Origin of the sequence: Frigidibacter sp. MR17.14, from assembly GCF_037095735.1 — a bacterium.
GTDB lineage: Bacteria > Pseudomonadota > Alphaproteobacteria > Rhodobacterales > Rhodobacteraceae > Frigidibacter.
Genome location: NZ_JBAWKD010000001.1, coordinates 932,184 through 988,128, shown reverse-complemented (window position 1 = coordinate 988,128; position 55,945 = coordinate 932,184). Strand labels below are relative to the sequence as shown.

The window sequence follows — 55,945 nt, the reverse complement described above, 5'->3', positions numbered from 1 at the left end:
GATCCGCAAGGGGCATGGCAACGCGGTCTACGGCCTGCTGATGAACGTGCTGCAGACGGCGGCGCTGCTACTGGTCTTCTACCTGCTGATGACGATGATGCGGATGCGCGGCTCGGCGATCCGGGGCGATTACTTCGTCTACATGATGACCGGCATCGCGACCTTCATGGCCCATACCAAGGCGATGTCGGCGGTGGCGCAGTCGGGCTCGTCGACCTCGCAGATGCAGATGCACGGGCCGATGACCACCGCGGTCGCGATCATCTCGGCGGCGCTGGCCTCGCTCTACCTGCAGGTGCTGACGATGGCGGTGCTGCTGTATGGCTATCACGTGCTGTTCGCGCCCGAGCCGCTGGAATTCGAATACCCGGTCGCGGCGATGGCGATGGTGTTCCTGGGCTGGCTCTACGGGATCGCGCTGGGGTTGGTGCTGCTGGGGCTCAGGCCTTGGTCGCCGGCCGCGACCAACATCATCCAGGCGCTCTATTCCCGCGCCAGCATGATCGCCTCGGGCAAGATGGTGGTCGCGAATTCACTGTCCTGGTCGATGCTGAAGTTCTTCGAGTGGAACCCGCTCTTCCACATCATCGACCAGCTGCGCGGCTTCGTCTTCGTCAATTACAACCCGTTCCACACGAACTGGCAGTACCCGCTGATCGTCACCCCCATCGTCATGCTGATCGGGCTGATGGGCGAATTCTATACCCGCCGCCGCGCCTCGCTGAGCTGGAGTGCCAAATGACCGCCACCCCCACCGTCAACATCACCCGCCCGATGCCCGCGCCCCGCGCCCGCGTCTTCCGCGCCTTCACCACGGCCGAGGACCTGCGCGGCTGGTTCGCCCCCTTTCCCTTCACCGCCCCCGAGGCGAAGGTCGACCCGCGCGAGGGCGGCGCCTTCGAGGTCTGCATGGCCGCCCCCGACGGCACCCGGTTCTGGACCCGCGGCACCATCGCCTCGATCGTTGCGGACAGTGCGCTGACGCTGGACCTCGCCGCGCATGATGCCGCCGGCAAGAAGCTGTTCGGTGCGCTGACGACGGCGGTGTTCAGCGAGGCGCCGATGGGCTCGATGCTGACGGTGACCCAAAGTTACACGCCCGAGCCCGATTGCCCGCCCGCAGTCTTCGCCGGGGCCGAGATCGGCTGGCAGACGGTGCTGACCCAGCTGACCGCGCTGGTGATGCGCGGCTAGTCCACCACCCGCAGCGTCAGGTTGATCCGCCCGCCCTTTGGCAGCAGCGGGGACGAGCCGAACTCGACCCGGTCGATGCCGTGGAAGGCGAGCCGCGCGGTGCCGCCCATCAGCAGCATGTCGCCCGAGTTGAGCCAGAGGCTTTCGGTCGGCCCGCCGCGCTCGGTCCCGCCGATGCGGAACCGCGCCCGGTCGCCAAGGCTGATCGACAGCACCGGCCAGGCGAAATCCGCCTCGTCCCGATCCTGGTGCAGGCCCATCTTCGCGCCCTCGCCGTAGAAGTTCAGCAGGCAGCAGTCCGGGTCGCGGGTCAGCCCCGTGGCCGCGCGCCACAGCGCCAGCACCCGGGCCGGGATCGGCGGCCAGACGCCGCCGGCGGGATGGTGCGTCTCGTAGCGGTAGCCGCGCCGGTCGCTGACCCAGCCGTAACGCCCGGCCGAGGTCATCCGCACGCTCATCCTCTGCCCGTAGCGCGTCTCGGGCGAGAACAGCGGCGCCGCCGCGATCACGCCCCGCAGATCCTCGACCAGCGCCAGCTGCGCGGGCAGGTCCAGCGCCTGCTCATACAGGTGAAAGCCCCGGATCTGCTGCGGTGCGGGCAGGCCGGGACGCCCGTCCTCATTCTGCATCTTTCCCCCCTTCGCGCCCCCCTTGCGACGCTTGCAGCCCCAAAACGCCCTCCCTATATACGTCCGGACACCGGAACCGGGTTCCCCGGCCACCGGATCGCGCAATCATACCCTGGGATAGGAAAGCAGGGGCCGCGCATCGGGCCTGCGTTCCATTACATCGCCTAAGAAGAGGAAGACCTATGGCCAAAGTTATCGGCATCGACCTCGGGACCACGAACTCCTGCGTCGCCATCATGGATGGGTCGCAGCCGCGCGTCATCGAGAACTCCGAAGGTGCCCGCACCACGCCCTCGATCGTGGGCTTCACCGACAGCGAACGCCTCGTCGGCCAGGCCGCCAAGCGCCAGGCCGTGACCAACCCGACCAACACCATCTTCGCCGTGAAGCGCCTCATCGGCCGCCGGGTGACGGATGCGGAGGTCGAGAAGGACCGCAAGCTCGTTCCGTACAACATCGTCGACGGTGGCAATGGCGACGCCTGGGTGGAAACCCGTGGCGAGAAGTTCAGCCCCGCGCAGGTCTCGGCCATGATCCTTCAGAAGATGAAGGAAACCGCCGAATCGTACTTGGGCGAGACCGTGACCCAGGCCGTGATCACCGTTCCGGCCTATTTCAACGACGCCCAGCGTCAGGCGACCAAGGACGCCGGCAAGATCGCCGGTCTCGAGGTGCTGCGCATCATCAACGAACCGACCGCGGCGGCGCTCGCCTATGGTCTGGACAAGAAGGAAACCCGCACGATCGCGGTCTATGACCTTGGCGGCGGCACCTTCGACATCACGATCCTGGAAATCGACGACGGCCTGTTCGAAGTGAAATCGACCAACGGGGACACGTTCCTTGGCGGCGAAGACTTCGACATGCGGATCGTCAACTACCTGGCGGACGAGTTCAAGAAAGAGCACGGCGTCGATCTGACCAAGGACAAGATGGCCCTTCAGCGCCTGAAGGAAGCCGCCGAGAAGGCGAAGATCGAGCTTTCGTCCAGCCAGCAGACCGAGATCAACCAGCCGTTCATCTCGATGGACATGAAGTCCGGCACGCCGCTGCACATGGTCATGAAGCTGACCCGCTCGAAGCTCGAGCAGCTGGTGGCCGACCTGATCAAGAAGTCGCTGAAGCCCTGCGCCGACGCGCTGAAGGATGCCGGCGTCTCGAAGGGCGACATCGACGAGGTCGTTCTGGTCGGCGGCATGACCCGCATGCCGAAGGTCGTGGAAGCGGTGACCGAGTTCTTCGGGAAAGAGCCCCACAAGGGCGTGAACCCCGATGAGGTCGTGGCGCTGGGTGCCGCGATCCAGGCCGGCGTGCTGCAGGGCGACGTGAAGGACGTTGTTCTTCTCGACGTGACCCCGCTGTCGCTGGGGATCGAGACGCTGGGTGGCGTGTTCACCCGCCTGATCGACCGCAACACCACGATCCCGACCAAGAAGTCGCAGATCTTCTCCACGGCCGAAGACAACCAGAACGCCGTGACGATCCGCGTCTTCCAGGGCGAGCGCGAGATGGCCGCGGACAACAAGCTGCTTGGCCAGTTCAACCTCGAGGACATCCCGCCGGCCCCGCGCGGCATGCCGCAGATCGAGGTGACCTTCGACATCGACGCGAACGGCATCGTCTCCGTTTCGGCGAAGGACAAGGGCACCGGCAAGTCGCAGAACATCACGATCCAGGCGTCGGGCGGCCTGTCCGATGACGAGATCGACAAGATGGTCCGCGACGCCGAGGCGAATGCCGAGGCCGACAAGAAGCGCCGCGAGGTCGTCGAGGCGAAGAACCAGGGCGAAAGCCTGCTGCATTCGACCCGCAAGTCGCTGGAAGAGCATGGCGACAAGGTCGACGGCTCGACCGTCGAGGCGATCGAGTTCGCGATGAACCCGCTGGAAGAGGCGCTGAAAGGCGACGACGCCGGCAAGATCAAGGGCGCGATGCAGAACCTCACCGAGGCCGCGATGAAGCTTGGCGAGGCCATCTACAAGGCCCAGCAGGCCGAAGGCGGCAAGGCTTCGGACGATGACGAGGATGGCCCCCGGTCGGCTGACGACGACATCGTCGACGCCGATTTCGAGGATCTGGGCGAGGAAAAGCGCCGCTGAAGCGGCGCGGGTGACGCTCCGCGGCCGGCCTGCCGAAAGGCGGGCCGGCCCTTGCTTTGCGGGGACCGGCGGGTTAGGCGCGCTTTGACAGGCGCGGCGGACCCTTAGGGACCGGGCAGCAGGCGGGCCGGCACCGGCATTGGGGAATTCGATGGCCAAACGGGATTACTACGAAATTCTGGGAGTCTCGAAGGGCGCCTCGGCCGACGAGATCAAGAAGGGCTTTCGCCAGAAGGCGAAGGAGCTGCACCCGGACCGCAACCAGGACAATCCGGACGCCGAGGCCAAGTTCAAGGAAGTGAACGAAGCCTATGACGTCCTGAAGGACGACAACAAGAAGGCGGCCTACGACCGCTACGGCCACGCCGCCTTCGAGGGCGGCATGGGCGGCGGGCGCGGCCCCGGCGGCTTCAACGGCGGCCAGGGCGATTTCGCCTCGGCCTTCTCGGACGTGTTCGAGGATCTCTTCGGCGACTTCATGGGCGGGCGCGGCCAAGGCGGCGGCGGTGGGCGTTCGCGCGCCCAGCGCGGCTCGGACCTGCGCTACAACCTGCGCGTCACGCTCGAGGAAGCCTTCACCGGCGCCCAGAAGCAGATCAACGTGCCCTCGTCGGTCACCTGCCAGGGCTGCTCTGGCACCGGCGCCGAAGGCGGCGCCGAGCCGGCGGTCTGCCCGACCTGTTCGGGCATGGGCAAGGTCCGCGCTCAGCAGGGCTTCTTCACGGTCGAGCGCACCTGCCCGACCTGCGGCGGCCTCGGCCAGACGATCAAGAACCCCTGCAAGGTCTGCCACGGCGCCGGCCGGGTGGAAAAGGACCGCGCGCTGTCGGTCAACATCCCCGCGGGGGTGGAGACCGGCACCCGTATCCGGCTTGCCGGCGAGGGCGAGGCCGGTCTGCGCGGCGGCCCCTCGGGTGATCTCTACATCTTCCTCGAGGTGCGCGAGCACGCGCTCTTCCAGCGTGACGGCCAGACGCTCTATTGCCGGGTGCCGGTGGGCATGGTCGATGCCGCGCTTGGTGGCGAGGTCGAGGTGCCGACGATCGACGGCGGCCGAAGCCGGGTGAAGATCCCCGCCGGCAGCCAGACCGGCCGGCAGATGCGCCTGCGCGGCAAGGGCATGCCCGCCCTGCGCGGCGGCGGCACCGGCGACATGCTGATCGAGCTTGCGGTCGAGACGCCGGTGAACCTGACCGCGCGCCAGAAGGACCTGCTGCGCGAGTTCGACCGGCTGAGCGAGGACAACAACCCCGAAAGCTCGTCATTCTTCTCGAAGGTGAAGAGCTTCTGGGACGGCATGAAGAACTGACGGTCCGGGGCCAGACCGGCCCCGGCGCGCTTTCGGCTTGGCCCAATACTCCGGGGGTGAGCGGGCATAGCCCGCGAGGGGGCAGCGCCCCCTCCTCCCCCCGCTCATTTTAAACTTCTCTTAACCATCCCGCGCGAGGCTCAACGCATGAGCCCGCACCGCCCCGGCCTTTCCGACGCGCAGGCCCGCTTCTCGCTTGGCGACGAGGCGGACGAGGCCGAACAGCCCGCTCTTGCGCCCGGCAGCCGCTTGCCCAGCTACATCCGCGACCACCGCGCCCGTCTGCGGCAACGGTTTTCCGAGGGCGGCGCCGCGGCGCTGCCCGATTACGAACTGCTCGAACTGCTGCTGTTCCGCACCCTGCCCCGCATCGACGTCAAGCCGCTTGCCCGGCGGCTGATCGACCGCTTCGGCGACCTCGCCGGCGTGCTCGCCGCGCCCGAGGCGCAACTGACCGCGGTCGAGGGCGCGGGGCCTTCCGTCGCGCAGGATCTTGCGATCGTCGCCGCCGCCGCGCGGCGGATGACCCGCGCGCGGGTGATGAACCGGCAGGTGATCTCGTCCTGGGACGCGCTTCTGGACTATTGCCACATGACCATGGCGCATCGCGAGACCGAGCAGTTCCGGATCCTGTTCCTCGACCGGCGCAACACGCTGATCGCGGACGAGGAACAGGCCCGCGGCACGGTCGATCACGTCCCGGTCTACCCGCGCGAGGTCGTGAAGCGCGCGCTCGAACTGAACGCCTCGGCGCTGATCCTCGTGCACAACCACCCTTCGGGGGATCCGACGCCGTCGCCGCAGGACATCGCGATGACCGGCCAGATCCGCGCGGCGGCCGAGGCATTGGGGATTCAGATCCACGACCACCTGATCATCGGCCGCTCGCGCGAGACGAGCTTCCGGTCCGAGGGGCTGCTCTAGCCCGCTTCGGCCAGACGCTGCGGGCCCAGCGTGCCCAGCGGCAGCAGCACCCAGGCGGGATCGCCGCCGCAGGCCGGCAGCGACAGCGACAGCGGGACCGCGCGCAGCGCGGCGCCCACCGGGGCCGACAGCGCCTCGGCCGCAAGCGGGCGGCCGCAGACGCCGGGGCCGCTCAACGCCTCGAGCTCGAGCCGGGCCGCGCCTTCGCCCGACGGCGCGAGGTAGAGCGCGGTCAGCATCTCGCCGGGCTCGTCGGCATCGCCCAGCAGGAACAGCCGCCCCCGCGCACCGCCACCGTTGGCGCCCCGCGCTGCGCGCAGGTGGCCGGGGGCGCCGAATTCGGCGCGGTTCTCGTAGACGTTCAGCGCCAGCGCCTCGCCCGCCTGCCAGCGCAGCCCGGCAATCGCGCGGGTGCCGGCCTGGGTCGCGATCGTCGCAACCTCGCGCAGCCGCCCGTCGGGCAGGCGCAGGCGGACGACCGCCGTGCCCGCCAGCGCCGGCAGCTCGACGAGCGCGCGGCCCGCGGCCGGAACCGTCAGCGCGAAGCCGAGGCTTTCATGGCTGATGAAGACCCGGCGCCCGGCAAGGCACTCCGCCTTGATCGACAGGGTCAGCACCGCCTTGCGGGCGCCCAGCCGCAGCGACGGCTCGCAGGGGCCACCCTCGTCGGGCAGGGCGGCCAGCACGGGTGGCAGACCTGCGCCGCGCGCCACCTTCGCGAGGTCGCCCGGCACGGCCAGCACCGGCACCAGCCGCATCGAGGGGCCATGCAGTGGCGCCGAGACCTCGGTGATGCCCACCGGCAGCGCATGCGGCCGCGGCCCGGGCCGCGCGATCAGCGCGCCGCACCAGGCGATAGCCAGGGCCAGCGCCAGGCCGCAGGCCGGCCCCGCCATCCGTCTCACCGTGATCCTGCGTCGCATGCTGCTCTCCGCGACCTCTTGATTGCAATCAGGGATAGATCCCGATTCCGGCACAGGCGAGGCAGCAGCATGGCGGTTCGCGGATGGGTTGCAGACAGCGCGACACACGCGCCACCGCAAACGAAAACGGCGGAGGGTCTCCCCTCCGCCGTCGTCTCGCGTCATGGCGGGCCGGTCAGGCCAGCTTGCCGTGGCAGTGCTTGAACTTCTCGCCCGAGCCGCAGGGGCAGGGATCGTTGCGCGACGGCTCGCCCCAGGTCGCGGGATCGGCCTCGTCGAAGCCGGGGCGGGCCAGCGCCGGCGCCGCCATCGGGGCGCGCAGGGCCTCGGCCAGCGCGGCGGCGACCTCGGGCCCCTCGGGAGCGTTCTCGGCCTCGGCCGCGGCCAGCGCGGGCTGGGCCCCGGCCTGCACTTCCGCCTGCCCATCGGCCTGCGCCTCGGGCGCCGGGCCGCGGGCCGCCTGCTGCTGGGCCAGGAACTGGCGCATCATCTGCTCCTGCTCTTCCTGGGTCAGCGGGCGCACCTGCGACAGCTTCTGGGTGACCTCGACCCGCAGCCCGTCGAGCAGCGTCTCGAACAGCGCGAAGGCCTCGGTCTTGTATTCCGACAGCGGATCGCGCTGGGCATAGCCGCGGAAGCCGACGACGGAGCGCAGGTGCTCCAGCGTCACCAGATGCTCGCGCCATTTCGCGTCGATGGTCTGCAGCAGCACCTGCTTCTCGATGTTGCGCATCGTCTCGGGACCGAAGGCCGCGGCCTTGTCGGCCATGAAGCGGTCGCTTTCGGTTTCGAGCCGCTCGCGCAGCACCTCCTGATCGACGCCGTCCTCTGCCGCCCAGGCGGCGACCGGCAGGTCGAGCATCAGGATGTCGCGCACTTCTTCCGCCAGTTCGTCCACCGCCCACTGGTCGGCATAGGACTTCGGCGGCGCGTATTCGTCGATCAGGTCGTCGATCACCTGATGGCGCATGTCGGCCGCGATCTCGGACAGGTCCTGCGTCTCCATGATCTCGCGACGCTGGGCGAAGATCGCCTTGCGCTGGTCGTTCATGACGTCGTCGAACTTCAGCAGCTGCTTTCGGATGTCGAAGTTGCGCGCCTCCACCTTGGCCTGCGCGCGCTCCAGCGACTTGTTCACCCAAGGGTGGACGATCGCCTCGCCTTCCTTCATCCCCAGCGTCGAGAGCACCTTTTCCAGCCGCTCGGAGCCGAAGATCCGCATCAGGTCGTCTTCCAGCGACAGGAAGAAGGACGAGCGGCCCGGGTCGCCCTGACGGCCCGACCGGCCGCGCAGCTGGTTGTCGATGCGGCGGCTTTCGTGACGTTCGGTCGCGAGGACGTAAAGCCCGCCCGCCTCCAGCACGATCTTCTTGTCGGCGGCGTGCTCTGCCTCGATGCGGGCCCGCAGCTCGTCGGGATGGGCCTCGGGGTCGGCGGCCAGCGCCTCCATCACCTTCATCTCGACGTTGCCGCCCAGCTGGATGTCGGTGCCGCGGCCGGCCATGTTGGTGGCGATGGTCACCGCGCCCAGCTTGCCAGCCTCGGCGACGATATGCGCCTCCTGTTCGTGCTGGCGGGCGTTCAGGACGTTGTGGGGCACCTTCGCGGCCGTCAGCAGCTGCGACAGCATCTCGGACTTCTCGATCGAGGTGGTGCCGACGAGGATCGGCTGGCCCTTCTCGTGCGCGACATGGATCGCCTTGACGATCGCCTCGTATTTCTCGCGCGCCGTGCGGTAGACCTGATCGTGCTCGTCGATCCGCTGCACCGGGCGGTTGGTCGGAACCTCGACCACGCCCAGCTTGTAGATCTCCATGAACTCCTCGGCCTCGGTGGCCGCGGTGCCGGTCATGCCGGCCAGCTTGCCGTAAAGGCGGAAGTAGTTCTGGAAGGTCACGCTGGCGAGCGTCACGTTTTCCGGCTGGACGGTGACGCCTTCCTTGGCCTCGATCGCCTGATGCAGGCCATCGGACAGGCGGCGGCCCTTCATCATCCGGCCGGTGAATTCGTCGATCAGCATCACCTCGCCGTCGCGCACGATGTAGTGCTGGTCCTTCAGGAACAGCTTGTGGGCGCGCAGGGCCTGGGTGACATGGTGGACGATCGTCGTCGACTCGGGGTCATAGAGCGTCTGGCCCGCGGGCAGCACGCCCGTGGCCTGCAGGCGCTTCTCGAGGTATTCGTTGCCTTCCTCGGTATAGGTCGCCTGGCGCTGCTTCTCGTCCAGCGTGAAGTGCTCTTCGGTCAGCTCGGGGATGAACTGGTCGAGGGTCTTGTAAAGCTCGGACCGGTCCTGCGAGGGGCCGGAGATGATCAGCGGCGTCCGCGCCTCGTCGACAAGGATCGAGTCGACCTCGTCGACGATCGCGAAGAAGTGGCCGCGCTGGGCCATCTCTTCGACCGAGTTCTTCATGTTGTCGCGAAGATAGTCGAAGCCCAGCTCGTTGTTCGTCGCATAGGTGATGTCGGCGCGATAGGCGGCGCGCTTTTCGGCATCCTGCTGGAACGGCACGACGACGCCGGTGGTCAGGCCCAGCTGGGCATAGACCTTGCTCATCCATTCCGCGTCGCGCTTGGCGAGGTAGTCGTTGACCGTGACGACGTGCACGCCCTTGCCGGCCAGCGCGTTCAGGTAGACCGGGAAGGTCGCCATCAGCGTCTTGCCCTCGCCGGTCTTCATCTCGGCGATGTTGCCCTGATGCAGGAAGATCCCTGCCATCAGCTGCACGTCGAAGGCCCTGAGGCCCAGCGCGCGGCGCGCGCCTTCGCGGCAGTTCGCGAAGGCTTCCGGCAGAAGCTTGTCAAGGCTTTCGCCCTGCGCGTAGCGCTCTTGGAATTCCTTGGTCTTCTGCTTCAGCCCCTCGTCCGAGAGCGCCTGGAATTCGGGTTCCAGTGCGTTGATCTTCGCGACGAGCGGGCGCACGGAACTGACCTTGCGGTCGTTCGGCGTACCGAAGACCTTCCGTGCGAGACTTCCGATGCCCAGCATGCTTTCTCCGGCCTGGCTTCCTGCCCCGGCCTCCCAGCCTGACAGGAACGTGTGACGGGCAGCCTTGCCGCCCCTTCTCACCAAGCCTAGAACGGCGGCAATCGTCGGACGGACGGCCCCCGTGGGGACCCTTGGCGATGTAAGGTCCGCCCGCAATACTGTCAACGCTGCAAGCCTGACGCAGCCCTGCCGGAGTGCACTGATGACCCTGACCGCGACTTCCGCCCGCGCCCTTCTGGCCGGTCTCGCCCTGACCGCCGCGCTGCCCGCGCTGGCCCAGGACACCGCGCCCGCCGCCGCCCCGGCGCCCGCTGCCGACGCCGCCCCGGCCCGCACCGACCTGACCGCCAAGACCGTCGTCGCCACCGTCGACGGCACCGAGATCACGCTGGGCGACATGATCGCGCTGCGCTCGCAGCTGCCGCAGCAATATCTGGCGCTGCCGGACGAGACCCTGTTCCAAGGCGTGCTCGACCAGCTGGTGCAGCAGACCGCGCTGTCGAAGATCGGCGAGGCCGAGCTGACCGCCCGCGACGAGCTGATGCTGAAGACCCAGCGCCTGAGCTACATCGCCGGCATCGCGCTGGACAAGATCGCCACCGCCGCCGTCACCGACGAGGCCGTGAAGAAGCTCTACGACGAGAAATACGCGACGACCGAGCCGGGCACCGAATACAACGCCTCGCACATCCTCGTGCCGACCGAGGACGAGGCCAAGGCGATCAAGGCCGAGATCGACGGCGGCAAGGACTTCGCCGAGGTGGCGAAAGAGAAGTCGACCGGCCCGTCGGGCCCGAATGGCGGTGACCTCGGCTGGTTCGGACCGGGCATGATGGTCGAGCCCTTCGAAAAGGCCGTGATGGCCATGAAGGCGGGCGATGTCTCGGACCCGGTGCAGACCCAGTTCGGCTGGCACATCATCAAGCTGAACGAGACGCGCGACGCCAAGGCCCCGGCGCTGGAAGAGGTCCATGACCAGCTGGCCGCCGAGATTCAGGAAAAGGCCGTGACCGCGGAAATCGCGCGCGTTTCCGCCGCCGCGAAGGTCGAACGCAGCACCGACGGTATTGACCCTTCGGTCCTGAAAGACGACACGATTCTTCCGGAATGACGTGACCGGCCGCTGCCGGTCCGCCCCGATACGGAAAGGACCGGCAGATGGCGAAGAAAGCGAAGGCCGAGGCGAAGAAGCTGAAGGCCAAGGTCGCGAAGCTGAAGACGAAGCTCGCGGCCGCGCAGGAGGCCACGACCCCCACCCTCGAGACGCCCAAGGTGAAGAAGCCGCTGGCCGTCTCGCCCCTTGCCCCCGCGGGCTTCCCGGCGCTGCCGGTGATCGGCGGGGTCGAGTTCGCCGCCGCCGCCGCCGGCGTGCGCTATGCCGGCCGCACCGACGTGATGCTGGCCCGGCTTGCCCCCGGCACCGCGATGGCCGGCACCTTCACCCGCTCGAAGACCCGCGCCGCCTGCGTGCATGACTGCCAGGCCAAGCTCGCGACCAAGGTGCCCGACGGCGCCGGCGCCGCGATCGTGGTGAACTCGGGCAACGCGAACGCCTTCACCGGCGCGAACGGGCAAGAGGCCGTCGACCGGCTGACCGGCGGCGTGGCCGAGGCCCTGGGCGTTCCTGCCAGCCGCGTGTTCTCGTCCTCGACCGGCGTGATCGGCGAGCCGCTGCCCTGGGAGCGAATCACCGCGAAGATCGCGGATCTGAAGGGCCTGCTCGACCCCGAGGGGATCGAGGGCGCGGCCCGCGCGATCATGACCACCGACACCTTCCCGAAAGGCGCCACCGCCGAGATCGCGGGCGAAGGCGGCGCGATCAAGATCGCCGGCATCGCCAAGGGCTCGGGCATGATCGCGCCGGACATGGCCACGATGCTGGTCTACATCTTCACCGATGCCGCCATCGACCCGAAATCGCTGCAGAAGATGGTCTCGCGCCTGACCGACACGACCTTCAACGCGATCACCGTCGACAGCGACACCTCGACCTCGGACGCGCTCTTGATCGCCGCCACCGGCGCCTCGTCGGCGAAGCCGATCACCGACATGCGCTCGAAGGTCGCCAAAGACTTCGAGGCCGCGCTGAAGGCGGTGATGACCGATCTCGCCCACCAGGTCGTGCGCGACGGCGAGGGTGCCACCAAGTTCGTCGAGATCCAGGTGACCGGCGCCTTCTCGGATGCCGATGCCAAGACCGTGGCGATGGCCATCGCCAATTCGCCGCTGGTGAAGACCGCGATCGCGGGCCAGGACGCGAACTGGGGCCGCGTGGTCATGGCCGTGGGCAAATGCGGCGCGCAGGCCGACCGCGACAAGCTGGCGATCCGCTTCGGCGACATCACCGTGGCCGAGAACGGCTGGCGGGCACCTGACTACAGCGAAGAGGCCGCCTCGGCCTACATGAAGAACCAAGAGCTGGTGATCGGCGTCGACATGGGGTTGGGCAAGGGCGCGTTCACCGCCTGGACCTGCGACCTGACCCACGGCTACATCGACATCAACGCCGATTACCGGTCGTGATGACGAAGGTCGTCCTCGTCTCTGCCGTGGCCCTCGTCGATGTCGAGGGCCGCGTGCTTCTGGCGCAGCGCCCGCCCGGCAAGTCGCTGGCGGGCCTGTGGGAATTCCCGGGCGGCAAGGTCGAGCCGGGCGAAAGCCCCGAGGCCGCGCTGATCCGCGAACTGAAGGAAGAGCTGGGCATCGACACCTGGGAAAGCTGCCTTGCGCCGCTGACCTTCGCCAGCCACGCCTACGAGACTTTCCACCTGCTGATGCCGCTCTTTGCCTGCCGCCGCTGGCAGGGGATTCCGCAACCGCGCGAAGGGCAGACGCTGGCCTGGGTGCGGGCGAAGGACCTGACCGACTACCCGATGCCGCCGGCGGACATCCCGCTGATCCCGATCCTGCGCGACTGGCTCTAGCGACTCCGCTTGCAGAACCGGGGGCACTGACGTATATCCCCCTCAACAGCGGCGCTGGCAGGGTCCAAACCTCCAGCCCAACCGGAAATCATGCGGGCCGCTTCGGCCCGCTTTTTTGTTTTCAGGGATCGGATCCATGACCGACCTTATCGCCAAGACCGCGATCGACCGGCGTCTCGCCGAAATCGTCAGCCCCGTGATCGAGGGGCTGGGGTATGAGCTTGTCCGCATCCGCCTGATGGGCGGGCAGACCAAGACCCTGCAGATCATGGCCGACCGCCCCGAGGGCGGCATCGACGTCGACGACTGCGCCAAGATCTCGACCGCGGTGTCGGCGATCATGGACGTCGAGGACCCGATCGAAGAGAACTACCACCTTGAAGTGTCCTCGCCCGGCATCGACCGGCCGCTGACCCGTCTCAAGGATTTCGACATGTGGGAGGGCTACGAGGCCCGTGTCGAGACCTCTGAGCAGATCGACGGGCGCAAGCGCTTCAAGGGCATCATCCGCGGCACCGAGGGTGACGAGGCGCTGATCGAGATCGAGGACCAGGGCGAGCAGGTGGTGATCGGCCTGAACTTCGAGCTTTTGTCCGACGCGAAGCTGATCCTGACCGACGAGCTGATCGCCGAGATGCTGCGCCAGAAGAAGGCGTCGGGCGTCATCGACGAAGACCAGTTCGACGACATCGAAACCGAAGACCCGGCGGATGCCGGCAACCCATCCGAGGAGGCGTGAGCCATGGCCATTACGTCCGCTAACCAGCTCGAGCTGCTGCAAACCGCCGAGGCGGTCGCGCGCGAGAAGATGATCGACCCCGAGCTGGTCATCGAAGCCATGGAGGACAGCCTCGCCCGTGCCGCCAAGTCGCGCTACGGCGCCGAGATGGACATCCGCGTCTCGATCGACCGCAAGACCGGCCGCGCCACCTTCACCCGCGTGCGCACCGTGGTCGAGGAAGAGCTGCTTGAGAACTACCAGGCCGAGCTGACCGTCAAGCAGGCCAAGCAATACCTGGCCGACCCGCAGATCGGCGACGAGATCGTCGACGAGGTGCCGCCGGTCGATCTGGGCCGCATCGCCGCGCAATCCGCCAAGCAGGTGATCCTGCAGAAGGTGCGCGAAGCCGAACGCGACCGCCAGTTCGAGGAGTTCAAGGACCGCAAGGGCTCGATCATCAACGGCATGGTCAAGCGCGAGGAATACGGCAACATCATCGTCGACATCGGCCGCGGGGAAGCCATCCTGCGCCGGAACGAGAAGATCGGCCGCGAAAGCTATCGGCCGAACGACCGGATCCGCTGCTACATCAAGGACGTGCGCCGCGAGCCGCGGGGCCCGCAGGTCTTCCTGTCGCGCACCGACCCGCAGTTCATGGCCGAGCTCTTCAAGATGGAAGTGCCGGAAATCTATGATGGCATCATCGAGATCAAGGCCTGCGCCCGCGATCCCGGGTCGCGCGCCAAGATCGCCGTGATCTCCTATGACAACTCGATCGACCCGGTCGGCGCCTGCGTCGGCATGCGCGGCAGCCGCGTGCAGGCCGTGGTGAACGAGCTTCAGGGCGAGAAGATCGACATCATTCCGTGGAACGAGGATCAGGCCACCTTCCTCGTGAACGCGCTGCAGCCCGCCGAGGTCTCGAAGGTCGTCATCGACGAGGAAGCCGGCAAGATCGAGGTCGTGGTGCCGGACGAGCAGCTGTCGCTTGCCATCGGCCGCCGCGGCCAGAATGTGCGCCTTGCCTCGCAGCTGACCGGTCTCGACATCGACATTCTGACCGAAGCGCAGGAATCCGAGCGTCGTCAGGCCGAATTCGCCAGCCGCACCGGCATGTTCATGGAAGCGCTCGACCTTGACGAGACCTTCGCCCAGCTGCTGGTCGCGGAAGGCTTCACCAACCTCGAGGAAGTCGCCTATGTCGACCTCGACGAGCTTCTGGTGATCGACGGCGTCGACGAGGGCACCGCCGAGGAACTGCAGGCCCGCGCCCGCGACTACATCGAGGCCCAGAACGCCAAGGCGCTTGCCGCGGCAAAAGAACTGGGTGTCGAGGACGCGCTCATTGACTTCGAGGGCCTGACGCCCCAGATGGTGGAAGCGCTCGCGAAGGATGGCGTGAAGACGCTGGAAGACTTCGCCACCTGCGCCGACTGGGAACTGGCCGGCGGCTGGACGACGGTCAACGGCGAGCGCGTCAAGGACGAAGGCATCCTCGAGAAGTTCGACGTCAGCCTCGAAGAGGCGCAACGCCTGGTGATGACCGCCCGTATTTCGCTGGGCTGGGTCGATCCGGCGGAACTGGAAGCCGAGGCGGAAGACGACACCGCCGAGGACGAAGAAGAAGTCTGAGAGAGACACGAGCGATGAGCCGCGGTGGACGCGACAAGGATCGCGACGACCCCGAGCGTCGCTGCATCGTCTCGGGCGAGGTGCAACCGAAGCAGGGTCTGATCCGTTTCGTGATCGGACCCGATGCCGGGGTGGTGCCTGACCTGGCCGGGAAGCTTCCCGGCCGCGGGATCTGGGTGACGGCGGACCGCGCCACGCTCGAGACCGCGATCAAGAAGAATCTGTTCTCGCGCGCCGCGCGGGCACAGGTGACGGTTCCCGAGGGCCTGATCGACACTGTCGAGGCCGGTCTGGTGGAACGCGTCATCAGCCTCATTTCGCTGGCCCGCCGTCCCGGCGGCGCGATCTGCGGCTTCGAGAAGGTGAAGGACTGGCTCGACAAGGGTCAGGCGAAAGTGCTGCTGCAGGCCTCCGACGGTTCGGAGCGAGGAAAGCAGAAGCTCTGGACTCCGCCGGGAGGGCGCTATTTCGGCTGCCTGACCGCCCATGAATTGGGTTTGGCATTCGGTCGCGACTATGCGATACACGCCGCGCTTGCCGCTGGCGGACTCGCCAGTCGTGTAGTAGAGGACGCCGCGAAGCTTCACGGGCTGCGTGGCTCTGACGGCAAGTACGACGGCGGCAGGTCCGCCGGGAAGGATACGACATCGGCATGAGTGATACGGACGGCAAGAAACCCCTTGGGCTCGGCGGCGCTGGGCGTTCCGGTCAGGTGAAGCAGAGCTTCAGCCATGGCCGGACGAAGACCGTGCAGGTCGAGACCAAGCGCAAGCGCGTTGTGGTGCCGACGAAGCCGGGCACGTCCTCGGGCAAGTCCGGCGGCACGGGGCCGCTGGGCGATCCGTCGCGTCGTCCCGCCGGCATCTCCGACGCAGAGATGGAGCGCCGCCTCGCCGCGGTTCGCGCCGCCAAGGCCCGCGAGGCCGAGGAAACCGCGCAGCGCGCCGCCGAAGAGGCCGAGCGCGAGCGTGAGCGCGAACAGCGCCGGGCCGAGATCGAGGCCAAGGAACGCGAAGAGCGCGAACATCAGGAAGCGCTGCGGCTGAAGGCCGAAGAGGACGCCCGCAAGGCCCGCGAGGCCGAGCTGCGCGCCCAGAAGCGTGAAGAGACCCGCGCCAAGCCCGCCGCGACCACCTCGGCCCCGGCCGACCCGGCCGCGGCCGAGGCTGCCGCCTCGCGCGCTGCGACCAAGGGCGTCAGCACCTCGGCCCCGCGCAAGACGGACCGCGAGCGCGAAAGCACCGCGAACGACCGTGATTCGCGCAAGGGCCGCGGTGCGGGTGGCGAAGATCGCCGCTCGGGCAAGCTGAGCCTGAACGACGCGCTCGCCGGTGGCGAGGGCGGTCGCACCCGCTCGCTCGCCGCGATGAAGCGCAAGCAGGAAAAGGCGCGTCAGAAGGCCATGGGCTTCGGCCAGAAGGCCGAGAAGATGGTCCGCGACGTCCAGCTGCCGGAAACCATCGTCGTGCAGGAACTGGCCAACCGGATGGCGGAACGCGCCGCCGACGTGGTCAAGAGCCTGATGAAGATGGGCATGATGGTCTCGATGAACCAGGCCATCGACGCCGACACGGCCGAGCTGGTGATCGAGGAATTCGGCCACCGCGCGGTCCGCGTGTCGGATGCCGACGTGGAACAGGTCATCGACTCGGTCAAGGACAAGGACGAGGACTTGGTCGCCCGCCCGCCGATCATCACGATCATGGGCCATGTCGACCACGGCAAGACCTCGCTTCTGGACGCGATCCGCAAGACCTCGGTCGTGTCGGGCGAAGCCGGCGGCATCACCCAGCACATCGGCGCCTATCAGGTGACGACGGACAACGGCTCGGTGCTGACCTTCCTCGACACCCCCGGTCACGCGGCCTTCACTTCGATGCGGGCCCGCGGCGCGAATGTCACCGACATCGTGGTGCTGGTCGTTGCGGCGGATGACGCCGTGATGCCGCAGACGGTCGAGGCGATCAACCACGCCAAGGCCGCCAAGGTGCCGATGATCGTCGCGATCAACAAATGCGACAAGCCGGACGCCAACCCGCAGAAGGTCCGCACGGACCTGCTGCAGCATGAAGTCGTGGTCGAAGAGATGGGCGGCGACGTGCTGACCGTCGAAGTTTCGGCCAAGACCGGCAAGGGCCTGGACAACCTGCTGGAAAACATCGCGCTGCAGGCAGAGATCCTCGACCTGCGGGCCAACCCGAAGCGGGCGGCCATGGGCGCGGTGATCGAAGCCAAGCTCGACGTGGGCCGTGGGCCCGTGGCGACGGTGCTGGTTCAGCACGGCACCCTGCGCAAGGGCGACATCTTCGTCGTCGGCGAGCAGTGGGGCAAGGTGCGCGCGCTGATCAACGACAAGGGCGAGCGCGTCGACGAGGCGGGTCCGTCCGTCCCGGTCGAGGTTCTGGGTCTTAACGGCACACCGGCCGCCGGTGACGTCGTGAACGTCGTGGAAACCGAAGCCCAGGCGCGCGAGATCGCGGATTACCGCGAGCAGACGACCAAGGACAAGCGCGCCGCCGCCGGTGCCGCCACCACGCTCGAGCAGCTGATGGCCAAGCACAAGGCCGACAAGAACGTCTCTGAGCTGCCGGTGGTGGTGAAGGCCGACGTTCAGGGCTCGGCCGAGGCGATCGTCCAGGCGCTCGAGAAGATCGGCAACGACGAGGTCCGCGTGCGGGTTCTGCATTCGGGCGTCGGCGCGATCACCGAAAGCGACATCGGCCTGGCCGAAGCCTCGGGTGCGCCGGTCATCGGGTTCAACGTCCGCGCCAACGCTCCGGCGCGCGCGGCGGCGAACCAGAAGGGTGTCGAGATCCGCTACTACTCGATCATCTACGATCTGGTCGACGACCTGAAGCAGGCTGCCTCGGGGATGCTCAAGAAAGAGATCCGCGAGAACTTCATCGGCTATGCCGAGATCCGCGAAACCTTCCGCGTGTCGAACGTGGGCATGGTCGCCGGCTGTCTCGTCACCGAGGGCGTGGCCCGTCGTTCGGCCGGCGTCCGCCTGCTGCGCGACAACGTGGTGATCCACGAGGGCACGCTGAAGACGCTGAAGCGCTTTAAGGACGAGGTGAAGGAAGTCATCTCGGGCCAGGAATGCGGCATGGCGTTCGAGCATTACGAAGACATCCGCAAGGGCGATGTCATCGAGATCTTCGAGCGGGAAGAGGTCGAGCGCACGCTCGCCTGATCCTGCCGGACAGAACCGAAAAGCCCCGCCAGAGCGATCTGGCGGGGCTTTTTGCTGTTCAGGTCCGCGGGTCAGCCCCCCCGGACAAGAAAAAAGGGGAGCCGCGGCTCCCCTTTCTCTTGGCTTCAAAGACCGGACCGTCCTCCCTCAGTCGGTCTTCTTCGCCACCGGGCTACCCACGTAGACGCGCTCCCCAACGCGCACGCGGATCTTGCCGTTTTCCAGCTGCCCGTCGAAAATTCCCTGAACGGAGACGCAGCTCCCAACCGTAATCGTTCTCAGCATCGACCGTCTCCCCAGCGAAGGTCAGTTTCTGTTCTGCTCAGCTTTTGGTCCCCAAGCTCAGCCCCGTGCCTTCATTGTTGCCACAAAATGGATACATACGACAAGAAGAAAATTGCGCGAATGGTAAGCACCACGTTATTTTGCTGCGCCGCAGAAGCGGTTCGGCTTCCGCGATCTGGAGGCGGATGAAAAAGGCGAATCGGCGCTGCAATTTCGCAAATTGTTCATCTAACGCATCGGATCGGTGCGCATGCAGCAGAAATTGTTGGAACGTAAACGTTTTCGGAAACTCCAGGCATCTTCGGCCAGCGGGTCGAATCGTTCACGAATCATGGCGAGTCGCCGCAGCAGCATGCCGTTCGGGCGCCCCTTTCGCACCGCGCGACCTGACCAACCATGCCGCGCCCCGCCGCCGCCCCCGGCCCGCGGCCGCGCGGCCGCCCGAGGGCCCCGGCGGGGGCGGCCTCATTCGAAAGGCCGGCCCCAGCGGGACCCCGTTGACCGCCGCGCGCCAAGCGCTCAAAATCCGGGTTCAGGGAAGAGGCAGAGATCAAGCGATGTGCCAGATCTTCGCGGGGCAGGACCCGCACCGTTACGAGACCGTCACCCGGCGGCTGCGCCTGAACGGCCAGTCCACCTCGATCCGGCTCGAACGCGCCTTCTGGCGCATCCTCGACGACATCGCCGCACGCGAGGGCGTCTCGACCCCCTGTTTCATTTCGAAGCTTCACGCAGAGGTGCTCGAGCGCCACGGCGAGGCGAAGAATTTCACCTCGCTCCTGCGCTGCGCCTGCACCATTCACCTGGGCGAGGACCAGCAGCTGTCGGCGATTGCCGCCGAATGACGATTTAGACGCCTGTAGTAGCCCGTTACTACCCGCGCCCATCGCCCGGCTTCTAGTCTGGTCCCGTTACGGACTGGAAGGAGACGGCCAGCATGGCGAAATACATCCACTCGATGATCCGGGTGCTGGACGAAGCGCGGTCGGTGGCGTTCTACGAAGGCTGCTTCGGCCTCAAGGTCGCCGAGCGGCTCGATTTCGACAGCTTTACGCTGATCTACCTCGCGAATGACGAAAGCGAGACCGAGCTTGAGCTGACGGTGAACAAGGGCCGGACCGAACCCTATGACCTCGGCGATGGCTACGGCCATGTCGCCTTCTCGGTCGAGGACGTCGACGCGCTGCATGCCCGGCTCGAGGCCGAGGGCTTCGCCCCCCGCAAGCTGGTCGATTTCGCCCCCGGCGGCGAGGTGATCGCGCGCTTCTTCTTCATCGCCGATCCCGACGGCTACCAGATCGAGGTCCTGAAACGGGCCGGACGCTACAAGTAATGGCCCCGTGACGGCCGGGGGAGCGGCCGTCCGGGGAGAAGACCAGGGAGGAGGAACCCATGTCGAACCTGAGCAAGTCGGGGCTGACCCGGCGTGCGCTGCTGTCGCGCGCCGCGGCGGCAGGCGCCCTGACCGTTGTGGGGGCGGGCTTCATCGCCGCGCCCGATGCCGCCTGGGCGGTCGAGGTCACCCAGATCAGCGAACACGAGATGGCGACGCTGTTGCAGATGGCGCGCGACATCTATCCGCATGACCGCGTCGCCGACCGCTTCTACGCGGTCGCGGTCAAGGGCTATGACAGCGCCGAGAAGAAGGCCGCCGTCGCCGAAGGCATCGCGCGGCTGGACGCTGCCGCCAAGGGTGCGGGCCATGCCGATTACCTGAGCACCCCGTGGGAGGCCGAGCGTGTGGCGATCCTGCGCGGGCTTGAAGACAGCGCCTTCTTTCAGACCGTCCGCGGCGGGCTGGTGACCGGGCTTTATAACCAGAAAGAGCTCTGGCCGATCTTCGGCTACGAGGGCGAGTCCTATTCGAAGGGCGGCTACATCAACCGCGGCTTCGACGACATCGACTGGCTCTGAGGGGGGATCACCATGGCAAATGCAGCGAAATTCGACCTCACCGACGACAGCGTGGTGGTGGTCGTCGGCTCGGGCTCGGGCGGCGGGGTGCTGGCGAACGAGCTGGCGCAGAAGGGCGTGAAGGTCGTCGTTCTGGAAGCCGGCGGGCGCTACCTGCCCGAGGATTACGTCAACGACGAATGGGAAAGCTTCGGGCAGCTCGCCTGGGTCGAGCCGCGCACCACGTCGGGCGACTGGCGGGTGGCCAAGGACTTCGCCGGGCTGCCGGCCTGGATCGTGAAGGCGGTCGGCGGCACCTCGATCCACTGGGCCGGCGCGTCCCTGCGCTTCCAGGAGCACGAGTGGAAGGCCAAGACCAACTACGGCACGGTCGAGGGCGCGAGCCTGCTGGACTGGCCGCTGGACGGCGCCGAGATGGCGCCCTGGTATGACAAGGCCGAGGCGAAGCTGGGCGTGGCCGGCGTCGGTGGCCGGCCGCGGCTGCCGGGCAACAACAACTACAAGGTCCTCGAGAAGGGGGCGCTCGCGCTCGGCTACAAGGAGGTCCATACCGGCAACATGGCGATCAACTCGGTCGAATATGACGACCGGATCTCGTGCCAGCAGACCGGCTTCTGCTTCCAGGGCTGCAAATGGGGCGCCAAGTGGTCGGCGGCCTATACCGACATCCCGCGCGGCGAGGCCACCGGCAACATGGAGGTGCGCGACAATGCCCATGTCGCGCGGATCCTGCATGACGACAGCGGCAAGGTTACCGGCGTCGAGTATTTCGACAAGGCCGGCGCGCTGCAGATGCAGAAAGCGCGGATCGTCTGCGTGGCGGGCAACAGCTTCGAAAGCCCGCGGCTGCTGCTGAACTCGCACAGCTCGATGTTCCCGAACGGGCTCGCCAACAGCTCGGACCAGGTCGGGCGCAACTACATGCGCCATACCACCGGCTCGGTCTATGGGGTCTTCGACAGGCCGGTGAAGATGTGGCGCGGCACCACCATGGCCGGCATCGTCCGCGACGAGGCCCGCCACGACCCCTCGCGCGGCTTCGTCGGCGGGTATGAGCTGGAAACGCTGAGCCTGGGCCTGCCGTTCATGGCCGCCTTCCTCGATCCCGGCGCCTGGGGGCGCGAGTTCACCACCGCGCTCGACAGCTACGAGAACATGGCCGGGATGTGGATCGTGGGCGAGGACATGCCCCAGGCCACCAACCGCGTCACCCTGTCCGACAAGGAGGACGCCTTCGGCCTGCGCGTCGCCAACGTCAACTTCTCGGACCATCCGAACGACGTGGCGATGCGCAACCATGCCTATGCGACCGGGCAGGCGATCTACAAGGCGGTCGGCGCGACGCGGACGATGCCGACCCCGCCCTATCCCTCGACCCACAACCTCGGCACCAACCGGATGTCCGAAAAGCCCGAGGACGGCGTCGTCGATCGCAACGGCCGTGCCCATGACGTGCCGAACCTGTTCGTCAGCGACGGCAGCCAGTTCACCACCGGCGCCGCCGAGAACCCGACGCTGACCATCGTGGCGCTGGCGATCCGGCAGGCCGAGCACATCGCGAAAGAGATGTCGGCCCGCAACATCTGACGCTGCCCTCCTCGGCAGTCGGCTGGCCCCGCTTCGGCGGGGCCTTTTTTCAGGCGGCGCGACTGCGGCCGGAAGGCGCTTCAGCGTCCAGCCGGAAGCCCGAGATCGCCTCAAACAGGTCGCGCGCCTCGCGCTGCAGGGCGGTGACGGCGGCGTTGGTCTCTTCGACCATGCCGGCATTCTGCTGGGTGGTGCGGTCAAGCTCGCCGGTCGCGCGCGCGATCTCGTCGATGCCGGTCGAGGTTTCGGCGGCCGAGCGCGCGATATCGTCGATCATCCGCCGGGTCTCGGTGATGCCGGCGACGATGTCGCGCAGGGCGGCGCCGGTCTCGTCGACCAGCGTCACGCCGCGGCGCACGTTGCCGTCGGCGCTCTCGATCAGTGCGCCGATATCGCGCGCGGCCTCGGACGAGCGCTGGGCGAGCGCCCGCACCTCGGAGGCGACCACCGCGAAGCCGCGGCCGGATTCGCCGGCCCGTGCGGCCTCGACCCCGGCGTTCAGGGCCAGCAGGTTGGTCTGGAAGGCGATGTCGTCGATCACCTGCAGGATGCGCGCGATCTGGCCCGAGGAGTCGGCGATTTCGCCCATCGCGGCGATCGCGCGGCCCACGACCTCGTCGCCGATGCCGGCGCTGCGGCTGATGCCCGCCACCGCCCCCTGCGCCGCTTGGGCCGAGCGGGCAGAGTTGCGGACCGAAGCCGACATCTGTTCCAGCGCCGCCGCGGTCTCTTCCAGAACGGCGGCGCTGCCTTCCGAGCGGCGGGCGAGATCGGCGATGGTCGCGCCGATCTGCTGGGCCGAGCTGTCGACCGACGAGGCCGCGCCGCGGATCTGGCCCAGCACGAAGCCGAGGCTGGCGAAGCTTTCGTCGATGCGCTGGGCGATCTCGGCGAAGACGCCGCGCAGGCCCGCCGGCATCCGCCCGGTGAGGTCGCCGCGCGCCAGTTGACCCAAAGTGGCCGAGACCGAGTCGAAGCCGCGGTTCGCCGCCTCGCCGACCTGGTTCATGCCGCGGCACAGTTCGGCGAAGACGCCGCTGCGCTGGTCCGCCGCCAGCCGGCGCGAGAAGTCGCCCTCGGCGCAGGCGGTGGCGACGGCGGCGATCTCGGCCGCCGCCGCCTGGTCCTCGGCCTGCCGCTCGCTCGCGGCCGCCTGCTCTGCCGCGGCTTCCGCCGCCTGCCGGGCGGCCTCGTCCCGCTCGCGCGTCAGGGCAGCCAGCCGGTCGCGCTCGATGATCGCGGCGCTCTGCCGCGCGGCTTCGGCCAGCCGCGCGCGCTCGGCCAGCGCATCGCGGAAATGCGCCAGCGCATTGCGCAGGTCGCCGATCTCGTCGGCCGAGGACCAGCCCGGCACCTCGGTCGCAAGATCGCCGCGCGCCAGCGCCTCCATCCCCGCCGCGACCTCGCGCAGCCGGTCGGTGACCCGCCGCCGCACCAGCCGTTGCCCGAGCAGGCAGAGCGCGACGATCATCGCCGCCGCCAGCGCGCTCAGCACCAGTGCCAGCGTCTCTGCCCGGTTCAGGGTGGCCAGCCCCGCGTCCATCTCGTGCTGGATCGCGGTCTCGATCGCGTCGGCGCGGTCCATGAACTGCTGGTAGCTGGCCCGATAGGCCGCGGCCTGTTCCTCGGCCTGAAGGCGCTGCGCCGCCGCTGCCGCGCTGCGCTGCGCCGCAAGCTCCGACAGGCCGGCGATCTCGGGGGCGAGCCCGGCCGCCAGGGGCGCGGCGCCCAGCGCGGCGGCCGCCTCGTCAAACCAGGACTGCACCCCGGCCAGCGTCTCGGTCGCGTCGCCGCCCAGATGCTCTTCCAAGGCGAGATGGCCACGGGTCAGCGCGAACAGGGCCGAGCCCAGCGCCCGCTGCACTTCTGCCGAGCCGCTGCCCGTGTCGCGCTGCTGTCCCTGAAGGCCGGCCACGATCCGCTCGAAGGCCGCGTCAAAGGCCGCGTCGGCGGGGGTGCCCACGCCCTGCGCCCGCGCGAGGCCGGCCAGCTGCGCCTCGCTGCGCTGGCGCAGGTCGGCCAGCATCGTCAGCGCCTCTGCGACCATCCCGCGCACTTCGGGCTGGTGGCTGGGCACATAGATGCCCTCGGCATTCCGGCCCCCTTCGGTGATGGCCTGCAGATAGAACGCGGCTTGGTCGAGCGCTGCGGGGATCGCCTCGGGCCGTACATCACTGGCTCCGCCCAGCAGCGCGGTCAGCGCCAGATAGGCATCGGTCGCGCTCTGCTTGACCTCCATCGCCGCGTCGCCCAGGGGCGCAAGCTCGCTTCCGACGCGGTCCCCTGCCCGGGCAAGGTAATAGGTCGCGCCCATGCCGATGCCGCTGGCCAGCAGCACGACGGCCAGCAGCAGCAGGATGGCGCGGCGCATCTGCGTGGTGATCGAACGGCGTTTCTGCGGCATGCGGTGCTTCCCGGGCGTGAACGGGACAGCAGTCGCACAGGGCCGTTAAGAAATCGCAAGCCGCGCAGGCTGGACGGGATCGCCTTTCCGATGTCGACGGGGGATCCGGGGAAGAGTGGTGCCGCTGAAGGGACTCGAACCCCCGACCCCATCATTACGAATGACGTGCTCTACCAGCTGAGCTACAGCGGCACTCTTCCCGGTCGCGAAGCGCGCGACGCGGGGCTGATAACACCGTTCCGCAGCGGTGTGTAGCCCCATTTTCGCCCGCGCGGCGCTACTGGCCGCGCGAGGTGTCGAGCCCGCGCGCCGCCGCGACCGAGGGCGGCACCGCGAAGGGATCGGGCGCAGCCTTGTCCTCGGGTTCCGCGGCCACGGGCGCAGGTGCGGTCGCCGCGGCAGGCGGCTCCGCAGGCTCGGTTGCAGAAGGCGACACCGGAGCGACCGGCTCGGCATCGAGCACCTCGGCCACCGGCGGCTCGGCCCCGGTCGCATCGGGGGCGGGCCCCTCGGCCGGGCGCGGGCCGCCGACGACCAGCGGCAGCATCTCTGCCCCGTTCGGCAGCGGCGGCATGTCCGGCGCCTCGCGCCAGCTCAGCGTGTCGAACCCGCCGCAATGGCCGCAGACCGGGCCCCAGTCGGCATGCACCGTCTGGCACTTGTCGCAAATCCACTGCGGCCCGCGGCTGGCCGAGACGGCACGGGTGAGCCAGGCGCGCACCTCCTGCTCGTCCGCGCCCTCGCCGCGCGCGATCGCGGCCATCAGCGTCAGGCTGCGGGCGGTCGGATGCGTCTCGGGCAGCGAGCCGAGCGAGCGGCGGGCGGCGGGGAAGTCCTCGGCCGCGATCAGCAGCTCGGCCCGGGTCAGCGCGGTCTCCTCGGCGCCGGGGGCGGCGGCGAAGAGCGTCTCGAACCGCTTCAGCCGTTCGCGCGGGGACTCTTCGGGGGCGATCAGCGCGAAGGCGCCGGCAAGGTCCGGATGCGGCTGCATCTCCCAGGCCTTCTTCACCACGCGGGCGGCATATTTGGTGTTGCCGGCTTCAAGATAGCTCTTCGCCGCCATCACCGCCGCCGGGATCAGGTCGGGCGAGGCGCGGTTGGCCGAGATCGCGGCCTCGCGCGCTTCGATCGAACGGCCCTCGTCCAGAACGCCCTTCGCCTCCTGCAGCGCCAGAAGCGCGTCGCGGCGCCGGAAGACCTCTTTCGGCAGCGTGCCCATCCGGCTTTTCGCGGCCAGCGTGCCACGCGCCCCGGCCCAGTCGCCGCTTTCGGTCTGCAGGCGCAGCAGGATGTCCTGCACCTCGGTGTTCTTCGGCTGCATCTCGAAGGCCTTTTCGGCCAGCCGCAGCGCGGTTTCGGTCTCGCCCTCGGCAAGCTTGGCATGCATCAGCCCGCGCACGCCGACGAAGCGGGTGCGGTCGGTGGACAGAAGCCGCTTGTAGACCTCGATCGCCAGCCTGCGGTCGCCCTGCAGCTCGGCCGCCTGCGCCATGACCAGCGCGGTCATCTCGGGGCGGTCCAGCAGCCGGTCGGCCTTCTGCGCCTTGGCCATCGCGGTGCGCCCATCGCCCGCGGCCAGCGCCAGCATCCCGTCCTGCAGCGCCTGGAACCCCTTGCGCTCGCGGTTGCGGTCGAAATAGCGGCTGAGCGCGGTTTCATCGCCATTCAGGAACCTGAGGAAGGCGACGATGAAGCCAAGGATCTTCACCGCCGCCCAGATGCCGAACACCAGCAGCGCCAGCGCGATCACCGCCTGCAGCGGGCCGAGCGTGAATTCCATGCCCGCGACCGAGATGCGCACCGTCTCGGCCCAGTCGGAGAGCCAGGCGGCGCCCGCGGTCACCACGCCCACGGCGATGATGAAGAGGGCGGCCTTCAGGAAGGACCAGAGCATGACGTCTCCTCAGTTCAGGCCGGTGGCGAGGCCGGCAGCGGCCTCTTGCGCCGCGATGCGGATGCGGGCCTGCGCGGTCCAGTCGGACATCGCCTGCTGGCCCTCGGCGGGCAGCGACTCGATCTCGGCGATGGCGTCGGGCAGGTTGCCGGCGGTCACCGCGGCCTCGGCGCGGCTCAGCACCGCGTCGGGGTCGCCGCCCTCGCGCGGGTTCAGCGAGCGCGCCCCGGTCGCGGCCTGCAGATAGGCCTTCAGCCGGTCGCCGTAGTTGCCCTGCGCACGGGTCGCGCGCAGCGAGGCCGAAAGCCCCTCGCGCGCGGCGGCGGGGAAGGCGTCGCGCAGCGCCTGCAGGGTCGGCACCTGCCCCGCCAGCGTCGCCGGGACCTGCACGCCTGCGGCCTCCAGATCGGCGCGCGGCCCGTCGAGCGCCGCGCCGCTGTCGAGCGCGGCCTGCAGATGCGAGAAGGCGGCGCGGGCCTGAGCCTCGCGCGCCAGCTTCTCGGCATCGGCCTGCGCGGCGCGGATGCGTTCCTCGGCCCCGGCAAGATCGGTGCTGCCGTCCAGCTTCTGGCTCAGCGCCGCGACCTGCGCGCGCAGGTCGTCGAGCCCGGCGCCACCGCCCTGCCCGGCTTCCAGCGCCGAAAGCCGCGACAGGATCTCATCCGACAGCGCCGCCGTGCCTTCGGGCACCGGCTGGGCCGAGCGCAGTTCCGCGACCTCTGATTCGAGCGTGGTGATCCGCCCGCGCTGGTCGGCGACGGTCTTTTCCAGCGCCGCCGGATCGCCCGACGGCGAGCGCAGGCCTTCGGGGAAGACCCAAAGCACGACCGCCGCGCCAAGGAAGGCCGCGATCACGCCGCCCATCAGCGCCGGCCAGAAGCTCGACCCGCGCGGTTCCTCTGCAGCCGCGGGCTTGGCGGCAGGCTTGGCGGCGGGGGTCGCAGGCGCGGATTTCGGCGTCTCGGCCGGCTTGACGCTGTCGGCGGGCTTCGCGGGCTCTGAGGGCTTTTCCGTTTTCGGCAAAGCGCTTGCAGCACCGGGCGCCAGCGGTTTCGAGAAGGGATCGGAGGGGGTGGTGCTGCCCGCGGCCGGCTTCGCGTCCAGCGTCGCTTCGGGCTTGGTGGCGGTGGCCGGCAGCGGCTTCGCGCCCAGCGCTGCGGCATCGGAAGGCCGTGCGGGCGTGACGATCTCGGGATCCGCAGGCTTCGCCGCGGCGGTCTTCGGCTCTGCGGCCGTCGACGCGGCGGGGGTCTTCACCTCTGTGGACTTCACCCCGGCCTCGGTCACGGGTGCAGCCTTCGCCTCGGGCACGGGCGCCGCCCCGGTTCCGGGCATCGACGGCGTCGCACCGGGCATCGCGGGACCCGCAGCCGTGGTGTCCGCGCCCTTGGTGTCTTCGGGGGCCATGCCGGTCTCGGCCGCCTCTGCCTTCTTGCCCTTGGTCGCGGATTTCGGAGCTTTGGTCACGCGGCGCGTCCTTTCACTTCCCCGGTCACGTCCCGGGCCTTTTCGCTTGGAGCCGAGGCGACCTTAGCCCCGACCCTCTCCTGCCTTCAAGCACGCCCGCCCCCGAGGGCCGAGAGCACCGCACGCCGCATCCCCTCGCCATCGGGGGTGGGCGCCACCTCAATCCGCCCGCGCGCCAAGGGTTCCGCCGCCTCGGCCACGCCGTGACCGATCGCGACGACGCCAAAGCGGTTTGCCGCCGCCGGGCCCAGCGCCGCGACGGCAATCCGGGCCGAGCGGGGCGAGAACAGCGGCAGCACGATCTCGCCCGGGGCGGCAATCAAGTCGAAGACGGCGGGCGGGGGCGGCAGTTCCGCCTGATCGTAGACCACGGCTTCCGTCACCGGGCGGCCGGCCGCACGCAGGGCGCCGGCGATGTCGCGGGCGACATGGGTGCCGCGGGCGACGAGGATCGGGCCGGGGTCGGGGCGGGTCAGGATCGCGGTGATCAGGGCCAGCGCATCGGGCGCCGCGGCAAGGATTTCAAAGCCTTCGCCGCGGGCGGCCTCGGTCGTGCGGGGGCCGATGGTGAAGGCGGGGGGGCGGTGCGGGCTTTGCCGGGCATAGGCGCGCACCGCATGGCCCGAGGCCAGCACCACGGCAGCGGGCGCGGCCATCTCGGGCAGGGGGCGGAAGCGGATCTCGATCAAGGGTGCGATCACCGCCGCGACCTCGGGCCGGTCGCGGGCGATCGCCTCGGCGAAACGGGCCGAGGCCGGGGCGGGGCGGGTCAGAAGCAGGCTGGGCGTCATCATCGGCGGCGGTCCCGGGCATTGTCTGGGCGGGTGGGCGATGTTACCTGCCGTGCCATCCGGTGTAGCCGGGCGGGCCTGAAAGGCAATGCGCGAGATGGGCGAAACGATCACCTTCCTGGGGCTGGAAAGCAGCTGCGACGACACCGCCGCCGCCGTCGTCCGTCTGCGCGGGGGCCGGGCCGAGATCCTGAGTTCGGTCGTCTCGAGCCAGACCGAGCTGCACGCGGCCTTCGGCGGCGTCGTGCCCGAGATCGCGGCGCGGGCCCATGTCGAGAAGCTGGACCTGTGCGTTGAACAGGCCCTGGCCGAGGCCGGGCTAAGCCTGCGGGATGTCGACGGAATTTCGGTAACGGCGGGGCCGGGGCTGATCGGCGGGGTGATGGCCGGGGTGATGTGCGCCAAGGGTCTGGCGATCGGCTCGGGCAAGCCCTTGGTGGGGGTGAACCACCTTGCGGGCCATGCGCTGACCCCGCGGCTGACCGACGGGCTGGCGTTTCCCTACCTGATGCTGCTGGTCTCTGGCGGGCATTGCCAGTTCCTGCTGGCCGAGGGGCCCGAGCGGTTCCGGCGGCTGGGCGGCACCATCGACGACGCGCCGGGCGAGGCCTTCGACAAGACCGCGAAACTGCTGGGATTGCCGCAACCGGGCGGGCCCTCGGTCGAGCGTGCGGCGCGTCAGGGCGATGCGGGGCGGTTCGATTTCCCGCGGCCGCTGATGGACCGCCCGGGCTGCGACATGAGCTTTTCGGGTCTGAAGACGGCGCTGCTGCGGGCCCGCGACGCGGCCGTGGCCGAGGCCGGGGGGCTGACCGAGCGCGACCGTGACGACCTTTGTGCAGGGTTCCAGAGGGCGGTGGCGGAGGTTCTGGCGGGCAAGGCGCGCCGGGCGCTGAAAATCGCCTTTGGTCAGGAGATTGAGGGGGGTGATATCCGTACACCCCCTGTACATCCCCCGTACACCGCCGCAGTGCAGAATGACGGCTGGCGGCCGATGCTGGCCGTGGCCGGCGGGGTCGCCGCGAATGGCGAGATCCGCGCCGCGCTCGAGGCCGTGGCGGCCGAGGCTGGGGCGGGTTTCCTCGCCCCGCCGCTGCGGCTTTGCACCGACAATGCCGCGATGATCGCCTGGGCGGGGATCGAGCGTTTCCTCGCCGGGGCGCGCGACGGGATGGACCTGGCGGCGCGGCCGCGCTGGCCGCTGGATGACACCGCCGCGCCGATGCTGGGCGCGGGCAAGCGCGGGGCCAAGGCATGATCTCGGTTCTGGGCGCGGGCGCCTTCGGCGGTGCGCTGGCGGTGGCACTGGCCCGCAGCGGGCAGGCGGTGACGCTGTGGGCGCGCTCGGGCACCGGGGCGATGGACGCGGCGCGCGCCCTGCCCCGGCTGCCGGGCGTGACCCTGCCCGAGGGCGTGGCGGTCGAGGCCGATCTGGGCCGGGCGCTGGCCGGCGACGGCCCGGTGCTGCTGGCGCTGCCGATGCAGGCGACGGCGGGGTTTCTGGAGGCCCATGGCGCAGGGCTGGCGGGCCGGCCGGTGGTGGCCTGTTCCAAGGGGATCGACCTTGGCACGCTGGAAGGACCCAGCGCGGTGATCGCGCGGCTTTGCCCCGGCGCGGTGCCGGCGGTGCTGACCGGCCCCAGCTTCGCCGCCGACATCGCCCGCGGCCTGCCGACGGCGCTGACGCTGGCCACGGCCGATGCGGGCGTGGGCGCGGCGCTGCAACGGGCGCTGTCGACGCCGGTGCTGCGGCTCTATCTCAGCGACGACCCGAAGGGGGCCGAACTGGGCGGCGCGCTGAAGAACGTGGTGGCGATCGCCGCGGGGGTCGCGATCGGCGCGGGGCTGGGCGATTCCGCCCGCGCGGCGCTGATGACCCGCGGCTTCGCCGAGATGAGCCGGATCGCGGTGCATCTGGGCGCGCGGGCCGAGACGCTGGCGGGGCTGTCGGGCTTCGGCGATCTGGTGCTGACCTGCACCTCGGACGGGTCGCGCAATTTCCGTTTCGGGCTGGCGCTGGGGCGCGGCGAGGGCTTCGACCCCACCGTCACCGTCGAGGGGCTTGCCACCGCCGAGGCGGTGGTGAAGCTTGCCGCCCGCGAGGGGGTCGAGATGCCGGTGGCCGGAATGGTCGCGGCGCTGGCCCGGGGAAGGATCACCGTGGCGGAGGCGGCCGAGGCGCTGCTGACCCGCCCGCTCAGGAAGGAATGAGAATGCTTTACGCCGTCATCTGCCGCGACAAGCCGGGCGCGCTGCAACTGCGCCTCGACACCCGCGAGCGTCACGTTGCCTATCTGAAATCGACGCCGGTGGTGCTGGCGGGGCCGTTCCTCGAGAATGGCGAGATGTGCGGCTCGCTGGTGGTGATCGAGGCCGAGAGCCTGCGCGCGGCGCAGGACTGGGCGACGAACGATCCCTATGCGCAGGCGGGTCTGTTCGAGCGGGTCGAGATCAGCGAATGGAAGCGGGTGATCGGCTGATGGCCTACTGGCTGTTCAAGTCCGAGCCCGACACCTGGAGCTGGGACCAGCAGGTCGCCAAGGGCGACGTCGGCGAGGAATGGGGCGGCGTGCGCAACTATCAGGCGCGCAACAACATGCGCGCGATGAAGATCGGCGACCGCGGCTTCTTCTATCACTCGAATGTCGGGAAGGAGATCGTCGGCATCGTCGAGGTCTGCGCCGAGAGCCACCCGGATTCGACCACCGAGGATGCGCGCTGGGACTGCGTGGACATCAAGGCGGTGCGGCCGCTGCCGAAGCCGATCAGTCTGGAGATGGCCAAGGCCGAGCCGCGGCTGTCGGCGATGGCGCTGGTGCAGAACACGCGGCTGTCGGTGCAGCCGGTGACCGAGGCCGAATGGGCCGTGGTGCTGGAGCTGGCGGGCGCCAGCGAGGCCTGAGAGCCTGCGCATAAGGAGGGGGATTCCTGCCCCGGACGGCTGGAACCCCCCACCACCCCACGCGACACCACCCACGCGTGAACCGAAGAAGGATTTGGCCGTCCTGGCCGACCCTTTGGTTTTAGCGCGGGCGGGTCCGCGGCAAAAGCGCAAAGCGCGTGCAAGTTTAAGCACCACGGGCGCGCCCCGGATGGGCCTGCGAAACGGGCTTGAGACCCGGCGCGCGGCCCCTGTCGGGGCGTTCAGGCGTAGGCCTTTTCCATGCCCAGCTGCTTGACCAGCAGGTAATAGATCGCGGCGCGATACTTGTTGCGATCGGATTTGCCGTAGGTCTCGATCGCCTGCTCGATGGCGGCGGTCAGGTCGGGGCCGTCGGTCATGCCGAGCTTCTTCACGAGGAAGCTTTTCTTCACGCGCTCGAGCTCGTCGGGATCGGAGGCGGCGATGATTTCGGCGTCGTCGCTGTAGATCGCCGGGCCGCAGCCGATGGTGACCTTGGTCAGCAGGTCCATGTCGGGCTCCATCCCGCATTTGCTGCGGATCGCCTCGGCGTATTTAACGATGAGATCGTCACGTTTTCCCATGTCTGTCCACTCGCTCTGGACCGGCTTCGCCGGTCATCCCACCCTTTCGGGATCCGCGGCCGCGGGCCGCCTTCCCCGACGGAAGGATGGCACAGGCGGGCGCGATGGCAAGGAAAACGGCACGCGCGGCGGTTGCGTCAGGCGCGCCCCGGCCTAGCGGCGGGCATGGGGCAGGCGCCAGCCGAAGCGGACCGAGGCGATGCGCAGCGCCACGGCCAGCGCCACCGCGCCGGTCGCGAGCGGGGTTTCGGGCAGCGCGATGGCCCGGCCCGCGGCATAGGCGGCGGCCCCGGCGAGGGCGGCGAGGGCATAGACCTCTTCGCGCAGAACGCGGGGGATCTCTGCCGCCATGATGTCGCGCAGCATGCCGCCGCCGATCGCGGTGAGGGTGCCCAGCAGCACCGCGCCCGGCGGGGCGAGGCCCGCGGCCAGCGCCTTCTGGCAGCCGGCGACCGCGAAGAGCCCGAGGCCCAGCGCATCCAGAAGCATGACCGGGCGGGTGAAGCGTTCGATCCGGGGCGCGAAGAGGAAGGCCGCGAGCCCGCCCAGCGCCGCGAGGGCGAGCGGCGTCATCGCCTGCAGCGCCTCGGGCGGGGTCTGGCCCAGCAGCAGGTCGCGGGTGATGCCGCCGGCGGTGCCGGTGGCCGCGGCCAGGACCAGCACCCCGAAGAGGTCGAGATCGCGGCGCACCGCGACCATTCCGCCGGACAGGCCGAAGACCAGCGTGCCGAGGATGTCGATCAGGGGGAAGAGCGCGGCGGGGGTCATCGGGCCTCGGGCTGGGTCTGGCGCGATCCTAGCACGGGCGGGCCGCCGGAGGGAGGCCGGCCCCCCTTTGGAGGGGGCCGGAGCGTCGGGTCAGTAGCGGTAATGCTCGGCCTTGAAGGGGCCTTCGACGGTGACGCCGATGTAGTCGGCCTGATCCTTGCGCAGCTCGGTCAGCTTCACGCCGATCTTCGCGAGGTGCAGGCGGGCGACCTTCTCGTCGAGCTGCTTGGGAAGGATGTAGACGCCGGGGGCGTAGTCGCCCTCTTTCGTCCAGAGCTCGATCTGCGCCAGCACCTGGTTGGTGAACGAGGCCGACATCACGAACGAGGGGTGGCCGGTCGCGTTGCCGAGGTTCAGCAGGCGGCCTTCGGACAGCAGGATGATCTTGTTGCCCGAGGGCATCTCGATCATGTCGACCTGGTCCTTGATGTTGGTCCACTTGTGGTTCTTCAGGCTCGCGACCTGAATTTCATTGTCGAAATGGCCGATGTTGCCGACGATGGCCATGTTCTTCATCTCGCGCATGTGCTCGATGCGGATCACGTCCTTGTTGCCGGTCGTGGTGATGAAGATGTCGGCGTCGGCGACGACGTCTTCCAGCAGCACCACCTCGAACCCGTCCATCGCCGCCTGCAGCGCGCAGATCGGGTCGATCTCGGTCACTTTCACGCGGGCGCCGGCGCCCTGCAGCGAGGCGGCCGAGCCCTTGCCCACGTCGCCGTAGCCGCAAACCACGGCGACCTTGCCGGCCATCATCACGTCGGTCGCACGGCGGATGCCGTCGACCAGCGATTCCTTGCAGCCGTACTTGTTGTCGAACTTCGACTTGGTGACAGAGTCGTTCACGTTGATCGCCGGGAAGGGCAGCAGGCCCTTCTTGTGCAGGTCGTAAAGGCGGTGCACGCCGGTCGTCGTCTCTTCCGAGACGCCCTTGATCGCGGCGCGCTGCTTGGTGAACCAGCCCGGCGCGGCGGCAAGGCGCTTCTTGATCTGGTTGAACAGGCAGATCTCTTCTTCCGAGGTCGGCGTCTCGATCAGACCGGTCTCGCCCGCCTCGACCCGCGCGCCGAGCAGGATGTAGAGCGTCGCATCCCCGCCGTCGTCGAGGATCATGTTCGCGCCTTCGGGGAAGTCGAAGATCTTGTCGGTGTAGGTCCAGTAGTCTTCCAGCGTCTCGCCCTTGATGGCGAAGACCGGAACGCCGGCCTTGGCGATCGCGGCGGCGGCGTGGTCCTGGGTCGAGAAGATGTTGCACGAGGCCCAGCGCACGTCGGCGCCGAGCGCGACCAGCGTCTCGATCAGGACGGCGGTCTGGATGGTCATGTGCAGCGAGCCGGCGATGCGGGCGCCCTTCAGCGGCTGCGCCGCGCCGAATTCCTCGCGCAGGGCCATGAGCCCCGGCATCTCGATCTCGGCGATGTCGAGTTCCTTGCGGCCGTAGTCGGCCAGCGCGATGTCCTTGACGATGTAGTCCATGGCCATGGCCCGGGTCCTTTCGGGAAAATCTGTCGCAGCGAGCGTTACCAGCCCCCCGGCCCACGCACAACCGACCCGGCCCCGGCGCCGGCCGCGCGGCAGGACAAGTTTTTAAGATAAGTTTGACGCACACGTTACCCGGCTGTGATCCGCCGCGCCGAGCCTGCCGGCGCCGGACCCCGGGTGGGGGCCGGGCCCCTTTCACGGACTTCTGTCTACAGGCCCAAGGTGACGATCATGTTCAAGACGACCGCTTTCTGCGGCGCGGCCCTTTTCGCGCTGACGCTGCAGCCCGCCGCCGCCGCCACCTTCAACACCCTGACCGGCGCCGCGCCGATCGTCGTCGCGCATCGCGGCGCCTCCGGCTATCTGCCCGAACACACGCTGGGCGGCTACGAGCTGGCGATCCAGATGGGCGCCGACTACATCGAGCCCGACGTGCAGATCACCGCCGACGGCCAGCTGGTCGCGATGCATGACGGCTCGCTGACCCGGACCACCAACGTCGAGGCGCTGTTCACGCCGCGCAACGGCGGCTATGCGGTCAAGGACTTCACGCTGGCCGAGATCAAGACCCTGACCGTCGAGCCGACCGGCGCGCTGGCGGCGGCGGATTCGACCTATCCCGGCTTCACGCCGTCGATGGCCGAGCCCTACCGCGTGCCGACGCTGGACGAGGTGCTGAGCTTCCTGACCGCCTACAACGACAGCCACGGCACCGAGATCGGCGTCTATCCGGAGTCGAAGACGCCCTACAACCAGCCGCAGAACATCAAGATCGTCGAGACGCTGCTGGCCCATGGCTATGACGCGCCCGAGGACAAGGTGATCCTGCAGAGCTTCGTCAACGCCTCGCTGGCCGAGATGCACGGGCTGATGGACGAGGCCGGGGCCGAGGCGCTTTACGCGCAGCTGGGGCAGGCGACGAACCTGCTGGGCCAATGGGGCGTGACCGGGACCGACGGCTTCTTCAGCCTCGGGGATCTGGTGGGCGTGGCCGATGGCGTGGGTGTCAGCGTCAATTCGATCACCGAAGAATTCATCGCCGCCGCGCATGCGCTGGGCCTGACGGTGCATGGCTACACCTTCCGCCCGCTGAGCGAAGAGGCGGCCTTCGCCCAGATCCAGCGCTACATCGACTGGGGGATCGACGGGTTCTTCACCGATTACACCGACTTCGGTCGCGCGGTGGTCGATGCCAACATGGCGCCGGTGCCGGTGCCGGCGGCGCTACCGCTGCTGGCGGCGGGCCTTGGCGGGCTGGCGCTGCTGCGCCGCCGTCGCCGGGCCTGACGACCCGGGCGCGGTCGTCGGGCGAAGCCCGCGACCCTGGTCATCGGCCCATGCGGGCCTTTGCCCTGGCCGGCGCCATCAGGCGTCGGCCTTGGCCTTCAGCGCGGCAAGGCTGGTCTCGCCCGCCCAGTCGCGGCCGGTCTCGACCACGCAGGAGATGCCGTCGGGGCGCGTCGCCAGCGCCGACCAGGTCTTGAAGCTGTCCGAGGCCCAGAGCTCGACATAGATGCCGTCCACGACCTCGGGCTGGCCGATGCGGGCCTCTTCGAACTCGTTGGTCAGCTTCTCGGTCACGGTGACGCGCAGGTCGCAATAGGGCTCGTCATAGGCTTGCGCGTCGCCGGTGCGGGTGACCATGTTCATCACCTCGAGCGAGTCGAGCGTCGGGCGCACCGGGGCGCCGTCGAGTTGCGCGCTTTCCATCGGGTCGGCGCGGAACGGCATCGGCGCCTCGGTCGGGCGGTAGGGGGCGTAGGATTCCGCCGGAACGGTGAAGATCGCGGTCGCCACGGCGGTGGCGAAGGCGAGGCTTCCGAAGACGGCGGCAGTCTGGAACGGTTTCATCGCGTGTCCTTTCTGTCCCCGGGCCTCGCTTCCGCGGGCCCGTCCGAAGATCTTCGCCGGCGTTCAGTCGCGGCGATTTCGCGGAATCAAGCGGTTTCCCGCCCGAAAAGTTCCCTGAGGGGCCGTTTACAGCCGGTGGCCCGGGCGCTAGCACCCTGAAATGCGAAAGGAGCGCGCGATGCCGAAAGCCTCTCACCAGCCGCGGGCGTGGCAGCGGATGCTGTCGGGGCGGCGGCTCGACCTGCTGGATCCGACGCCGGTCGATATCGAGATCGAGGACATCGCCCACGGGCTGGCCTTCGTGGCGCGCTGGAATGGCCAGACCAAGGGCGATTTCGCCTATTCGGTGGCCGAGCATTCCCTGCTGGTCGAGGAAATCCACGCCCGCGCCACCCCCGGCGTCGCGACGCGCTGGCGGCTGGCGGCGCTGTTGCACGACGCGCCGGAGTACGTGATCGGCGACATGATCAGCCCGGTGAAGGATGCGGTCGGGCCGAGCTACGGCGAATTGGACCGGCGGCTGACCGCGGCGATCCATATCCGCTTCGGGCTGCCCGCGGTTTTGCCGGTGGCGGTGAAGAAGGCGATCAAGAAGGCCGACCGGATTTCAGCCTGGCTGGAAGCGGTGCAGATCGCCGGCTTTTCGGAAACGGAAGCGGACCGGTTTTTCGGCCGGCCGGATCCGGCGATGATCGACGGGCTGTCGATCAGGCTGCGTCCGCCCGCAGAGGTGCGGGCGGATTACCTGGGGCGGCACGCGGATCTGCTGGCCGCCCTGCCCTGACGCCGTCCCGAGGCCGAAAGCGGCCTCAGATCGCGAGATCGGCAAGCTCCTTGCCCGAGGCGAGCGCCTCTTCGACCCAGCGCGGGCGACGGCCGCGGCCCGACCAGGTGTCGGAGGGATCTGCGGGGTTCGCATATTTCGGATCGGCGGGTTTACGCTTTTTCACAGGTTGCAACGCGGCCAGCTCGTCCAGCGAGAACCCGCGATCGCGCGCGAATGCCTCGACTTCCTCGCGGGCCTTCAACTTTTGCCGATCCTCGTACGAACTGATCGCGCGGTCCACCTTGGTGCGCAGGTCTTTAAGTTCCTTCAGGCCGTAGCCATCGAGGTCGATTTCAGTCATCAGGATTTTCCCACTGGTTGCATCATGCACAGTGGATAGGCCGCAATTGCGGAGAGTGCAAATACCGTTATTATAAAATCGTGCGCAATTCCTATTTCGGACTGCGCTTCGCCAAAATCCTTTGCAATGTGCGACGGTGCATATTCAACCGGCGGGCGGTTTCCGAGACATTGCGGTCGCACATTTCATAGACGCGCTGGATATGTTCCCAGCGCACGCGGTCGGCGGACATCGGGTTTTCCGGCGGCGGCGGCATTGCGTCGCCCTGTGCCAGAAGCGCTGCGGCGATGGTATTGGCATCGGCGGGTTTCGACAGGTAATCCGTCGCGCCGAGTTTAACGGCGGCGACCGCGGTGGCGATCGCGCCATATCCGGTCAGCACCACGATGCGGGCATCGGCCCGCGCCTCGCGCAGGATCTCGACCACGTCGAGCCCGTTGCCATCCTCGAGCCGCAGGTCGACGACGGCATAGGCCGGCGGCGTCTCGCGGGCGATCCGGCTGCCCTCGGCGACGCTTTCCGCGGTGACGGGGGCGAAGCCGCGCTTTTCCATCGCCTTGGCCAGACGGGTGACGAAGGCCTGGTCGTCGTCGACCAGAAGCAGCGAGGGATCGGGACCGATGTCGTCGGAGGTGGTCATGTCGTCATTCCTTGCCGTCGGACCCCGGCTCAGATCCCGGCCTTGCGGGCGGCCTCGATGAAGCAGGCCGAACGCTCGGCCATCTGCTGGGCATCCACGTCGCGATTGAAGAACTCGGCAAACCCGAGCCTTGGGAACATCAGATACGTCTGCGTCGAGTGATCCACCAGATAGAAATCGGGATCATCCTTCCGCTGCGACTTGTAATAGACCTTGTAGGCCTGCGCCGCGGCGCGGACCTGTTCGTCGGTGCCGGTCAGGCCCAGCATGCGGGGGTGCAGCGCCTCGGTGAAGTCCTTCAGCACCTCGGGCGTGTCGCGCTCGGGGTCGACGGTGACGAAGACCGGCGTCACCTGATAGCCCATCTCTTCCAGCGCATCCGTCGCCTCGGCGTTGCGGGCGGCGTCGACGGGACAGACGTCCGGGCAGAAGGAATAGCCGAAATAGACCAGCGTCGGGCCGGTGATCACCTCGCGGTCGGTGACGCTGCGCCCGTTCTCGTCGGTCAAGGTGAAGGGCCCGCCGATCTGCGCCGCGCCCGAGACCACGCCCTGCCGGCAGTCCGCGAAGATGTCGTTGCCGGCCCCGGTGCGGGTCAGCGCGTAGGTCACCACCAGGCCGATCGCAACGAAACAGGTCGCCGCGACCGCCAGGCGGCCGGTCGAGATCGCCATGTGAGCCCCCATGCCCCAGTCGGACCCGATCCCCGCCCCTCGGGTCCCGGTCCGCCGCATTGATCCCCCATCGGGGCCCGAGTATCAATCCCGACGACCCGAATTCGCCGGGTGACCGCCCAAGGAGGCCCCCCGGATGCCCTCGCGCCAGCCCCAGCCCGGGACCATGCACAGCGAATGGCTGCGGCTGCAGACGCTGGTCGTGCTGCGCTGGGCGGCGATCGCCGGGCAGCTGGGGGCGATCCTCGCCGCCTGGCGGATCTATGACATCCGCATCCCCTTCGGCCCCTGCCTGGCCACGATCGGCGCAGCGGTCATCGCCAACCTCGTCCTGCAGTTCGTCTATCCGCGCTCGACCCGGCTGGGGCAGCGGCAGGCGGTGGCGATCCTGCTGTTCGACACCGCGCAGCTGGCGGCGCTGCTGGCGCTGACCGGCGGGCTGAACAACCCCTTCGCGCTTCTGATCGTGGCCCCGGCGACGATCGGCGCCACCGCGCTGCAAAGCGGGGCCACCGCCTTCCTTGCCGCCTCGGCCATCGGCATGGTCACGCTGTTCGGCTGGTGGAACCTGCCCCTGCGGCTGGCCGGCGGCGGCGAGATCCGGGTGCCGGCGCTGTTCGAGCTGGGGCACTGGCTGGCGATCTCGGTCGGCGTGGTGTTCCTGTCGGCCTATGCCCGGCGGGTGGCCTTCGAGATCCACGGCATGTCCGAGGCGCTGCTGGCCACGCAGATGGCCCTGGCGCGCGAGCAGAAGCTGACCGACCTGGGCGGTGTCGTGGCCGCCGCCGCGCACGAGCTGGGCACGCCCCTGGCCACGATCACGCTGGTCAGCGCCGAGCTGGCCGAGGAGCTGGAGGACGACCCCGAGCTGCGCGACGACGCGCTGCTGATCCGCGCGCAGGCCGACCGCTGCCGCGACATCCTGCGCGACATGGGCCGGGCCGGGAAGGACGACCTGCAGGTGCACAGCGCGCCACTGGAAACCCTGCTGCGCGAGGCCGCCGAACCGCATGCGGAGCGCGGCAAGGACATCATCGTCACCCTGCCCGAGGGGCGCCAGCCGCTGGTCCTGCGCCGGCCCGAGATCATCCACGGGCTGCGCAACCTGATCCAGAACGCCGTCGATTTCGCGCGCGACACGGTCTGGGTCGACCTCGGCTGGAGCGACAACCGCATCACCCTGCGCATCGCCGACAACGGCCCGGGCTTCCCGCCGCACCAGATCGACCGGCTGGGCGACCCGTTCATCCGCCGCCGGGCCGGGCCGGGATCCCTTCCCGGCGCCGGCGCCGAGGCCGAGGCGCGGCCGGGCTACGAGGGCATGGGGCTTGGGCTCTTCATCGCCAAGACCCTGCTCGAGCGCACCGGGGCCGAGATCAGCTTCGCCAATGGCCGCGACCCGTTCCTGAGCGCGGCCGAGACCCCCGCACGCTCGGGCGCGGTGGTCGAGCTGGTCTGGCCGCGCGCCCGCATCGAGGCGCCGGGCGGCCCGCTGGGCCCGAACCGCAGCTTTGACGGAGATTGAGGGCGATCCGGCCAAAGGACCGGACTGGACGGCTGCCTTGGGCGGCGGGATTTGGCCGCTCCAGGTGTTAACCAGTTCTTAACCATTTGAGCGGAATTTGGCCGAACGCGCCCGGCTGCCGTTTTGGGCGCATGCACATTTCGCGCCTCCGTTTCCGGGGTTCCAGGTGTCACTGCTTCTGGGGAGAAGGCGGTGGAGAGCATTCTGCCGATCGCCTTGCTGTTCGTATCCACCTCGATTGGCTCCGCGCTGGTCGCCCTTGCGCTGATGAGCTTCCTTCCCGGCCGCGCCGCCCCGCGCAGGCTTGCGGACAGCGGGCCGGAGCTGGAAGAGACCGCGTTCCTCTTCGACACCCGCAGCCTGATCGACGCGACCGCCCCGGCACGGGCGCTGCTCGACAGCCTGCCGCCGGGCGCCAGCGACTGGGACCGGCTGTCGGCCTTCCTGCGCCCGCGCTTCCCCGAGTTCGACACCGAGATGCAGGAGCTGGCCCGCGCCGGCCGGATCGAGCTGTCGGGACCGGGCCCGGCGCCGCTGCGGCTGCGGGCCGAGAATGTCGCGGGTCTGGCCCGGATCACGCTGGCCGATCCGCGGACCGAGGGGCCGGCGATCCGGGTCGATTCGCTGAGCCTGCGCGCGATGGAGGACGAGCTGACCGAGCTGCGCGAGCTGGCGGACGAGGTGCCGATCCTGTCCTGGCGCCTCGATGCCGAGGGCCGGCTGGTCTGGGCGAACCGCGCCTATCTGCTGGCCGCCGCCGATGTCGGCCAGCGCCCGCCGGCCGAGGGCGAGGCGCCCGAGCCCGAGGGCGAGATGCCGCGCGATCTCTGGCCGCCGCCGCTGCTGTTCGAGACCGCGCCGGTGCCCGGCGACCGCCCGGTGCGGCTGCAGATCGCGGGATCGGCCGGCACCCACCGCGGCTGGCACCTGTGTTCGGCCCATCCCGCCCCGGACGGCGGCTGGCTGCATTTCGCGCAGGGCGCCGATGCGCTGGTCACCGCGGAGCGGGCGCTGAAGGACTTCATCCAGACCCTGACCCGCACCTTCGCGCAGCTGCCGATCGCGCTGGCGATCTTCGACCACGAACGCCGGCTGGCGCTGTTCAACCCGGCGCTGACCGACCTGACCGGGCTGAAGCCGAAATTCCTGGCCGAGCGGCCGACGCTGGGCACGGTGCTGGACCGGCTGCGGGAAGAGCGGATGCTGCCCGAGCCGCGCAACTACCGCAGCTGGCACCGCCAGATGGTCGAGATCGAGCGCGCGGCGGCGCAGGGCTTCTACCAGGACACCTGGCAGATCTCGAGCGGCGAGACCTTCCGCGTCACCGCCCGGCCCCATGCCGACGGCGGGCTGGCGCTGATGATCGAGGACATCACCGGCGAGATGACCCTGACCCGGCGCTTCCGCGGCGAGATCGAGCTGGGGCGCGCGGTCATCGACCGCATCGACGAGGCGGTCGCGGTCTTTGCGCCGACGGGCGAACTGGTGATCGCGAACCCCGCCTATCGCCTGCTCTGGGACTGCTCCGGGGCGCCCGAGGCGCGCGACGCCGCGGCGGCGCTGGCCGGCTGGCAGGAGCGCGGCCTGCCCGGCCCGCTCTGGTCCGAGATCGGCGAGCGGCTGTCGCGCGACGGGCCGCGCCTGCCCTGGAGCGGGGCGCTGGCCCTGCGCGACGGGCGGCGGCTGACGATGCGGGTCGAGCCGCTGTCGGGCGGCACGACGATGGTCGGCTTCTCGGAACGGCTGGCGACGGGGCCGCTCGGCCTCGCGCCCGGGGCCGAGGTGGCGATCCCGGGCCTCGCGGAGGCCGCGGCCGAGCCGCCGCTGCCGCCGGGCCATCACGGACAGAACGGCCGGTATTGACCACAGGGTCAGCCGCCGCGATCCGGGCCGCCGCGGCGGAGCGGTGACAGCATGATCCGCCGCCGGGACCACATTCGGATCGCAGACCCGGGCCCCCGGCTTCGGCTGCGCGCCCGCCGGGCGAGACCCCGCGACACCTCCCGCACCGCCCCTGGCTCCCGCGGCACCGGGGCTGGCGCGGGACCGGCGCCGACAGAGCCCGCCGGGGATGACAATCGTACCATCTGGCAGACAGCGCCACGGTTGCGAGTCAACCGGATGAGATCCCGCGTTGTATGTCGCTCCGCTCCCGGCACCGGCTGCAGCGGACGGCGCGCGCTGGCTGGCGCAGGGCCAGCTCCCTGACAGAGCGCGCCGGGGATGGCAGGTAGACCATCTGGCAGAGGGCGCCTCGCGTGCCTAAGCGCCGCCAGCCGCACGATCCCGCCGGGCCGCGCCGGGCCGAGCCGCTCACGGCCAGCGTCCGGCCGGGTGGCGTCCGGCGGGGCGGTATCGCGCAGGGTCGCGTCCAACCACACCGCCGCCGACGGACGGGCCTTGGCCTGAGGCGGCGGGGCCGCTAGACCTCGGCCATGAGCCGCACCGATGACGCCCCCGACACGCTGGAGCTGATCCTGCCCGCGCCCGAAGCCTCGGAGGCGCTGGCGCGCGCGGTGGCTCCCGCGCTGGGCGCCGCCGACGTGCTGCTGCTGTCGGGCGAGATCGGCGCCGGCAAGACCCATTTCGCGCGGGCGCTGATCCAGACGCGGCTGGCGGCGCTGGGCCGGACCGAGGATGTGCCCTCGCCGACCTTCACGCTGGTGCAGACCTATGACGCGGGTCCCGTCGAGATCTGGCATGCCGACCTCTACCGGTTGACCGCACCCGAAGAGGCACTCGAACTGGGGTTGGACGAGGCGTTCGACACCGCGATCTGCCTTGTCGAATGGCCCGACCGGCTGGCCGAACTGGCGCCGGCCGATGCGCTGCGCTTGTCCTTCAAGCCCGACGGCGAGGGCCGCCGGCTGACCGTCATCGCCACCGGGCCCCGCGCCCGCGCCCTGCTGCCCCTGTTCCGGAGCCTGCCATGACCGACCGTGACGACACCGCCCGCGCCGCCGGGATCCGCGCTGCCGCCTGCGACCGTCTGATCGCTGCGGCGGGCTGGGGCGCGGCCACCCGGCGGCGGCTGGCGGGCGACGCCTCGAACCGCAAGTACGACCGGCTGACCGAGGGCGGGCGCAGCGCGGTGCTGATGGATGCCGACCCGGCGAAGGGCGAGGACGTGCGCCCCTTCCTCGCGATCGCCCGCGCCTTGACCGAACGCGGCCTGTCAGCCCCCGCGATCCTCGCGGCGGACGAGGCGGCGGGGTTCCTGCTGCTCGAGGATCTGGGCGACGACCTCTTCGCGCGGGTGCTGGCGAACGAGCCCGACCGCGAGGTCGAGCTTTACACCGCCGCGACCGACGTGCTGTCCGCGCTGCATGCCGCCCCGCCCGTGGCCGGCCTGAAACCCTATGACGGCGCGGTCATGGGCCGGATGGCGGCGCTGGCCGTCGAGTGGTACCGCCGCGCGGTGACGGGAGAGGTCTCGGACCCGGCCGGGTTCGCGGCGCTGGTCGAAGGCCTGAAAGCCGAACTCGCGCCCGGCGAGCCGGTGATGATCCTGCGCGACTTCCATGCCGAGAACCTGCTGTGGCTGCCGGAGCGCGCGGGCGTGGCGCGGGTCGGGCTGCTGGACTTTCAGGACGCGATGGCGGGCAACCGGGCCTATGACCTCGTCTCGATGCTGAAGGACGCGCGGCGCGACGTCTCGCCCCATGCCGAAGAGCGGATGGTGATGCATTACATCACCGCGAATGGGCTGGACGAGGCTCTGTTCCGGGCCGAATACGCCTTCTGCGGGGCGCAGCGGAATCTCCGCATCCTTGGCGTCTTCGCGCGGCTGTCGATGCATTACGGCAAGCCGCAGTATGTCGATTTCATTCCCCGGGTCTGGGCCCTGCTGATGCGCGATCTGGCGCATCCGGCGCTGGCGCCGCTGGCCGAGGCGGTGGCCGGGCTGCTGCCCGCGCCCTCGCCCGCGGGGCTGCAAAGGATCAGGGACGAATGCGGACGCCACCCTCTGCGCTGATGCTCTACGCCGCGGGCTTCGGCACGCGGATGGGGGCGCTGACCAAGGATCGCCCGAAGCCGATGATCAAAGTCGCCGGGCGGCCGCTGATCGACCATGCGCTGGCGCTGGCCGAGGGGCTGGGCCTGCGGGTCGTGGCGAACACCCATTACCTGCCCGCGCAGATCGCCGATCATCTGGCGGGCCGAGCCCAGGTGGTCTTCGAGCCCGAGATCCTGGAGACCGGCGGCGGGCTGAAGGCCGCCCGCGCGCATCTGTCCGAGCCCTGCTTCACGCTGAACACCGATGCGGTCTGGACCGGGGCCAATCCGCTGCGGACGCTGCTGGCGGAATGGGACCCGGCGCGGATGGACGCGCTTTTGCTGCTGGTGCCGAAGGCGCGCGCGGTGGGTCATGCGGGTGCAGGCGACTTCCTGATCGGCGACGACGGCGCGCTGACCCGCGGGCCGGGGCCGGTCTATACCGGGGCACAGATCCTGTCGCTGGATCTGCTCGATGAAGTGTCTGAGGCGAAATTCTCTAACAACATCTTGTGGAATCTGGCAGCCGCCCGCGGTCGGCTGCACGGGGTTCTACACCCGGGCGGCTGGTGCGATGTCGGCCGGCCAGAGTCGATCCCGCTGGCCGAAGCGCTGCTGGAGGCCACCGATGGCTGAACTTTACGCCCTTCCCTGCGGCGCCGATTTCCCCAAGGCCTTCGTCGCCGGCCTGATCGCGAAGATGGCCGGCCGCCCGCCCGAGGCGATGGCGCGGGTCACGGTCTATGCGAACTCGGGCCGGATGCGCCGCAAGATCGCCGAGGCTTTCGACGCTCATGGCACCCGCCTGCTGCCGCGGCTGCGGCTGATCACCGATCTGGGCAGCGATCCGATGGCGGCACTGCCGCCGGCGGTGCCGAAGCTGCGCCGGCGGCTGGAACTGGGGCAGCTGGTGCAGCGGCTGCTGAATGCGGCGCCCGATCTGGCGCCCGGCGCCGGGGCCGCGGATCTGGCCGAAAGCCTGCAGGATCTGATGGCAGAGATGCAGGACGAAGGCGTTTCGCCCGAGGCGCTGGAACGGCTCGACATCGCCGACCATGCCGCGCATTGGCAGCGCTCGCTGGCCTTCATCCGCATCGTCGCGCGGTTCTTCGAGGGCGGCGACGCGGCGCCGGACGCAGAGGCGCGGCAGCGCGCGCTGGTCGCGGCGCTGGCCGCGGCTTGGGCGGAAACGCCCCCCGCCGATCCGGTGGTGGTCGCGGGCTCGACCGGCTCGCGCGGGGCGACGGCGCTGTTCCTGGAAGCCGTGGCGCGGCTGCCCGAAGGCTGGGTGGTGCTGCCGGGCTTCGACTTCGACCAGCCGGGCCCCGTGTGGCAGAGCCTGTTTCAGGGTCGTTTCCCGGCCGAGGACCATCCGCAGTACCGCCATGCGGCGCTGCTGCGCGCGCTGGACCTCGCGCCCTCTGCAGTGCGGCTGTGGGACACCGCCCCCGCCCCGGCGCCGGATCGCAACCGCCTGCTGTCGCTGGCCCTGCGTCCCGCGCCGGTCACCGACCAGTGGCTGGCCGAGGGGCCGCGGCTGCCCGACCTGCGCCCCGCCACGCAGGCGATGACCCTGATCGAGGCGCCCGATCCGCGGACCGAGGCGCTGGCGATCGCGCTGCGCCTGCGCCGCGCGGCCGAGGACGGGCAGCGCGCGGCGCTGATCACCCCCGACCGGATGCTGGCGCGACGCGTCATCGCCGCGCTCGACCGCTGGGGGATCACGCCCGACGACAGCGCCGGCCAGCCGCTGATCCTGTCGCCGCCCGGCCGCTTCCTGCGCCATGTTGCGGCGCTTTACGGCGAACGGCTCTCGGTCGAGGCGCTGCTGACGCTGCTGAAGCACCCGATCACCGCCACCGGCAACGGCGCGCGCGGCGATCACCTGCGCCACACCCGCGATCTGGAACTGCGCCTGCGCCGCCGCGGCCCGGCCTTCCCCGGCCCCGCCGATCTGGCCGCCTGGGCCGAGACGAGCCCGGCCGAGGGCCGCGCCGCCTGGGCCGCCTGGCTGGGGGACGCCCTGGGCCCGACGCCGGCGCTGGGCGGGGATCGCATGGTGCTCGACTGGGTCGAGGGGCATCTGGCGCTGGCCGAGACGCTGGCCGCGGGCCCCGGCGGCAGCGCCGAAGCCTCTGAGTTGTGGCGCGAGGCCGGCGGCCGCGAAGCCGCGCGGGTGATGCAGGGCCTGCGGACCGAGGCGCCGCATGGCGGCGCGGTCTCGCCCGACGATTACCGCGAGCTTGTCGCCTCGCTGATGAATTCCGGCTCGGTCCGCGGGTCAGAGACGGTGCATCCCGGCATCGCGATCTGGGGCACGCTCGAGGCCCGGGTGCAGGGGGCGGACCTCGTGATCCTTGGCGGGCTGGTCGACGGCGTCTGGCCGCAGCAGCCGCCGCCCGATCCCTGGATGTCGCGGCGGATGCGGATGGATGCGGGCCTGCGCTCGCCCGAACGCGCGGTGGGCCTGTCGGCGCATGACTTCCAGCAGGCCGTCGGCGCGCCCGAGGTGGTGCTGAGCCGCGCCCTGAAGAGCGCCGAGGCCGAGACCGTGCCCTCGCGCTGGCTGAACCGGATGGTGAACCTGATGGCGGGCCTGCCCACGCGCGGCGGGCCCGAGGCGCTGGCGGCGATGCGGGCGCGCGGGGCCGAGCTGGTGGCACTGGCCCGCGCCGTGGAACGCCCCGCGGGCGGGATCCCGCGCGCCACGCGCCCCGCCCCGCAGCCGCCGCTCGACCAGCGCCCGACGGAGCTGGCGGTGACCGGCATCCGCAGCCTGATCCGCGATCCCTACCAGATCTACGCGCGGCGCATCCTGCGGCTGGAGCCGCTGCCGCCGATCGGGATCGAGCCCGACGCGCGGATGCGCGGCACCGTCCTGCACCACATCATCGAGCGGTTCGTGCGCGAACGCCCCGAGGCCGAGGACCAGCCCGCGGCCCGCGACCGGCTGATGGAGATCGCCGAGGCCGAGCTTGCCGCGCAGATCCCCTGGGCGGCCTCGCAGCGGATGTGGCGGGCGCGGCTCGAGCGCGTGGCCGCGGCCTTCGTCGCCACGGAGTTCGAGCGGATGGCGCGCGGCAAGCCGGTGGTGCTGGAGCGCGCGGGCTCGGTCAGGCTCGACGATCTGGGCTTCACGCTGACCGCGCGGCCCGACCGGATCGACCAGCTGACCGATGGGCGGGTGCATATCTACGACTACAAGACCGGCAGCCCGCCCACGAAGAAGCAGCAGGAGGCCTTCGACAAGCAGATGCTGCTGGAAGCCGCGATGGCCGAGCGTGGCGGGTTCGAGGCACTGGGCCATGCCGATGTCGAGGGCATCACCTACATCGGCATGAAGGATCCGGCCGGGGCGAAGCCCGACTACCTCGAGGGCGGCGTCACGATGAAGACCTGGGAAGGGCTCGAGCGGCTGCTGACCCATTACCTGAAGGGCGGGCGCGGCTATGTCGCGCGGCGCGCGATGCATTCGACGCAGGATGCCAGCGATTACGACCACCTGTCGCGCTTCGGCGAATGGGACGTGACCGACGCGCCCGTCGAGACGCCGGTGGACGGCTATGGCGCGGTGCTGGGCGAAGAGGACAGGGCATGACGAAACCGCTGGATGACGCGAGCCGCCGCCAGCTGCACGCGGCCGATCCCGATGCCTCGACCTGGCTTTCGGCCAATGCGGGCTCTGGCAAGACCCGGGTGCTGACCGACCGGGTGGCGCGGCTCTTGATGGGCGGCACCGAGCCCGAGCGCATCCTGTGCCTGACCTATACCAAGGCCGCGGCGTCCGAGATGCAGAACCGGCTGTTCAAGCGGCTGGGCGGCTGGGCGATGCTGGAGGACGGCGCGCTGTCGGCGGAACTGTCCGACCTCGGCATCGCCGCGCAGGCACCCGAACGTCTGGCCGAGGCGCGGCGCCTGTTCGCCCGCGCGATCGAGACGCCGGGCGGCCTGCGCATCCAGACCATCCATTCGTTCTGCGCAGGCCTTCTGCGGCGCTTCCCGCTCGAGGCCGGCGTCTCGCCCGGCTTCACCGAGATGGACGACCGCGCGGCGGAGCTTCTGCGCACGCAGATCGTCGAAGAGATGGCCGCGGGCGAGGGGCGCGACGCGGTCGATGCGCTGGCGCGGCTGTCGGCGCAGGACGACCTGTCGAAGCTGCTGGCCGAGATCTGCGGGAATGCGCCCGCCTTCGAGCCGCCGCTCGACGCCGCGGCGCTGGGCGCCTTGCTGGGCCTGCCCGCCGGCTATGACGCGGCGGCGCTGGGCGCCGAGGTGCTGCTGGGGGGCGAGGCGGACTGGATCACCGCGATGCTGCCCCCGATCCTCGGCAGCGGGCCGAACGACCAGCGGGTGGGCGCCAAGCTGGCCGGGATCGACTGGGCCGGGCCGGTGCCTGCGATCCTCGAGGCGCTGGAGGGCGCGCTGCTTTATGCCTCGGGCGACAAGAAGGGCACGGCGAAGACCGGAAAGATCCTGACCAAGGGCCTGATGCAGGGCCCCTGCGCGCCCTTCCTCGACCGGCTCGACGCCCTGACGCTGCGGGTCGAGGCCGCGCGGCCGCGGCGGCTGGCGCTGATCGCGGCGGAACGCTCGGCCCTGCTGCACCGCTTCGCAGGCGCCTTCCTGCCGCGCTACCATGCTGCCAAGGCCGCCCGCGCCTGGGTCGATTTCGACGATCTCATCACGCTGACCGCGCGGCTTCTGTCCGACCGCGGCCTTGCGCAATGGGTGCTGTTCCGGCTGGACGGCGGCATCGACCACATCCTGGTGGACGAGGCGCAGGACACCTCACCCGGCCAGTGGCAGGTGATCGAGCGCCTGTCCGAGGAATTCACCGCCGGCGTCGGCGCCAGCGACCGGATCCGCACGATCTTCGTCGTCGGCGACAAGAAGCAGTCGATCTATTCCTTCCAGGGTGCCGACCTTGCCGCCTTCGACCGGATGCGCGCGCATTTCGCCGCGAAATTCGCCGGCATCGACGCCACCCTGCGCGAGGCGGCGCTGGAGCATTCCTTCCGCTCGTCGGGCGCGGTGCTGCGGGTGGTGGACGAGGTCTTCGCGCCGCGACCCGACGCGGGCATCGGCGGCGCGCCCCTGCACATCGCCTTCCACGAGGGCCTGCCCGGCCGCGTCGACCTCTGGCCGCCGGTCGCGGCCCCGGACGAGCCCGGGGACGAGGCCTGGGACGATCCCGTCGACCAGCTGCCGGAAGCGCATCAGACCGTGGTGCTGGCCCGCCGCATCGCCCGCTGGATCCGCACCGAGATCGAGGCCGGAACCCGAATCCCGACGCCCAAGGGCCCCCGCCCGATGCAGGCCGGCGACGTCCTGATCCTCGTGCAGCGAAGGTCCGAGCTGTTCGCCGAGATCATCGCCGCCTGCAAGGCAGAGGGGCTGGCCATCGCCGGGGCCGACCGGCTGAAGCTGGCCGCGGAACTGGCGGTGAAGGACATCCGCGCGCTGCTGTCCTTCCTCGCCACGCCCGAGGACGACCTGTCGCTGGCCGCGGTCCTGCGCTCGCCGCTGTTCGGCTGGTCCGAGGATGCGCTGCACCGCTTGGCGCAGCCGCGCCCGCCGCGCCAGTACCTCTGGGCCGCGCTGCGCGAGGCGCCGCAGCATGCCGCGACCCTTGCGGTGCTGACCGACCTGCGCGACCAGGCCGACTTCCTGCGCCCCTTCGAGCTGATCGAGCGGATGCTGACCCGCCACGGCGGCCGCCGCCGGCTGATCGCGCGGCTGGGGTCCGAGGCCGAGGACGGCATCGACGAGCTGCTGACCCAGGCGCTGACCTTCGAGGTCGGCAACGTGCCCTCGCTGACCGGATTCCTCGTCTGGCTCGAGGGCGGCGATGTCGAGGTCAAGCGCTCGCCCGAGGGCGCGGGCCGATCGATCCGGGTGATGACGGTGCATGGCTCGAAGGGGCTGGAAGCGCCGGTGGTGATCCTGCCCGACACGATCCGGCGCGAGGCGCAGGGCGATGCGGCGATCCTGACCGTCGAGGGCCACGCGCTCTGGCGCGCCGCGGGGGATGAGGCGCCGGAACCGCTGGCGCTGGCCAAGGGCGCGCTGAAGGCGCGGTCCATGCAGGAGCGCGACCGGCTGCTCTATGTCGCGATGACGCGGGCGGAAAGCTGGCTGGTGGTCTGCGGCGCGGGCGATCCGAAGGGCGAGGCCGACTGGTGGCGGCTGGTGTCCGATGGGCTCGATCGGGCCGGAACAGAGACGGTTTCGACGCCGGAGGGCGAGATCCGCCGCCATGCGAGCGGCGCCTGGCCGGACCCCGTGCCGGCGGCAGTGCCCGATGCCGCGGCCGCCGCCCCTGCCCTGCCCGACTGGCTGTCGCGCCCCGCCGCGCCGCCGGTGGCGGCGGAACGTGCGCTCTCGCCCTCGGACCTCGGCGGCGCGAAGGCGCTTGCCGGTGTGCCCGAGGCCGCGCTGCCGCTGGACACCGAGGCCGCCAAGCGCCGCGGCCGCCAGCTGCACCTGCTGCTGGAGCATCTGCCCGGCTGGGGCGGCGAGGACCCGGCCGAAATGGCCTGGCGGCTGCTCGGCCAGGGCGAGGATGCCGCCGCCCCGGACGAGGCCGCGGCGCTGCTGGCCGAGGCGCAACGCATCCTCGCCGCGCCCGGCATGGCGCCGTTCCTTACCCCTGAGGCGCTGGCCGAGGTCGAATTCACCGCGCGCCTGCCCGAACTGGGCGACCGGCTGGTGCATGGCGCGATCGACCGGCTGATCGTCACGCCCGAGCGGATCATCGCGCTCGACTACAAGTCGAACGCGGTGGTGCCCGCGACGCCCGCGCAGGTGCCCGACGGGATCCTGCGCCAGATGGGGGCCTATGCCGCGGCACTGGGCCAGATCTGGCCGGACCGGACGGTCGAAACCGCAATTCTCTGGACCGCCAGCGGCTTGCTGATGCCGCTGCCCCCCGAGATCGTGCGTGAAGCCTTGATGACACCCCCCAGACCTTGACCCCCACACCTTGACGGACGCCAACTGGACCCATACGTTCAGGTCCGACCCCAATTCAGGAGAGCGCGCCATGGCCACCCATGCCGTCACCGATGCCACCTTCGATGCCGAAGTCCGCCAGTCGGACATCCCGGTCGTCGTCGACTTCTGGGCCGAATGGTGCGGCCCCTGCCGCCAGATCGGCCCGGCGCTCGAAGAGCTCGCCAAAGAGCTCGAGGGCAAGGTCAAGATCGTGAAGATAAACGTCGACGAGAACCCCTCGTCGCCGGCCCAGCTGGGCGTGCGCGGCATCCCCGCGCTCTTCATGTTCAAGGACGGCCAGGTCGTGTCGAACAAGGTCGGCGCTGCCCCCAAGGCCGCTCTGCAAAGCTGGATCACCTCGTCGATCTGAGCCGTCCTCCAGCGGCCTGACAGATCGAACCCAGCCGGGGCGCGTTCGTGAAGGACGCGCCCCGTCGCTTTTCTGCCGTCGCCTTTCCGGGGGCTAGAGCGCCCAGCCGCCGCGACGCAGGGCGGCAAGGATCTGCGCCTCGGCCTCGGGCGCGCCGGCGTTAATCGCGTGGCCCTTCAGGAACCACCATAGATAGGGCGCCAAGGGCAGTCGCGGGGCTTCCGCGGCTTCCAGCGCTGCCGCCAGCCCGTCGCGCGGCACCGAGGCCGCCGGGTGGTGAAAGTCGATGCCCGCGAACAGAAGCGCCGGCTTTTCAAGGAAATACCCCTGAAACGCCAGCGAGCTGTTCTGCGTCGCCACCAGATCCGCCGTGGCCAGCAGCGGCAGCGAGCCGCCGCGGCTCAGCTCGAGCCGCGGATGCGTCTTGGCCAGCGCCTCCAGTGCGGCAAGCTCTGCGGGATCGTGGTCCACGCCCGGATGCAGGGTCGCGGCGATGCGCCGGTCGGGCCAGCGCGCGATCACCGCGCGCAGCATCTCGAGCGGGCTCATCGACTGGAAGCTGCGCCGCTCGGTCAGCCGGGCCTGCAGGGGCACGAAGACATGGCCCTCGCGTCGGGCCTCGAGCCCCGGGAACAGCTGGCCGCGCCACTGGCGGACGAAGGCGGCGGCGCGGTCGGGGTCGATGCCGGCGGGATCGAACGCCGCGCGCGCCACCGGCCAGTCCCAGCGCGCCGCGATCCGCTCGATATGCCAGAAGGCGCCCAGATAGGTTCGCCGGATCACCAGACCGCCCGGCCCCGGCGGCTCTGACATGTGCCAGAGCGAAGGGCCCCCCGCCGCCCAGCGCGCCTCGGCCATCAGCGAGGCGCGGGCGATCTCCAGCCGCCAGCCCACGCTTGCCAGCGCCGCCGCCAGCCGGTTCACGAAGTTCTGCCGGCCGGCCCGCGCGGCCTCCAGCATCGTCCCGTCCAGATGCAGGACCGCGCGGTTCCCGCTCATTCCGCGCCCGGCAGATCGGCCCAAAGCCGTGGCCGCGCCCGCCCGGCGACGCGGATCAGCGCCGCAAGCCGCTCGGCCCGAGAGCCCGCGATCTGGCCGTCGCCCGAGGCCAGCCGCACCCATTTCCGCGCGATCGCAGCCAGCAGCAGCGGCTCCAGCACCGGGTCATCGAACGGATCGCTGCCATGGCCCAGCGCGAAGGCGCGCCGCTCGGGCGCGGGCAGCCAGCCGCCCTCGGGCTGCTGGCCGGGGCGCAGGAAACGGGTCAGGAAGGCCAGCAGGTAATCGGCGAGATCATGGCCGACCCAGGCCAGCCGCACCGGGTTGAAGTCGATGGCGACGGTGGCATGCGGCGGGTCGAGCAGCAGGTTGCCGGGATGCAGGTCGCCATGCGCCGCCGCCCGCGCGACCTCGCGCCCCGCGACCGCGCCGGCCTCGGCGGCGAAGGCCTCGGACAGGGCCAGGAACCGCGCGGGCTCGGGCAGAGCCAGCCGCCCCTGCCGGATGTCTTCGCGCAGCCGGGCATGGCGCGCGATCATGCCCGAAGGATCGAAGGCGGTCGGCGGGCCGATGGTCGCGCGCTGGTAATGGCCAAGCCACTCGGCCCCGCGGCGGAACAGGCGCCGCATCTCCTGCGGGTCGGCGGCCGCTTCCATCAGCTCTTCCAGCGAGCGGCCCGGCGCGCGCGCGATCAAGGCCGCCTGCCCGCCCGGCAGCCGCGCCAGCAGCCGCGGCGCGCCGCCCTGCATCGCCGCCCGCGCGCCCTGCATCGCGGCAAGGCAGCCGTCGAAATGCTCGGGCTGCCAAGGTTCGGCCGCATGTTTCAGGATCACCTCCTGCCCGCCCGCGACAAGCGCCAGCACCGCGCGCCGCACCCCGGGCTGGTCGCGGTGCACAAGCACGCGCAGACCGTCGACCTCCGGCGGCAACCCCGCGGCCTCGGCCAGTGCCGGCCAGTGATCCATCGCCGCCTGCGCCATGCGCGGCAGCCCCTCGCTGTCCACTGCCCGCCCTCCCCGGTTTCTTACTGGCGAAAATATCCCGGGGGACGAGACCCGCAAGGGTCTCGCGGGGGCAGCGCCCCCGTCCTGCCCCGCCCCCGGCGGACCCCCGCCGGCCCCCCGCGCCCCCTCGCGCCCCCCTCGCGCCCACCTCGCGCCCTTGTCCCCTGCCCGCCCCCGCCATATCTGAGCCCCGATGCACAAGGAGACCCGGATGAGCAGCGACGACTTCCCCGGCTGGCATGGCACCACGATCATCGGCGTGCGCAAGGGCGGCGAGGTGGTGGTGGCCGGCGACGGCCAGGTCAGCCTCGGCCAGACCGTGATCAAGGGCACCGCCCGCAAGGTGCGCCGCCTGACCCCGGGCGGGCGCGAGGTGGTGGCGGGCTTCGCGGGATCGACCGCCGATGCCTTCACCCTGCTCGAGCGGCTGGAAAAGAAGCTCGAGGCCGCGCCCGGACAGCTGGCCCGCGCCTGCGTGGAACTCGCCAAGGACTGGCGCACCGACAAGTACCTGTCGAAACTGGAAGCGATGCTGATCGTCACCGACGGGCGCGACCTTCTGGTCGTCACCGGTGCGGGCGACGTGCTCGAGCCCGAACATGACGTGGCCGCGATCGGGTCCGGCGGCAACTACGCGCTGGCCGCGGCGCGGGCGCTGATCGACACCGAGCTTGGCGCGGAACAGATCGCCCGCAAGGCGATGGGCATCGCCGCCGACATCTGCGTCTACACCAACGGCAATCTCACCGTCGAACGCATCGCCGGCTGAGAGGAGACCCCATGACCGACTTGACCCCCCGCGAGATCGTCTCGGAGCTGGACCGCTTCATCATCGGCCAGTCCGAGGCCAAGCGCGCCGTCGCCGTCGCCCTGCGCAACCGCTGGCGCCGGCGCAACCTGCCCGAGGACCTGCGCGACGAGGTCTATCCGAAGAACATCCTGATGATCGGCCCGACCGGCGTCGGCAAGACCGAGATCTCGCGCCGGCTGGCGAAGCTCGCCCGGGCGCCGTTCCTGAAGGTCGAGGCGACGAAATTCACCGAAGTGGGCTATGTCGGCCGCGATGTCGAACAGATCATCCGCGACCTCGCCGATGCCGCCATCGTCGAGACCCGCGCCCGGATGCGCGATCAGGTGAAGGCCCGCGCCCAGAAGATGGCCGAGGACCGCGTGCTGGACGCCATCGCCGGCAAGGACGCCCGCGAGACCACGCGCGAGATGTTCCGCCAGAAGCTGAAGAAGGGCGAGCTCGACGACACGGTGATCGAGCTCGAGGTCGCCGATGCCGGTCCCGCGATGCCGATGATGGACATCCCGGGCCAGCCGGGGATGGGCATGGGGGCGCTGAACCTTGGCGACATCTTCGGCAAGGCCTTCGGCCAGCGGATGACCCGCAAGAAGATGACCGTGGCGCAGAGCTACGAGGTGCTGATCGGCGAAGAGGCCGACAAGCTGCTGGACGACGAAAGCGTCAAGCAGGCGGCGCTGCTGTCGGTGCAGGAGGACGGGATCGTCTTCATCGACGAGATCGACAAGGTCTGCGCCCGGTCCGAGGCGCGCGGCGGCGACGTGTCGCGCGAGGGCGTGCAGCGCGACCTCCTGCCGCTGATCGAGGGCACGACGGTCAGCACCAAATACGGCCCGGTGAAGACCGACCACATCCTGTTCATCGCGAGCGGCGCCTTCCACATCGCCAAGCCCTCGGACCTGCTGCCGGAACTGCAGGGCCGCCTGCCGATCCGGGTCGAACTGCGCGCGCTGACGGAAGCCGATTTCGTCCGCATCCTAACCGAGACCGACAACGCCCTGACCCGCCAGTACACGGCGCTGATGGGGACCGAGCAGGTCACCGTGACCTTCACCGAGGACGGGATCGCGGCGCTGGCCCGGATCGCGGCCGAGGTCAACGCGACGGTCGAGAACATCGGCGCGCGGCGGCTTTACACGGTGATGGAGCGGGTGTTCGAGGAACTGTCCTTCACCGCCCCGGACCGGGCCGGGCAGTCGGTCACCGTCGATGCGGGCTTCGTCGAGACCAACGTGGGGCAATTGGCGAAATCCGCCGATCTCAGCCGTTACGTGCTTTGAAAGACAGGGGGTCCGGGGGGTGCACCCCCCGGGCCCCGCAGGCTGGCGCCCCCCGGAACGGTC

Annotated in this window: 49 protein-coding genes and 1 tRNA gene (1 of these 50 running past the window's edge); 32 read left to right on the top strand and 18 right to left on the bottom strand. The window is 69.9% G+C overall.

The genetic code is table 11. From position 1 onward, the window contains the following. On the top strand, positions 1-742 hold the 3' portion of the coding sequence (locus tag V8J36_RS04645) for an ABC transporter permease (protein ID WP_336466070.1). The gene continues 83 nt to the left of window position 1, outside the view; only the last 742 of its 825 coding nucleotides appear in the window; its start codon lies off the left edge, out of view; it ends in the stop codon at positions 740-742. Next, the gene (locus V8J36_RS04640; protein WP_336466069.1) at positions 739-1,194 is read left to right on the top strand and encodes an SRPBCC family protein; all 456 of its coding nucleotides are present in this window, start codon (positions 739-741) and stop codon (positions 1,192-1,194) included. Before V8J36_RS04645 ends, V8J36_RS04640 begins: the two co-directional genes overlap by 4 nt. On the opposite strand, the gene V8J36_RS04635 is transcribed toward V8J36_RS04640, so the two are convergent. After that, positions 1,191-1,823, bottom strand: coding sequence for an alpha-ketoglutarate-dependent dioxygenase AlkB family protein (locus tag V8J36_RS04635; protein WP_336466068.1), 633 nt, complete (start codon positions 1,821-1,823; stop codon positions 1,191-1,193). The two genes, V8J36_RS04640 and V8J36_RS04635, sit on opposite strands and share 4 nt — an antisense overlap. Before the next feature lie 182 nt (positions 1,824-2,005). Between V8J36_RS04635 and dnaK the strand changes: the two genes are divergently transcribed. The 3 genes from dnaK (at position 2,006) to radC (ending at position 6,155) form a co-directional block, all read left to right on the top strand. After that, positions 2,006-3,922, top strand: a complete 1,917-nt coding sequence (gene dnaK, locus V8J36_RS04630) for a molecular chaperone DnaK (RefSeq protein ID WP_336466067.1) — start codon at positions 2,006-2,008, stop codon at positions 3,920-3,922. Between the two features lie 151 nt (positions 3,923-4,073). Continuing rightward, positions 4,074-5,231: a molecular chaperone DnaJ gene (dnaJ, locus tag V8J36_RS04625; protein ID WP_336466066.1), complete on the top strand. Its 1,158-nt coding sequence runs from the start codon at positions 4,074-4,076 to the stop codon at positions 5,229-5,231. Between the two features lie 147 nt (positions 5,232-5,378). After that, a complete protein-coding gene (gene radC / locus V8J36_RS04620) occupies positions 5,379-6,155 on the top strand; it encodes a RadC family protein (RefSeq protein WP_336466065.1) in 777 nt (258 codons plus the stop codon). Here the strand turns inward: radC and V8J36_RS04615 are convergent. Both V8J36_RS04615 and secA read right to left on the bottom strand, forming a co-directional pair. Continuing rightward, positions 6,152-7,078, bottom strand: a complete 927-nt coding sequence (locus V8J36_RS04615) for a hypothetical protein (protein WP_336466064.1) — start codon at positions 7,076-7,078, stop codon at positions 6,152-6,154. The two genes, radC and V8J36_RS04615, sit on opposite strands and share 4 nt — an antisense overlap. Before the next feature lie 175 nt (positions 7,079-7,253). Continuing rightward, complete coding sequence (gene secA, locus V8J36_RS04610; protein ID WP_336466063.1) at positions 7,254-10,067, bottom strand: preprotein translocase subunit SecA; 2,814 nt, start codon at positions 10,065-10,067, stop codon at positions 7,254-7,256. 202 nt (positions 10,068-10,269) lie between these two features. On the opposite strand from secA, the gene V8J36_RS04605 reads away from it, so the two are divergent. The 7 genes from V8J36_RS04605 (at position 10,270) to infB (ending at position 18,537) form a co-directional block, all read left to right on the top strand. Next, the gene (locus V8J36_RS04605; protein ID WP_336466062.1) at positions 10,270-11,178 is read left to right on the top strand and encodes a peptidylprolyl isomerase; all 909 of its coding nucleotides are present in this window, start codon (positions 10,270-10,272) and stop codon (positions 11,176-11,178) included. Between the two features lie 47 nt (positions 11,179-11,225). Then, positions 11,226-12,590, top strand: a complete 1,365-nt coding sequence (gene argJ, locus V8J36_RS04600; RefSeq protein WP_336466061.1) for a bifunctional glutamate N-acetyltransferase/amino-acid acetyltransferase ArgJ — start codon at positions 11,226-11,228, stop codon at positions 12,588-12,590. After that, a complete protein-coding gene (locus V8J36_RS04595) occupies positions 12,590-12,991 on the top strand; it encodes a (deoxy)nucleoside triphosphate pyrophosphohydrolase (protein WP_336466060.1) in 402 nt (133 codons plus the stop codon). The genes argJ and V8J36_RS04595 overlap by 1 nt, the downstream gene beginning before the upstream one ends. Before the next feature lie 136 nt (positions 12,992-13,127). Continuing rightward, positions 13,128-13,730 carry a ribosome maturation factor RimP gene (gene rimP / locus V8J36_RS04590; protein WP_336466059.1) on the top strand — a complete coding sequence of 201 codons (603 nt, stop codon included), beginning with the start codon at positions 13,128-13,130 and terminating at the stop codon, positions 13,728-13,730. Positions 13,731-13,733: 3 nt separating this feature from the next. Then, positions 13,734-15,344, top strand: a complete 1,611-nt coding sequence (nusA, locus tag V8J36_RS04585; RefSeq protein WP_336466058.1) for a transcription termination factor NusA — start codon at positions 13,734-13,736, stop codon at positions 15,342-15,344. 14 nt (positions 15,345-15,358) lie between these two features. Next, the gene (locus tag V8J36_RS04580) at positions 15,359-16,000 is read left to right on the top strand and encodes an RNA-binding protein (RefSeq protein WP_336466057.1); all 642 of its coding nucleotides are present in this window, start codon (positions 15,359-15,361) and stop codon (positions 15,998-16,000) included. Then, the gene (gene infB, locus V8J36_RS04575; protein ID WP_336466056.1) at positions 15,997-18,537 is read left to right on the top strand and encodes a translation initiation factor IF-2; all 2,541 of its coding nucleotides are present in this window, start codon (positions 15,997-15,999) and stop codon (positions 18,535-18,537) included. Before V8J36_RS04580 ends, infB begins: the two co-directional genes overlap by 4 nt. Before the next feature lie 147 nt (positions 18,538-18,684). Here the strand turns inward: infB and V8J36_RS04570 are convergent, their stop codons facing one another. After that, on the bottom strand, positions 18,685-18,822 hold the full coding sequence (locus tag V8J36_RS04570) for a hypothetical protein (protein ID WP_336466055.1): 138 nt from the start codon (positions 18,820-18,822) through the stop codon (positions 18,685-18,687). A 557-nt stretch (positions 18,823-19,379) separates the two neighbouring features. Here V8J36_RS04570 and V8J36_RS04565 point away from each other — a divergent pair. The 4 genes from V8J36_RS04565 to V8J36_RS04550 all read left to right on the top strand — a co-directional run bounded on the left by V8J36_RS04565 (position 19,380) and on the right by V8J36_RS04550 (position 22,323). Beyond that, positions 19,380-19,667 (top strand): ribbon-helix-helix domain-containing protein, encoded by a 288-nt coding sequence (locus tag V8J36_RS04565; RefSeq protein WP_336466054.1) that lies wholly within the window; start codon positions 19,380-19,382, stop codon positions 19,665-19,667. A gap of 92 nt (positions 19,668-19,759) precedes the next feature. Then, positions 19,760-20,155 (top strand): VOC family protein, encoded by a 396-nt coding sequence (locus V8J36_RS04560; RefSeq protein ID WP_336466053.1) that lies wholly within the window; start codon positions 19,760-19,762, stop codon positions 20,153-20,155. 59 nt (positions 20,156-20,214) lie between these two features. Next, the gene (locus tag V8J36_RS04555) at positions 20,215-20,736 is read left to right on the top strand and encodes a Twin-arginine translocation pathway signal (protein WP_336466052.1); all 522 of its coding nucleotides are present in this window, start codon (positions 20,215-20,217) and stop codon (positions 20,734-20,736) included. A gap of 12 nt (positions 20,737-20,748) precedes the next feature. Continuing rightward, the gene (locus V8J36_RS04550; protein WP_336466051.1) at positions 20,749-22,323 is read left to right on the top strand and encodes a GMC family oxidoreductase; all 1,575 of its coding nucleotides are present in this window, start codon (positions 20,749-20,751) and stop codon (positions 22,321-22,323) included. A gap of 49 nt (positions 22,324-22,372) precedes the next feature. Here the strand turns inward: V8J36_RS04550 and V8J36_RS04545 are convergent, their stop codons facing one another. The 5 genes from V8J36_RS04545 to V8J36_RS04525 all read right to left on the bottom strand — a co-directional run bounded on the left by V8J36_RS04545 (position 22,373) and on the right by V8J36_RS04525 (position 28,882). Next, positions 22,373-24,727, bottom strand: coding sequence for a methyl-accepting chemotaxis protein (locus V8J36_RS04545; protein WP_336466050.1), 2,355 nt, complete (start codon positions 24,725-24,727; stop codon positions 22,373-22,375). A gap of 116 nt (positions 24,728-24,843) precedes the next feature. Further along, a tRNA-Thr gene (locus V8J36_RS04540) sits at positions 24,844-24,919 on the bottom strand. Positions 24,920-25,004: 85 nt separating this feature from the next. Then, on the bottom strand, positions 25,005-26,621 hold the full coding sequence (locus tag V8J36_RS04535; RefSeq protein ID WP_336466049.1) for a heme biosynthesis protein HemY: 1,617 nt from the start codon (positions 26,619-26,621) through the stop codon (positions 25,005-25,007). A 9-nt stretch (positions 26,622-26,630) separates the two neighbouring features. Continuing rightward, the gene (locus tag V8J36_RS04530; protein ID WP_336466048.1) at positions 26,631-28,088 is read right to left on the bottom strand and encodes a mitofilin family membrane protein; all 1,458 of its coding nucleotides are present in this window, start codon (positions 28,086-28,088) and stop codon (positions 26,631-26,633) included. An 86-nt stretch (positions 28,089-28,174) separates the two neighbouring features. Next, a complete protein-coding gene (locus tag V8J36_RS04525) occupies positions 28,175-28,882 on the bottom strand; it encodes a uroporphyrinogen-III synthase (RefSeq protein ID WP_336466047.1) in 708 nt (235 codons plus the stop codon). A gap of 94 nt (positions 28,883-28,976) precedes the next feature. Here V8J36_RS04525 and tsaD point away from each other — a divergent pair, with 94 nt between their 5' ends. The 4 genes from tsaD to V8J36_RS04505 are packed head-to-tail and all read left to right on the top strand — an operon-like array spanning position 28,977 to position 31,781. Further along, positions 28,977-30,137 carry a tRNA (adenosine(37)-N6)-threonylcarbamoyltransferase complex transferase subunit TsaD gene (gene tsaD, locus V8J36_RS04520; protein ID WP_336466046.1) on the top strand — a complete coding sequence of 387 codons (1,161 nt, stop codon included), beginning with the start codon at positions 28,977-28,979 and terminating at the stop codon, positions 30,135-30,137. After that, on the top strand, positions 30,134-31,090 hold the full coding sequence (locus V8J36_RS04515; RefSeq protein ID WP_336466045.1) for an NAD(P)H-dependent glycerol-3-phosphate dehydrogenase: 957 nt from the start codon (positions 30,134-30,136) through the stop codon (positions 31,088-31,090). The genes tsaD and V8J36_RS04515 overlap by 4 nt, the downstream gene beginning before the upstream one ends. Positions 31,091-31,092: 2 nt before the next feature. Beyond that, positions 31,093-31,359, top strand: coding sequence for a YciI family protein (locus tag V8J36_RS04510; protein ID WP_336466044.1), 267 nt, complete (start codon positions 31,093-31,095; stop codon positions 31,357-31,359). Continuing rightward, entirely contained in the window at positions 31,359-31,781 is a 423-nt protein-coding gene (locus V8J36_RS04505) for an EVE domain-containing protein (protein WP_336466191.1), read from the top strand. Before V8J36_RS04510 ends, V8J36_RS04505 begins: the two co-directional genes overlap by 1 nt. Positions 31,782-32,023: 242 nt before the next feature. Here V8J36_RS04505 and V8J36_RS04500 read toward each other — a convergent pair whose 3' ends face one another. From V8J36_RS04500 to ahcY, 3 genes are all read right to left on the bottom strand, one after another. Then, positions 32,024-32,365 (bottom strand): DUF2853 family protein, encoded by a 342-nt coding sequence (locus V8J36_RS04500; protein WP_336466043.1) that lies wholly within the window; start codon positions 32,363-32,365, stop codon positions 32,024-32,026. A 153-nt stretch (positions 32,366-32,518) separates the two neighbouring features. Then, the gene (locus V8J36_RS04495; protein WP_336466042.1) at positions 32,519-33,133 is read right to left on the bottom strand and encodes a trimeric intracellular cation channel family protein; all 615 of its coding nucleotides are present in this window, start codon (positions 33,131-33,133) and stop codon (positions 32,519-32,521) included. Between the two features lie 90 nt (positions 33,134-33,223). After that, positions 33,224-34,615 carry an adenosylhomocysteinase gene (gene ahcY, locus V8J36_RS04490; protein ID WP_336466041.1) on the bottom strand — a complete coding sequence of 464 codons (1,392 nt, stop codon included), beginning with the start codon at positions 34,613-34,615 and terminating at the stop codon, positions 33,224-33,226. A 231-nt stretch (positions 34,616-34,846) separates the two neighbouring features. On the opposite strand from ahcY, the gene V8J36_RS04485 reads away from it, so the two are divergent. Beyond that, a complete protein-coding gene (locus V8J36_RS04485; protein ID WP_336466040.1) occupies positions 34,847-35,902 on the top strand; it encodes a glycerophosphodiester phosphodiesterase family protein in 1,056 nt (351 codons plus the stop codon). Between the two features lie 78 nt (positions 35,903-35,980). Here the strand turns inward: V8J36_RS04485 and V8J36_RS04480 are convergent, their stop codons facing one another. Beyond that, entirely contained in the window at positions 35,981-36,466 is a 486-nt protein-coding gene (locus tag V8J36_RS04480) for a hypothetical protein (protein ID WP_336466039.1), read from the bottom strand. A 178-nt stretch (positions 36,467-36,644) separates the two neighbouring features. Between V8J36_RS04480 and V8J36_RS04475 the strand changes: the two genes are divergently transcribed. After that, the gene (locus V8J36_RS04475) at positions 36,645-37,250 is read left to right on the top strand and encodes an HD family hydrolase (RefSeq protein WP_336466038.1); all 606 of its coding nucleotides are present in this window, start codon (positions 36,645-36,647) and stop codon (positions 37,248-37,250) included. Between the two features lie 25 nt (positions 37,251-37,275). Here the strand turns inward: V8J36_RS04475 and V8J36_RS04470 are convergent, their stop codons facing one another. The 3 genes from V8J36_RS04470 to V8J36_RS04460 form a co-directional block, all read right to left on the bottom strand. Continuing rightward, positions 37,276-37,593, bottom strand: a complete 318-nt coding sequence (locus tag V8J36_RS04470) for an H-NS histone family protein (protein WP_336466037.1) — start codon at positions 37,591-37,593, stop codon at positions 37,276-37,278. 91 nt (positions 37,594-37,684) lie between these two features. Further along, on the bottom strand, positions 37,685-38,233 hold the full coding sequence (locus V8J36_RS04465) for an ActR/PrrA/RegA family redox response regulator transcription factor (RefSeq protein ID WP_336466036.1): 549 nt from the start codon (positions 38,231-38,233) through the stop codon (positions 37,685-37,687). Positions 38,234-38,262: 29 nt separating this feature from the next. Next, complete coding sequence (locus V8J36_RS04460) at positions 38,263-38,907, bottom strand: SCO family protein (RefSeq protein ID WP_336466035.1); 645 nt, start codon at positions 38,905-38,907, stop codon at positions 38,263-38,265. 136 nt (positions 38,908-39,043) lie between these two features. Here V8J36_RS04460 and regB point away from each other — a divergent pair, with 136 nt between their 5' ends. The 8 genes from regB to trxA all read left to right on the top strand — a co-directional run bounded on the left by regB (position 39,044) and on the right by trxA (position 51,791). Then, the gene (regB, locus tag V8J36_RS04455; protein WP_336466034.1) at positions 39,044-40,432 is read left to right on the top strand and encodes a sensor histidine kinase RegB; all 1,389 of its coding nucleotides are present in this window, start codon (positions 39,044-39,046) and stop codon (positions 40,430-40,432) included. Positions 40,433-40,624: 192 nt separating this feature from the next. Further along, positions 40,625-42,295: a PAS-domain containing protein gene (locus V8J36_RS04450; protein WP_336466033.1), complete on the top strand. Its 1,671-nt coding sequence runs from the start codon at positions 40,625-40,627 to the stop codon at positions 42,293-42,295. Between the two features lie 572 nt (positions 42,296-42,867). Then, positions 42,868-43,365 (top strand): tRNA (adenosine(37)-N6)-threonylcarbamoyltransferase complex ATPase subunit type 1 TsaE, encoded by a 498-nt coding sequence (gene tsaE / locus V8J36_RS04445; RefSeq protein ID WP_336466032.1) that lies wholly within the window; start codon positions 42,868-42,870, stop codon positions 43,363-43,365. Further along, the gene (locus V8J36_RS04440; protein WP_336466031.1) at positions 43,362-44,408 is read left to right on the top strand and encodes an aminoglycoside phosphotransferase family protein; all 1,047 of its coding nucleotides are present in this window, start codon (positions 43,362-43,364) and stop codon (positions 44,406-44,408) included. Before tsaE ends, V8J36_RS04440 begins: the two co-directional genes overlap by 4 nt. Next, positions 44,384-45,064, top strand: coding sequence for a nucleotidyltransferase family protein (locus tag V8J36_RS04435; RefSeq protein ID WP_336466030.1), 681 nt, complete (start codon positions 44,384-44,386; stop codon positions 45,062-45,064). The genes V8J36_RS04440 and V8J36_RS04435 overlap by 25 nt, the downstream gene beginning before the upstream one ends. Continuing rightward, on the top strand, positions 45,057-48,026 hold the full coding sequence (gene addB / locus V8J36_RS04430; RefSeq protein WP_336466029.1) for a double-strand break repair protein AddB: 2,970 nt from the start codon (positions 45,057-45,059) through the stop codon (positions 48,024-48,026). The genes V8J36_RS04435 and addB overlap by 8 nt, the downstream gene beginning before the upstream one ends. Beyond that, on the top strand, positions 48,023-51,400 hold the full coding sequence (gene addA / locus V8J36_RS04425) for a double-strand break repair helicase AddA (RefSeq protein ID WP_336466028.1): 3,378 nt from the start codon (positions 48,023-48,025) through the stop codon (positions 51,398-51,400). The genes addB and addA overlap by 4 nt, the downstream gene beginning before the upstream one ends. 70 nt (positions 51,401-51,470) lie before the next feature. Beyond that, positions 51,471-51,791, top strand: coding sequence for a thioredoxin (gene trxA / locus V8J36_RS04420; RefSeq protein ID WP_336466027.1), 321 nt, complete (start codon positions 51,471-51,473; stop codon positions 51,789-51,791). Between the two features lie 93 nt (positions 51,792-51,884). Here trxA and V8J36_RS04415 read toward each other — a convergent pair whose 3' ends face one another. Together V8J36_RS04415 and V8J36_RS04410 are read right to left on the bottom strand one after the other, a co-directional pair. Then, on the bottom strand, positions 51,885-52,790 hold the full coding sequence (locus V8J36_RS04415) for a hypothetical protein (protein ID WP_336466026.1): 906 nt from the start codon (positions 52,788-52,790) through the stop codon (positions 51,885-51,887). After that, positions 52,787-53,794 carry a phosphotransferase gene (locus tag V8J36_RS04410; protein ID WP_336466025.1) on the bottom strand — a complete coding sequence of 336 codons (1,008 nt, stop codon included), beginning with the start codon at positions 53,792-53,794 and terminating at the stop codon, positions 52,787-52,789. Before V8J36_RS04410 ends, V8J36_RS04415 begins: the two co-directional genes overlap by 4 nt. Before the next feature lie 211 nt (positions 53,795-54,005). On the opposite strand from V8J36_RS04410, the gene hslV reads away from it, so the two are divergent. Next, on the top strand, positions 54,006-54,563 hold the full coding sequence (gene hslV / locus V8J36_RS04405; protein WP_336466024.1) for an ATP-dependent protease subunit HslV: 558 nt from the start codon (positions 54,006-54,008) through the stop codon (positions 54,561-54,563). Between the two features lie 11 nt (positions 54,564-54,574). Further along, on the top strand, positions 54,575-55,882 hold the full coding sequence (gene hslU, locus V8J36_RS04400; RefSeq protein WP_336466023.1) for an ATP-dependent protease ATPase subunit HslU: 1,308 nt from the start codon (positions 54,575-54,577) through the stop codon (positions 55,880-55,882). The last annotated feature ends 63 nt before the right edge of the window (positions 55,883-55,945 follow it).

Excerpts from the sequence above, each read along its gene's own strand:
- V8J36_RS04640 (WP_336466069.1), top strand. The coding sequence starts at position 739 with ATGACCGCCACCCCCACCGTCAACATCACCCGCCCGATGCCCGCGCCC.
- V8J36_RS04635 (WP_336466068.1), bottom strand. The coding sequence starts at position 1,823 with ATGCAGAATGAGGACGGGCGTCCCGGCCTGCCCGCACCGCAGCAGATC.
- dnaK (WP_336466067.1), top strand. The coding sequence starts at position 2,006 with ATGGCCAAAGTTATCGGCATCGACCTCGGGACCACGAACTCCTGCGTC.
- dnaJ (WP_336466066.1), top strand. The coding sequence starts at position 4,074 with ATGGCCAAACGGGATTACTACGAAATTCTGGGAGTCTCGAAGGGCGCC.
- radC (WP_336466065.1), top strand. The coding sequence starts at position 5,379 with ATGAGCCCGCACCGCCCCGGCCTTTCCGACGCGCAGGCCCGCTTCTCG.
- V8J36_RS04615 (WP_336466064.1), bottom strand. The coding sequence starts at position 7,078 with ATGCGACGCAGGATCACGGTGAGACGGATGGCGGGGCCGGCCTGCGGC.
- secA (WP_336466063.1), bottom strand. The coding sequence starts at position 10,067 with ATGCTGGGCATCGGAAGTCTCGCACGGAAGGTCTTCGGTACGCCGAAC.
- V8J36_RS04605 (WP_336466062.1), top strand. The coding sequence starts at position 10,270 with ATGACCCTGACCGCGACTTCCGCCCGCGCCCTTCTGGCCGGTCTCGCC.
- argJ (WP_336466061.1), top strand. The coding sequence starts at position 11,226 with ATGGCGAAGAAAGCGAAGGCCGAGGCGAAGAAGCTGAAGGCCAAGGTC.
- V8J36_RS04595 (WP_336466060.1), top strand. The coding sequence starts at position 12,590 with ATGACGAAGGTCGTCCTCGTCTCTGCCGTGGCCCTCGTCGATGTCGAG.
- rimP (WP_336466059.1), top strand. The coding sequence starts at position 13,128 with ATGACCGACCTTATCGCCAAGACCGCGATCGACCGGCGTCTCGCCGAA.
- nusA (WP_336466058.1), top strand. The coding sequence starts at position 13,734 with ATGGCCATTACGTCCGCTAACCAGCTCGAGCTGCTGCAAACCGCCGAG.
- V8J36_RS04580 (WP_336466057.1), top strand. The coding sequence starts at position 15,359 with ATGAGCCGCGGTGGACGCGACAAGGATCGCGACGACCCCGAGCGTCGC.
- infB (WP_336466056.1), top strand. The coding sequence starts at position 15,997 with ATGAGTGATACGGACGGCAAGAAACCCCTTGGGCTCGGCGGCGCTGGG.
- V8J36_RS04570 (WP_336466055.1), bottom strand. The coding sequence starts at position 18,822 with ATGCTGAGAACGATTACGGTTGGGAGCTGCGTCTCCGTTCAGGGAATT.
- V8J36_RS04565 (WP_336466054.1), top strand. The coding sequence starts at position 19,380 with ATGTGCCAGATCTTCGCGGGGCAGGACCCGCACCGTTACGAGACCGTC.
- V8J36_RS04560 (WP_336466053.1), top strand. The coding sequence starts at position 19,760 with ATGGCGAAATACATCCACTCGATGATCCGGGTGCTGGACGAAGCGCGG.
- V8J36_RS04555 (WP_336466052.1), top strand. The coding sequence starts at position 20,215 with ATGTCGAACCTGAGCAAGTCGGGGCTGACCCGGCGTGCGCTGCTGTCG.
- V8J36_RS04550 (WP_336466051.1), top strand. The coding sequence starts at position 20,749 with ATGGCAAATGCAGCGAAATTCGACCTCACCGACGACAGCGTGGTGGTG.
- V8J36_RS04545 (WP_336466050.1), bottom strand. The coding sequence starts at position 24,727 with ATGCCGCAGAAACGCCGTTCGATCACCACGCAGATGCGCCGCGCCATC.
- V8J36_RS04535 (WP_336466049.1), bottom strand. The coding sequence starts at position 26,621 with ATGCTCTGGTCCTTCCTGAAGGCCGCCCTCTTCATCATCGCCGTGGGC.
- V8J36_RS04525 (WP_336466047.1), bottom strand. The coding sequence starts at position 28,882 with ATGATGACGCCCAGCCTGCTTCTGACCCGCCCCGCCCCGGCCTCGGCC.
- tsaD (WP_336466046.1), top strand. The coding sequence starts at position 28,977 with ATGGGCGAAACGATCACCTTCCTGGGGCTGGAAAGCAGCTGCGACGAC.
- V8J36_RS04515 (WP_336466045.1), top strand. The coding sequence starts at position 30,134 with ATGATCTCGGTTCTGGGCGCGGGCGCCTTCGGCGGTGCGCTGGCGGTG.
- V8J36_RS04510 (WP_336466044.1), top strand. The coding sequence starts at position 31,093 with ATGCTTTACGCCGTCATCTGCCGCGACAAGCCGGGCGCGCTGCAACTG.
- V8J36_RS04505 (WP_336466191.1), top strand. The coding sequence starts at position 31,359 with ATGGCCTACTGGCTGTTCAAGTCCGAGCCCGACACCTGGAGCTGGGAC.
- V8J36_RS04500 (WP_336466043.1), bottom strand. The coding sequence starts at position 32,365 with ATGGGAAAACGTGACGATCTCATCGTTAAATACGCCGAGGCGATCCGC.
- V8J36_RS04495 (WP_336466042.1), bottom strand. The coding sequence starts at position 33,133 with ATGACCCCCGCCGCGCTCTTCCCCCTGATCGACATCCTCGGCACGCTG.
- ahcY (WP_336466041.1), bottom strand. The coding sequence starts at position 34,615 with ATGGCCATGGACTACATCGTCAAGGACATCGCGCTGGCCGACTACGGC.
- V8J36_RS04485 (WP_336466040.1), top strand. The coding sequence starts at position 34,847 with ATGTTCAAGACGACCGCTTTCTGCGGCGCGGCCCTTTTCGCGCTGACG.
- V8J36_RS04480 (WP_336466039.1), bottom strand. The coding sequence starts at position 36,466 with ATGAAACCGTTCCAGACTGCCGCCGTCTTCGGAAGCCTCGCCTTCGCC.
- V8J36_RS04475 (WP_336466038.1), top strand. The coding sequence starts at position 36,645 with ATGCCGAAAGCCTCTCACCAGCCGCGGGCGTGGCAGCGGATGCTGTCG.
- V8J36_RS04470 (WP_336466037.1), bottom strand. The coding sequence starts at position 37,593 with ATGACTGAAATCGACCTCGATGGCTACGGCCTGAAGGAACTTAAAGAC.
- V8J36_RS04465 (WP_336466036.1), bottom strand. The coding sequence starts at position 38,233 with ATGACCACCTCCGACGACATCGGTCCCGATCCCTCGCTGCTTCTGGTC.
- V8J36_RS04460 (WP_336466035.1), bottom strand. The coding sequence starts at position 38,907 with ATGGCGATCTCGACCGGCCGCCTGGCGGTCGCGGCGACCTGTTTCGTT.
- regB (WP_336466034.1), top strand. The coding sequence starts at position 39,044 with ATGCCCTCGCGCCAGCCCCAGCCCGGGACCATGCACAGCGAATGGCTG.
- tsaE (WP_336466032.1), top strand. The coding sequence starts at position 42,868 with ATGAGCCGCACCGATGACGCCCCCGACACGCTGGAGCTGATCCTGCCC.
- V8J36_RS04440 (WP_336466031.1), top strand. The coding sequence starts at position 43,362 with ATGACCGACCGTGACGACACCGCCCGCGCCGCCGGGATCCGCGCTGCC.
- V8J36_RS04435 (WP_336466030.1), top strand. The coding sequence starts at position 44,384 with ATGCGGACGCCACCCTCTGCGCTGATGCTCTACGCCGCGGGCTTCGGC.
- addB (WP_336466029.1), top strand. The coding sequence starts at position 45,057 with ATGGCTGAACTTTACGCCCTTCCCTGCGGCGCCGATTTCCCCAAGGCC.
- addA (WP_336466028.1), top strand. The coding sequence starts at position 48,023 with ATGACGAAACCGCTGGATGACGCGAGCCGCCGCCAGCTGCACGCGGCC.
- trxA (WP_336466027.1), top strand. The coding sequence starts at position 51,471 with ATGGCCACCCATGCCGTCACCGATGCCACCTTCGATGCCGAAGTCCGC.
- V8J36_RS04415 (WP_336466026.1), bottom strand. The coding sequence starts at position 52,790 with ATGAGCGGGAACCGCGCGGTCCTGCATCTGGACGGGACGATGCTGGAG.
- hslV (WP_336466024.1), top strand. The coding sequence starts at position 54,006 with ATGAGCAGCGACGACTTCCCCGGCTGGCATGGCACCACGATCATCGGC.
- hslU (WP_336466023.1), top strand. The coding sequence starts at position 54,575 with ATGACCGACTTGACCCCCCGCGAGATCGTCTCGGAGCTGGACCGCTTC.